General features: G+C 40.9%; 45 protein-coding genes and 2 pseudogenes. 24 read left to right on the plus strand and 23 right to left on the minus strand.

The window, feature by feature from the left end; translation table 11 throughout:
- Positions 1-56: 56 nt before the first annotated feature.
- Positions 57-1385: pseudogene (locus RMY27_RS24925) on the minus strand (cation-translocating P-type ATPase); the annotation flags it as partial.
- Positions 1386-1562: 177 nt separating this feature from the next.
- Between RMY27_RS24925 and RMY27_RS24930 the strand changes: the two are divergent.
- The 7 genes from RMY27_RS24930 (at position 1563) to RMY27_RS24960 (ending at position 8228) form a co-directional block, all read left to right on the plus strand.
- Positions 1563-2642 carry an ATP-binding protein gene (locus RMY27_RS24930; RefSeq protein ID WP_322667560.1) on the plus strand — a complete coding sequence of 360 codons (1080 nt, stop codon included), beginning with the start codon at positions 1563-1565 and terminating at the stop codon, positions 2640-2642.
- A gap of 73 nt (positions 2643-2715) precedes the next feature.
- Entirely contained in the window at positions 2716-3687 is a 972-nt protein-coding gene (locus RMY27_RS24935; RefSeq protein ID WP_322667561.1) for a DUF362 domain-containing protein, read from the plus strand.
- A gap of 1079 nt (positions 3688-4766) precedes the next feature.
- On the plus strand, positions 4767-4952 hold the full coding sequence (locus RMY27_RS24940; protein WP_094349221.1) for a hypothetical protein: 186 nt from the start codon (positions 4767-4769) through the stop codon (positions 4950-4952).
- A 462-nt stretch (positions 4953-5414) separates the two neighbouring features.
- Positions 5415-5927 (plus strand): inorganic diphosphatase, encoded by a 513-nt coding sequence (locus RMY27_RS24945; RefSeq protein ID WP_322667562.1) that lies wholly within the window; start codon positions 5415-5417, stop codon positions 5925-5927.
- 113 nt (positions 5928-6040) lie between these two features.
- Positions 6041-6424, plus strand: coding sequence for an aspartate 1-decarboxylase (gene panD, locus RMY27_RS24950; RefSeq protein WP_322667563.1), 384 nt, complete (start codon positions 6041-6043; stop codon positions 6422-6424).
- An 11-nt stretch (positions 6425-6435) separates the two neighbouring features.
- On the plus strand, positions 6436-7338 hold the full coding sequence (locus tag RMY27_RS24955) for an MBL fold metallo-hydrolase (RefSeq protein ID WP_322667564.1): 903 nt from the start codon (positions 6436-6438) through the stop codon (positions 7336-7338).
- A 413-nt stretch (positions 7339-7751) separates the two neighbouring features.
- On the plus strand, positions 7752-8228 hold the full coding sequence (locus RMY27_RS24960) for a hypothetical protein (protein WP_322667565.1): 477 nt from the start codon (positions 7752-7754) through the stop codon (positions 8226-8228).
- A gap of 512 nt (positions 8229-8740) precedes the next feature.
- Here the strand turns inward: RMY27_RS24960 and RMY27_RS24965 are convergent.
- The 3 genes from RMY27_RS24965 to RMY27_RS24975 form a co-directional block, all read right to left on the minus strand.
- Positions 8741-9952, minus strand: a complete 1212-nt coding sequence (locus RMY27_RS24965) for an HhoA/HhoB/HtrA family serine endopeptidase (RefSeq protein WP_322667566.1) — start codon at positions 9950-9952, stop codon at positions 8741-8743.
- Positions 9953-10221: 269 nt separating this feature from the next.
- Positions 10222-11544, minus strand: a complete 1323-nt coding sequence (locus RMY27_RS24970) for a D-alanyl-D-alanine carboxypeptidase (protein WP_322667567.1) — start codon at positions 11542-11544, stop codon at positions 10222-10224.
- 495 nt (positions 11545-12039) lie between these two features.
- Positions 12040-13110 (minus strand): LOG family protein, encoded by a 1071-nt coding sequence (locus tag RMY27_RS24975; RefSeq protein ID WP_322667568.1) that lies wholly within the window; start codon positions 13108-13110, stop codon positions 12040-12042.
- 797 nt (positions 13111-13907) lie between these two features.
- Here RMY27_RS24975 and RMY27_RS24980 point away from each other — a divergent pair.
- Positions 13908-14735 (plus strand): GNAT family N-acetyltransferase, encoded by an 828-nt coding sequence (locus RMY27_RS24980; RefSeq protein ID WP_322667569.1) that lies wholly within the window; start codon positions 13908-13910, stop codon positions 14733-14735.
- Here RMY27_RS24980 and RMY27_RS24985 read toward each other — a convergent pair.
- Positions 14709-17327, minus strand: coding sequence for an EAL domain-containing protein (locus RMY27_RS24985; protein WP_322667570.1), 2619 nt, complete (start codon positions 17325-17327; stop codon positions 14709-14711). The two genes, RMY27_RS24980 and RMY27_RS24985, sit on opposite strands and share 27 nt — an antisense overlap.
- Positions 17328-17944: 617 nt before the next feature.
- Between RMY27_RS24985 and RMY27_RS24990 the strand changes: the two genes are divergently transcribed.
- A complete protein-coding gene (locus RMY27_RS24990) occupies positions 17945-19600 on the plus strand; it encodes a glycosyltransferase family 39 protein (RefSeq protein ID WP_322667571.1) in 1656 nt (551 codons plus the stop codon).
- An 853-nt stretch (positions 19601-20453) separates the two neighbouring features.
- On the plus strand, positions 20454-22073 hold the full coding sequence (locus RMY27_RS24995; protein ID WP_322667572.1) for a glycosyltransferase family 39 protein: 1620 nt from the start codon (positions 20454-20456) through the stop codon (positions 22071-22073).
- Between the two features lie 267 nt (positions 22074-22340).
- On the opposite strand, the gene RMY27_RS25000 is transcribed toward RMY27_RS24995, so the two are convergent.
- The 3 genes and pseudogenes from RMY27_RS25000 to RMY27_RS25010 form a co-directional block, all read right to left on the minus strand.
- A complete protein-coding gene (locus RMY27_RS25000) occupies positions 22341-23519 on the minus strand; it encodes a hybrid sensor histidine kinase/response regulator (RefSeq protein ID WP_322667573.1) in 1179 nt (392 codons plus the stop codon).
- 175 nt (positions 23520-23694) lie between these two features.
- Positions 23695-23826: pseudogene (locus RMY27_RS35605) on the minus strand (ATP-binding protein); the annotation flags it as partial.
- A 283-nt stretch (positions 23827-24109) separates the two neighbouring features.
- Positions 24110-24304, minus strand: a complete 195-nt coding sequence (locus RMY27_RS25010; RefSeq protein WP_322667575.1) for a hypothetical protein — start codon at positions 24302-24304, stop codon at positions 24110-24112.
- A gap of 330 nt (positions 24305-24634) precedes the next feature.
- Between RMY27_RS25010 and RMY27_RS25015 the strand changes: the two genes are divergently transcribed.
- Complete coding sequence (locus RMY27_RS25015) at positions 24635-25132, plus strand: GNAT family N-acetyltransferase (RefSeq protein ID WP_322667576.1); 498 nt, start codon at positions 24635-24637, stop codon at positions 25130-25132.
- A gap of 68 nt (positions 25133-25200) precedes the next feature.
- On the opposite strand, the gene RMY27_RS25020 is transcribed toward RMY27_RS25015, so the two are convergent.
- The 5 genes from RMY27_RS25020 to RMY27_RS25040 form a co-directional block, all read right to left on the minus strand.
- The gene (locus RMY27_RS25020; protein WP_322667577.1) at positions 25201-25818 is read right to left on the minus strand and encodes a class I SAM-dependent methyltransferase; all 618 of its coding nucleotides are present in this window, start codon (positions 25816-25818) and stop codon (positions 25201-25203) included.
- Between the two features lie 145 nt (positions 25819-25963).
- Positions 25964-28432 (minus strand): EAL domain-containing protein, encoded by a 2469-nt coding sequence (locus tag RMY27_RS25025; protein WP_322667578.1) that lies wholly within the window; start codon positions 28430-28432, stop codon positions 25964-25966.
- A gap of 21 nt (positions 28433-28453) precedes the next feature.
- Entirely contained in the window at positions 28454-29491 is a 1038-nt protein-coding gene (locus RMY27_RS25030; protein ID WP_322667579.1) for a sensor histidine kinase, read from the minus strand.
- A gap of 77 nt (positions 29492-29568) precedes the next feature.
- Positions 29569-29997, minus strand: a complete 429-nt coding sequence (locus RMY27_RS25035; RefSeq protein WP_194042586.1) for a response regulator — start codon at positions 29995-29997, stop codon at positions 29569-29571.
- A gap of 15 nt (positions 29998-30012) precedes the next feature.
- Positions 30013-31506 carry a sensor histidine kinase gene (locus RMY27_RS25040; RefSeq protein WP_322667580.1) on the minus strand — a complete coding sequence of 498 codons (1494 nt, stop codon included), beginning with the start codon at positions 31504-31506 and terminating at the stop codon, positions 30013-30015.
- Positions 31507-32610: 1104 nt separating this feature from the next.
- On the opposite strand from RMY27_RS25040, the gene RMY27_RS25045 reads away from it, so the two are divergent.
- The 6 genes from RMY27_RS25045 to RMY27_RS25070 all read left to right on the plus strand — a co-directional run bounded on the left by RMY27_RS25045 (position 32611) and on the right by RMY27_RS25070 (position 38046).
- Positions 32611-32898 carry a Mo-dependent nitrogenase C-terminal domain-containing protein gene (locus RMY27_RS25045; protein ID WP_322667581.1) on the plus strand — a complete coding sequence of 96 codons (288 nt, stop codon included), beginning with the start codon at positions 32611-32613 and terminating at the stop codon, positions 32896-32898.
- 169 nt (positions 32899-33067) lie between these two features.
- A complete protein-coding gene (locus tag RMY27_RS25050; RefSeq protein ID WP_322667582.1) occupies positions 33068-33739 on the plus strand; it encodes a response regulator transcription factor in 672 nt (223 codons plus the stop codon).
- Positions 33740-34053: 314 nt separating this feature from the next.
- Positions 34054-35022, plus strand: a complete 969-nt coding sequence (gene arsM / locus RMY27_RS25055; protein WP_322667583.1) for an arsenosugar biosynthesis arsenite methyltransferase ArsM — start codon at positions 34054-34056, stop codon at positions 35020-35022.
- A 237-nt stretch (positions 35023-35259) separates the two neighbouring features.
- Complete coding sequence (locus RMY27_RS25060) at positions 35260-36225, plus strand: inorganic phosphate transporter (RefSeq protein WP_322667584.1); 966 nt, start codon at positions 35260-35262, stop codon at positions 36223-36225.
- 43 nt (positions 36226-36268) lie between these two features.
- Positions 36269-37276: an arsenosugar biosynthesis radical SAM (seleno)protein ArsS gene (gene arsS, locus RMY27_RS25065; RefSeq protein WP_322667585.1), complete on the plus strand. Its 1008-nt coding sequence runs from the start codon at positions 36269-36271 to the stop codon at positions 37274-37276.
- Positions 37276-38046, plus strand: a complete 771-nt coding sequence (locus tag RMY27_RS25070) for an SDR family NAD(P)-dependent oxidoreductase (protein WP_322667586.1) — start codon at positions 37276-37278, stop codon at positions 38044-38046. Before arsS ends, RMY27_RS25070 begins: the two co-directional genes overlap by 1 nt.
- A 118-nt stretch (positions 38047-38164) precedes the next feature.
- Here the strand turns inward: RMY27_RS25070 and RMY27_RS25075 are convergent, their stop codons facing one another.
- Positions 38165-39085 carry an alpha/beta hydrolase gene (locus tag RMY27_RS25075; RefSeq protein WP_322667587.1) on the minus strand — a complete coding sequence of 307 codons (921 nt, stop codon included), beginning with the start codon at positions 39083-39085 and terminating at the stop codon, positions 38165-38167.
- 304 nt (positions 39086-39389) lie between these two features.
- Between RMY27_RS25075 and RMY27_RS25080 the strand changes: the two genes are divergently transcribed.
- Positions 39390-40280, plus strand: coding sequence for a 1-acyl-sn-glycerol-3-phosphate acyltransferase (locus RMY27_RS25080; RefSeq protein WP_322667602.1), 891 nt, complete (start codon positions 39390-39392; stop codon positions 40278-40280).
- A gap of 4 nt (positions 40281-40284) precedes the next feature.
- Here the strand turns inward: RMY27_RS25080 and RMY27_RS25085 are convergent, their stop codons facing one another.
- Both RMY27_RS25085 and RMY27_RS25090 read right to left on the minus strand, forming a co-directional pair.
- Positions 40285-40581 carry a hypothetical protein gene (locus tag RMY27_RS25085; RefSeq protein WP_322667588.1) on the minus strand — a complete coding sequence of 99 codons (297 nt, stop codon included), beginning with the start codon at positions 40579-40581 and terminating at the stop codon, positions 40285-40287.
- Between the two features lie 179 nt (positions 40582-40760).
- Positions 40761-42401 carry a hypothetical protein gene (locus RMY27_RS25090; protein ID WP_322667589.1) on the minus strand — a complete coding sequence of 547 codons (1641 nt, stop codon included), beginning with the start codon at positions 42399-42401 and terminating at the stop codon, positions 40761-40763.
- Positions 42402-42488: 87 nt separating this feature from the next.
- On the opposite strand from RMY27_RS25090, the gene RMY27_RS25095 reads away from it, so the two are divergent.
- Complete coding sequence (locus RMY27_RS25095; RefSeq protein WP_322667590.1) at positions 42489-45836, plus strand: alpha-mannosidase; 3348 nt, start codon at positions 42489-42491, stop codon at positions 45834-45836.
- 1045 nt (positions 45837-46881) lie between these two features.
- On the opposite strand, the gene RMY27_RS25100 is transcribed toward RMY27_RS25095, so the two are convergent.
- From RMY27_RS25100 to RMY27_RS25110, 3 genes are all read right to left on the minus strand, one after another.
- A complete protein-coding gene (locus RMY27_RS25100; protein WP_322667591.1) occupies positions 46882-47232 on the minus strand; it encodes a hypothetical protein in 351 nt (116 codons plus the stop codon).
- Between the two features lie 600 nt (positions 47233-47832).
- Positions 47833-48384 carry a DUF2231 domain-containing protein gene (locus RMY27_RS25105; RefSeq protein WP_322667592.1) on the minus strand — a complete coding sequence of 184 codons (552 nt, stop codon included), beginning with the start codon at positions 48382-48384 and terminating at the stop codon, positions 47833-47835.
- 33 nt (positions 48385-48417) lie between these two features.
- The gene (locus RMY27_RS25110; RefSeq protein ID WP_322667593.1) at positions 48418-49158 is read right to left on the minus strand and encodes a DUF2993 domain-containing protein; all 741 of its coding nucleotides are present in this window, start codon (positions 49156-49158) and stop codon (positions 48418-48420) included.
- Positions 49159-49401: 243 nt separating this feature from the next.
- Between RMY27_RS25110 and RMY27_RS25115 the strand changes: the two genes are divergently transcribed.
- The 4 genes from RMY27_RS25115 (at position 49402) to RMY27_RS25130 (ending at position 52549) form a co-directional block, all read left to right on the plus strand.
- Complete coding sequence (locus RMY27_RS25115) at positions 49402-49968, plus strand: HD domain-containing protein (protein ID WP_322667594.1); 567 nt, start codon at positions 49402-49404, stop codon at positions 49966-49968.
- Positions 49969-50152: 184 nt separating this feature from the next.
- Positions 50153-50689, plus strand: coding sequence for a hypothetical protein (locus RMY27_RS25120; RefSeq protein WP_322667595.1), 537 nt, complete (start codon positions 50153-50155; stop codon positions 50687-50689).
- A 42-nt stretch (positions 50690-50731) separates the two neighbouring features.
- A complete protein-coding gene (locus RMY27_RS25125; protein ID WP_322667603.1) occupies positions 50732-51568 on the plus strand; it encodes a protein-glutamate O-methyltransferase CheR in 837 nt (278 codons plus the stop codon).
- A 201-nt stretch (positions 51569-51769) separates the two neighbouring features.
- Positions 51770-52549 (plus strand): hypothetical protein, encoded by a 780-nt coding sequence (locus tag RMY27_RS25130; RefSeq protein WP_322667596.1) that lies wholly within the window; start codon positions 51770-51772, stop codon positions 52547-52549.
- A 329-nt stretch (positions 52550-52878) separates the two neighbouring features.
- On the opposite strand, the gene truB is transcribed toward RMY27_RS25130, so the two are convergent.
- Positions 52879-53763 carry a tRNA pseudouridine(55) synthase TruB gene (truB, locus tag RMY27_RS25135; protein ID WP_322667597.1) on the minus strand — a complete coding sequence of 295 codons (885 nt, stop codon included), beginning with the start codon at positions 53761-53763 and terminating at the stop codon, positions 52879-52881.
- A gap of 440 nt (positions 53764-54203) precedes the next feature.
- Here truB and RMY27_RS25140 point away from each other — a divergent pair, with 440 nt between their 5' ends.
- Positions 54204-54710 carry a hypothetical protein gene (locus RMY27_RS25140; protein ID WP_322667598.1) on the plus strand — a complete coding sequence of 169 codons (507 nt, stop codon included), beginning with the start codon at positions 54204-54206 and terminating at the stop codon, positions 54708-54710.
- 29 nt (positions 54711-54739) lie between these two features.
- Here RMY27_RS25140 and RMY27_RS25145 read toward each other — a convergent pair whose 3' ends face one another.
- The 3 genes from RMY27_RS25145 to RMY27_RS25155 form a co-directional block, all read right to left on the minus strand.
- The gene (locus tag RMY27_RS25145; RefSeq protein ID WP_322667599.1) at positions 54740-56515 is read right to left on the minus strand and encodes an ATP-binding protein; all 1776 of its coding nucleotides are present in this window, start codon (positions 56513-56515) and stop codon (positions 54740-54742) included.
- Between the two features lie 278 nt (positions 56516-56793).
- On the minus strand, positions 56794-57267 hold the full coding sequence (locus RMY27_RS25150) for a response regulator (protein ID WP_322667600.1): 474 nt from the start codon (positions 57265-57267) through the stop codon (positions 56794-56796).
- Between the two features lie 52 nt (positions 57268-57319).
- A partial coding sequence (locus RMY27_RS25155; protein ID WP_322667601.1) for an ATP-binding protein occupies positions 57320-57653 on the minus strand: 334 nt, incomplete at its 5' end.

Genomic DNA, 57653 nt, shown 5'->3' on the forward strand with positions numbered 1-57653 from the left:
GTGAATTTGAGATGCTCCCGCTACATTGCTTGCAATTAGCGGTGAGAGTTGTCACCTAACCTCAGCATTTGTTTGGCTAAGGTTGCCTGACTAAAACCTGCTTTGTTTGCGGATGTAATTAATGCCCCTTCTGTAGGATCTCCCATTACTACCCACCTGCCATTCTTCTTTTCTAAATGGGAATCGTTACACAATAAACCTGCGATTAAACATTCTTGTAAACCTTTATGGCTGTTGAGGTTCACGGATTTGTCATCTATCAGGATTTCGCCTTCCGGTGTGTAACCGATACCAGTGAGAGTATATTGATATCCTCCGGCATAAATTGCCTGTACTGTCATCTGGTTTTCTGTTAAAGTCCCAGTTTTATCAGAGCAAACAACAGTTGCACTCCCCAAGGTTTCCACGGCTGGTAATTTGCGGATAATGGCGTTGCGTCGCGCCATGCGAGAAACACCTATGGCTAGGGTAACTGTCACTACTGCTGGTAATCCTTCAGGAATCGCACTGACTGTTAAAGCAACTGCTGCTTCTAAAGCTTCTTGAAAACCTCGAAAGCTTAATCCCACCACGAAGCAGAGAGCTGCTAATCCTAACACCATATACAGCCAATTCTGGCTGAATTTATTGAATTTTCTAGTTAAGGGAGTAGAAATATCCGTGTGTTGCTCCATTAACTGAGAAATTCGCCCTGTTTCTGTGGTATTCCCTGTGGCAACTACAACACCAGTACCTTGCCCAAAGGTAACAAAGCCACCTGCATAAGCCATGTTTTTGCGCTCGGCTAGAGCAATATCTGGCTTTAAAGTTTGAGTATTCTTTTCTACCGCTACAGATTCACCAGTCAGGGCAGATTCATCTATTTGTAAATTTTTAACCTTAATTAACCGTAAATCTGCTGGGACTTTATCACCAGAAGTTAACAATACAATATCCCCAGGTACTAACTCACCAGAAGCAATGCGTAATTTTTTACCATCACGGATGACGGTTGCTTCTGTGGTAATTGCTTTGGCGAGGGCAGCGATCGCACTTTCGGCTTTCGATTCTTGAATAAATCCAATGATGGCGTTAGTGGTAGTCACTCCCCAAATAACACTAGCATTCACTAAGCTGCCAGTTACCGCCTTTACTAAACCCGCACACAACAAAATAATCAGCAGCGGTTGGTTAAATTGCAGTAAAAATTTTAACCACCAAGGTTTGCTTTTCTTGCCTGTGAGTTCGTTTGCCCCTACTTCAGACAATAGCTTTTTGGCTGCTGCACTACTTAAGCCATTCTCAGCATCAGTATTTAAACCGGCGATCGCTTCGCGAATCTCCAAAGTATGCCAAACGGTGGATTGCTTTTCTTGGGATGCAATGGGAGATGCTGCCTGTACCATATTTATTTCCTTTGATTTAGTGTTAAACAAGTTTTAGCACTAAAAACAAGTGTCAAATACAAATTGGCACTAATAAAAACTGATTATAATTATAATTACTTTCAATGGTTGCTCAGTAGTCACGCAAGTGGGTATGCTTGCCGTTAGGTGAAGATTAAAACCAAGGGCAAAAACTAGGTGAATTTGGATTTGTCTACTCCTTTACAATTGGTTGGGCGATCGCTAGAATTTCAGCGAATTGTCGAAGTACTAGCCCAAGATGGAGACTTGCTGATTACTGGTGTACCTGGTAGTGGGCGACGAACTTTAGTGCGAGGGGCTGCTCAAGAAGTTGGTGCGATCGTCTTGGAGATAGACTGCATCCGCGCTACAGATGGAGAGCGATTTATCATACTGCTAACAGAGACAATTAGCCAAAACTGGGAAGCAGCACAAATTCAAGACTGGGTAAGCAAGTTTGGGAATGAGTTTTTTGTCTTTCATCCAGAAGGCAAACTTAAGTCATTGCGTTCCCTGAACCAAAAGCAATTGTGGCAAGCATTTGAAATTTTGCTCAATTTGCTCCAAATTATGGCTATTGGTTTAAATAAGCGGGTAGTGCTGATTTTGCAGAGTTTTCCGCACATTCGCTCTTGGGATCGTAATGGTTTGTGGGAAGCAACATTCAGACGACAAATCAATGTACAAACTCATGTCAGCTACGTCTTAATAGCAACGATCGCTGAAATCAGCCATCATCCAGATGAGACATATCCCCTAGAAACTATACAGTTAGCCCCCTTAGCTAATGACGTTTTGGCATTGTGGGCCAGGGAGATATTGCATATACAAGGAATGAAATTTGATTCTCGCTCACTCGCACTGCAATTATTTTTAGATGCTGTCCAAGGGCACATTGGCGACGCTATGGCAATAATTCGCCGCCTACAAACATTTTCTTATCCTGATGGGTTAATTAGTGAAGCAGCAGTGCAGCAGGCAATAGAAGGATTACTCAAAGACTTGTCTTTAGTTTTTGAATCTTTACTCATGTTATTGCCAGCAAATCAGGTGCATCTTTTAGAATGTTTGGCTTTAGATCCTACAGATAAACCACAAAGTAAAGAATATATTCAAAAACATGGTCTTTCAAGAGGTGGTAGCCTTCAGGGATCGCTGACTGGATTACAGCACAAAGGTTTAATTTATAGTGCTGAACAGGGTTATCAACTAGCGTTACCTTTATTGGCTTTGTGGTTGCGGCAGAGGTTAAGCTAGTACGCGAGATTTTAGAGAATTGGTATAAATAGGAAGATAGAAGAATATCTTCATTACTGCTAATTTATTATCCATGCAGACTCAAAACCCATCTGTTAGTCTTATTCGGGCTACATCTTATGAACGAGAGGCTTTACGAGAATCCTTAGTAATTCTCCTGGAACCTTTTGGAGGAATAGCAGCATTTGTGAAAAAAGGCGATCGCGTTTTACTAAAACCAAATCTACTTACAGGATCGCGTCCTGGTAAAGAGTGTATCACCCGTGCCGAACTAGTTTACGAAGTTGCCCAGATGGTAATTGAGGTTGGCGGTAAGCCATTTTTAGGCGATAGTCCTGCTTTTGGTAGTGCCAAGGGCGTAGCAATAGCAAATGGCTATCTGCCGATTTTAGAAGAACTCAATCTTCCCATCATCGATTTTCATGGTCAGCGTTACCAAACCGTCAGTGACAATTTTAACCATCTGCGGCTATCTAAAGAAGCAATGGAAGCAGACGTAGTGATTAACCTACCGAAAGTGAAATCACATGCCCAGTTGACATTAACACTGGGGGTAAAAAACCTGTTTGGTTGTGTTCCCGGCAAAATGAAAGCTTGGTGGCACATGGAAGCGGGAAAAGACGCGAATAGATTTGGCGAAATGTTAGTAGAAACTGCCAGAGCGATTAACCCTGACTTAACCATATTAGATGGCATCATCGGTCATGAAGGTAATGGCCCCAGCAACGGGGAACCTCGCCAGTTGGGCATTTTAGCAGCAGCATCAGATATATTTGCTTTAGATCGAGCGATGGTAGAAATCCTCAATGTTCCTCCTGAACAAGTGCCCACAGTTGCAGCTTCGCAAAGGCTAGGAGTTTGTCCAGAACTTGCTGCCATAGACTTTCCGCATTTAAATCCTGACTTATTAAAAATAGAAGATTGGCGGCTACCAGACAAGCTAATGCCTATCGATTTTGGTATGCCCCGCGTAATTAAGTCTACGTTTAAGCACCTTTACACCCGATTTATCAAGGAACCAATCAGTGTTTATGGAAGGGAGTAGGGAGTGAGGAAAAAGCAGGGGAGCAGGACTTCTCTACGAGAGGCTTCTCTTTCAGAGACGCTAATGCGAACGCTAACGGCTACGCTCAGTTACCGAGAAGAAGTTGCAGTAAGTCTTTCCCCTCCGCCCCTCTGCCTCTCTGCCCAATTTAATGCAAACATCGTTACAGCAATTTCATTTATTAGCAGAGTAATCTGTAATTACCCTCCGATTGCTTAACCAGACCGCCCTATTATATCTAGTGGCGGTTTTTTTAGCTGATTAATTTGTTATACAATTTTTCGTCTGAGATTTTGCTTTATCCAAAAAGTTATACAGATTTAGGAGCTGGAAATTGGGATTGGGTATTTTGTTCTAGATATAAGGAAGGAAAGTTTAGTAATAATCTACTACACGTCTATGCCACCTTCTAAAACTTTTTCCTCTACCTTTATATAGATTGACAAAAATGCTGTGATATTACATAGATTGCGAAATTTAAATTATTAAATATTTATTTAGTGATATTACTGAATCCATTCTGCCTCATACAGTTGATGTATCTGTATTTATTCGATAGTTATCATTGGTTACAAAAATCATTCCTACCTATTTCTTCTCTGGTGTCAAATATTTTTGGGTATAACTACCATATAACAATCAAAAGCACTGAGAGATATTCAGTGCAATTGCGGTTTTGTGTCCTGTATCACAAATTAGCAATTACAGTAAAACGACCTTATCAAAGGCTTTATAGGATGTTATAATCATGAAGTATCGGATAAATATGTTTTGCTAATTAATCTTTAATCAGCGAAAAAATGTAACTTATGATGCTGTCAAAGTTTGCTTTGCGTATGCAAGCCGTTACACCATACAGGGAAACACCTGAAAATATTAATTACAAAATAAAACATGATTTGTTTACTTGTAACTTTCTATTAAGAATTCCATGTATAAAAAGGCTACTATGACAGTTGTATAACTGGTTTAAATTGTAGAATGCTACACATTTTACAATTTAAAAATAGCTAAAATAGCATTAATACTCTCACTCAGAGAGTAAATCTACACAGTGTTACGAAGAACTTCAATTTTGTATGAATTCAAATAGCCAGTCTGCCAATGCCGATACATATTCCCAACGTTTGGCAGACATTGTGGGAACTGCGATCGCTCTGCTGACTCTTACCCTACCCGTATTTGTCATCGCCCACTATTCTTCAACTAATGTTCAAAATAACCAGCAACCTCTGATCCAAAACATACAAGGAAATCAAGATTGATCGAGCTTCCCAGCCGCATCTCCTCATGAAAAGACCTACAAAAAAGCAGAACACTGATTTTGTAGGCAATCTCTGTAGATGTGGATGTAGTTGGTCAAGAGTAAGCTGAATCTGGATTGTGTGACTCCAGATTTGAATTGTCTCAACCAAAGTTAGGACAGAAATCTCTCTAACAACAATTAAGGGCGGAGGATATCCATAATACCCTCTTGGAAAAAGCGTTGCGAAGTTTGCTCGTAACGCTTTTTCTATTTTTTGGGTAATTCAAGGGAGCAGGAAAGACAAGGGGCCAAGGTGACAAAAGTTAGCTAGTCTTTCCCCTTGTCCCCAATTCTCCTTGCCCTCTTCCCTATGCTATAGAACAAATACCTTGGGAAGAGATCCATATTGCCCTAAAATTCTACACGGGGAGCGAAGCTGACTGAGTGCCCCCGTGATTCACTGTTATCAGAGGAGTTTTTTGTGGACTTATCTCGCATTCCTGCCCAACCGAAACCGGGTTTAATCAACGTTCTGATTGAAATTACTGGCGGAAGTAAAAATAAATATGAATACGACAAGGAACTAGAAGCTTTTGCTCTAGACCGAGTACTTTATTCCTCGGTGCAATATCCATACGACTACGGCTTTGTACCCAATACTTTGGCTGATGATGGCGATCCCCTAGATGGTATGGTCATAATTGACGAACCGACCTTTCCCGGCTGTATTATTGCTGCGCGACCAATTGGCTTTTTGGAGATGATTGACGGTGGCGATCGCGATGAAAAAATCCTTTGTGTTCCTGACAAAGATCCGCGCTACACTCAAGTAAAATCCCTGAAAGACATAGCACCACACCGCTTAGATGAAATTGCCGAATTTTTCCGTAGTTATAAAAATTTGGAAAAAAAGGTGACTGAAATTCTCGGTTGGCAAGATGTGGACAAGGTTGCAGCTTTAGTAGAAAAATCCGTCAAAGCTTATAGAGGATAATAGAGGAGTTAGGAGTTAGGAGTTAAGAGTTATAAATTTTTATTCCTAACTCCTCACTTTAATTACTTTTGCTTGTTACGGATCGCAAAAACTGCCACCAACCCCAAACCAGAATGCAGCGTACTCTCCTTTTGGCAAAAATTCATAACTGCACCCTTACGGGGGCGAATATCAACTACGTAGGTAGTATCAGCATTGATGAAATCCTTTTGGAAAAAGCTGGTATCTTACCCTATGAGCAGGTGCAAGTAGTTAATAGTGCCAACGGTCAGCGCTTTATTACCTATGCGATCCCCGCTCCAGCCCATTCAGGAGTAATTGAGCTAAATGGAGGTGCGGCACGTCTAGGCATTATTGGCGATCGCTTGATTATAATGACTTACGGGCAGTTCACTCCAGAAGAGTTAAAAAGTTACTCTCCTACGGTAGTCATTGTGGACGAAAAAAACAGGCTGTTGGAAGTGCGGCGCTACGATGACCTGCTCGCTAAGGTCTAATTTCAAGGAAAATGTCAAATTTTGAGTTGTCGGATTCCCAAAGCTACATAAGAGAAAAGTCATCTACCCTGCCAAGTAGCCCAGCAGGTGAGTTTATCGTGCAATTCTGGGGTGTAAGAGGTTTAATTCCCACTCCCACTAGCAATACCAGTCGTTATGGTGGTAATACCGCTTGTGTAGAAATATATGTAGCTGGAAAACGCTTGATTTTTGATGGCGGTACTGGCTTACGCATATTGGGTAAAACTTGGCAAGAACTGCAACAGCCAATACAAGCCCATTTATTTTTTACCAACTGCCAATCAAACCGAATTCAAGGGTTTCCCTTTTTTGCTCCCGCATTTATTGGGGAAAATTGCTTCCATATTTACGGCACAGCTGCCTCAAATGGAGCCTCAATCAAACAATGTCTGTACGATCAGATGCTCCAGCCCCACTTTCCTTACCCTTTACAGGTAATGCAGTCAGAATTGCAATTTTACAATCTGACCCCAGAAAGTGACGTGAAGTTAGATGATGTCACCATTACAACTGCATTAATTAATCAAACTCAGCGGTCAGTTGGCTACCGAGTTACTTGGCAAGAGTATAGTATTGCCTACATCACGGATTTGCACCAAAATGCCGATCAAGTGGAGCAAGAGCGGATTTTAGAGTTTATTCAAGGCGTTGACTTGCTGATTGCCAATGCCACTTACACTCCGCCGACATCTCACAACCATGATGCTGCTGATTTACTCTGGCAAGCTGCGGTGAATGCAGCTCTAAATTCTGGCGTCAAACGGCTAGCCATTTCTCATCATCACCCAGATGACCATGATGATTTTCTCGATCGGGTGCAAGTCGATATTAAATCTGCTTTTCCTCAAGCCCTATTAGCCCATGAAGGTCTAGTATTAATTGTTGGTAAGTGATTTAGAGTCGTTGTAGCGATTTCCTAAGTTATGTTTAGGGTCATAGCCCTGACTGGGGAAGGAAGTTTCGCAGCATTGGTAGCCCTAAACTTTTACTACAAGTGATTGGCAGCTTTTATAAAAGAGCCGTTTTACCTGTTTTTCTGAGATCGGGCAGGAAGGCTTTTTTTCAGAGTATATGCTCTACTCTGTACAAACTAAACCCAAATTACACAGATATCGGCTTAATCCTAAAAAAGCTCAACGTTATATTATCATTGTTAGCATTTCGTTGAGATAACCAATTTTGATAAAGCTCTTCCCAATCCATCTATTTCACAAAATTGCTGTATACATTTAACTTAGCGGCTTGTATCGAAAAATTTCATATAATAATTGTTTAAGTATATACAGCTAGGTGAAATGTAGTGTATGTGATAATAGAAATAGGACGAAAGCTGCAATTTTTGCTTGGAGTATGGAGAAGTTCATGTAAGCTAAAAGCACTCTCGTCTTTTCCGACAGAATTGAAAGTAACTCATACACCAAATCCTGTACAAGCACACAGAGGCCGATTAAGTGGATATCAATACACTTGGGTATATGCCACTACAATTGAGTCATTAGCTGGAAAAGTTGTTATTGAAGAATTTGGTGCTTTTAGTTGGGTTGGAGGACAATGGTACTTCAAAAACTTCACAGGTAAACCCTTTACTCGTAATGATTTTATTGAATGGTATTCCTGTCCAAGAGGAATGATATTACCTAATTATCAATACAGTGATTTTCAAAATTGGAGTGGTAGTGCCGAATTAATTAACATGAAAACCAAGTGGTATTTTATTGGGCGAAATGAAAGTGGTAAACGTGTTAAGGGTGAAGCTGAGATTGAAGGATTTGGTGAGCTTTAGTCGGTAGACCCCCTTATTTGCAGTTAATGTGGTTTCAAAATTGCCTTGTTTCCAGTTCGCTACATTTATCTGTGGCGATCGCAGTATTGAAAGTGGCTCATTAAGTCCTTAGCGTAAGTTTCGGTATCACTGCTCATTTCACCCCGTAAACAGGGTAGTACAGCATTCCACGAAAAGGCTAATATGTGTAATAAGTGACCGAAAGTATTCTAACTCCGTTAGCTCCCCCAATGCTTAGGTGTAGCCCGCCGTAGGCATCGCAACCCATCAATTCCAACTTATCAAAAGAGGAAACCAGTAGTACCGAAAACTGCGATCGCACATCGCAGTTTCTATTCAAAGAGGATGTTTGAAAAGTCTAAATTTTTACTTGTCTTGGCTACTGGAAGTCGCGGCTACACGAGACTTTACCCACCTTTGTAGGTTAAAACCTTTATAGACTATACGCGCTTTGGGCACAGCAATGCTGTGCCCTTACTATTCCACACAATAAAAATAGACTATGATTGCCCCTACGACGCATTTTGCAACTCGGCTGTGCGGACTGAAAGCTGCTCTGTCTTATTACCTCGTTGCACTTTTACCTGTAATACTTGACCAAGGCGACTGTCTTCCACAACATTCTGTAATTGTTCAGCACTGGTAATTGCTTTACCATCAACTTGCAGAATTACATCCCCACGCCGGATACCCGCAGATGCAGCTGGAGAATTGGGGACAACTCGCATGACGAAAACACCATTGATTTCTGGTATCTGAATCGGAGAGTTGGGATCGGTGTTATTTTGCTTGGCGAGATCGGGTGTCAAAGTTAGCATTTGCACACCTAGATAGGGGTGAGCAACTTTGCCATCGCGTTGCAGTTGCGCGGCGATCGCTTTAGCTTTATCAATAGGAATTGCAAATCCAATACCCATCGCATCAGGGCGAATGGCTGTGTTGATACCAATTACTTCCCCTTGACCATTTAATAGTGGTCCGCCAGAGTTACCAGGGTTAATAGCAGCGTCTGTTTGAATAAAATCCAAACGTTTGTCACTAATACCGACTTGGGCGCTGGAACGTTTGAGAGTACTGACAATTCCCAAGGTAACAGTATTATCGAATCCCAAAGGATTACCAACTGCGATCGCCCAGTCTCCTACTTGGACATTAGTGGAAGAACCCAAGGGCGCGACTGGTAAATCGTTACCAGCGTTAATCTTGACTACTGCCAAATCTGTGACTTCATCAATACCTTGAACTTTCCCTTCAAAGGTGCGGCCATCTTTGAGTCGAACTGTTACTTTATCAGCCTTATCGACCACATGAGCATTAGTCATAACTAACCCGCTCTTGTCAATAATGAAACCTGAGCCTAAACCGCGTAACTGCTCAGAAGGAATCTGTTGGGAGAAACCGTCACCAAAAAACCGACGGAAAAAGGGGTCTTCCATAAATGGATCGACGCGACGAGTAATTGTTCGCTCAGTATCAATCCTGACAACGGCTGTACCTACACGATTAACTGCTGCTGTGACAAAGCTGGTGCTACCGATCGCAGCACTAGCTGGTGATTGCCGTTGAGCAATTAGATTTGAAGTATCAACAGTTATTGTGGGTGCTGGTTCGGCTTGGGAGGGTAACACTTGCAATGTACTAACCGCTAGCACAACTCCTAGCGCGATCGCTAAAACATGAGTAGTGAGTTGCCGTAAAGACCGAGATATTTTGGGAAATCGCATAATCACAACCTAATTTATAAGCTTAATTGTTGCTTAGTCGTGACAAATCTATTTACAGTTATTTTTACTTTTGGTTTCGCCTGCTCTTTCCCCTACTGGGGTTAGGGCATTTTGCGAACTACCATGTAATCAACTTAATGGAAAATTTAACCCAAAAGCTATTATGGACATTTACCCTTTACAAGTTCGGTTTTTACCCATCAATAAAACTTTTGGATTGCTAACAAGACTAGTCCGCTCTCTGTTCTAACTGTAGACTATGGAAGTCCCTAACTTTTGTATAAAATTTCATTCCGATTAGTTGCACCTAGCTGGGGTAAAGAGTTGATGGCTGAGTGGGGAGTAAGGTTAACAGGAACGGTTGGAGGTAGTTGTAATTGTTTGACAACACTTTGCAAAAGTTGGTCTTGTTCAGTCCGCAAACCCCAGACATTTGTCCCACGGTTGATAATAGCAAACCAAACCAAACCGCGATCGCGTGTGGGCATCACTCCTGCTAAAGCGCTTACATCTCGGAGAGTACCAGTTTTGATCACAGTCGCCAGGGGAATGTGTCTGGCGTGGAGTGTCCCCCGGTGATCGAATCCAGACATGGGGAACAAGTCAGCTAGATTCAGTTGATGGGCAGATGCCTCAGCTTGAATAGCCATCAACATGGCACAAGCCGCTCTAGGGGAAATGCGATTTTCGGGGCCCAGTCCAGAACCATTGATTAACTGAATTTCCACTTGTGGCACTCTCGCCAGGCTAGCAGCAGTTGATTGGACTACAGTTGCTCCCCCGACTGAATCTGCCAGCATCTCTGCCATATCGTTGTTACTGTAAACGTTCATCTCCTTGATTAGTTGCTTCAAGGGCAATGAGCGATGACGCAGTAACAAAGTTTGTTGAGGGTTTGGTTGGGCTTCAACTTTCACCCCGCCTGCAATCAGAACTTGAGGCTTGGGTGTTCCCTTGGGCATAATTGAGTGTGTATAAATCGCAGGGCGTCCCCAGGTTGCACGATTTAGCGTTTGCTTGAGCATCAGACCGGCTAGCATTGGCTGACGTTGAAAATTCATGGCAAAACTGCCAGTAATAATCAAATTCCCCTTTACTTGCTTGATGCCCATTTTATTGAGAGTATTACCAAGAGCGATCGCTTCTTCCCAAACAAACAAAGGATCGCCACGGCCTGTAACCACCAAATCGCCCTGCACAACTCCATTTACCACTGAGCCAGTGACACTCACCAAAGTATCAAATTGATAATCTGGCCCCCAAGTTTTCAAAGCAACTAGTGAAGTGGCAATTTTGGTTAAAGAAGCAGCCGGTAGAGGTGTCGTACCTTGATGATTGGCCATCAGCATTGGCCCCGACTGCATCCAAATCCCCTGATTCTCAGCCAGATTTTGCGCCACTACTTTTGATGTTATGAGCTTTTTCAGATATTCCTGCACCGTAGTCGCCCCAGCTGGATTTGGATCGGGGGCAAGAACTAAGCCAGGACTACTTTGCCAAGTCAAAGCATCTAAGGCATCTAAAGGCTTGATTTGTACCCCAGCCATTTCCAGCCAAAGCGACACCAAACCTGAACCCAATAATTCCAGCATTTTTTATTCCTCTGTTAGGATCTCAAGCGTTGTTTACTGTGCTAATATACAAGCTTTTTTACAAAAATCAGTATTGAGTCATAATAACTAGTGTTTTTCTCATCTGTAAGTAGGGTGAATCATATTGTTTTCCTGGCTTATTTAACAATGCCAAAATGCCCATTGCTCATGAAGATAGATAGCCGCATGAGATTTGTGATAAAAATACTTATATCAAACAGCAGACTTGCAGATATGTGGAGATATTAGCCGTTGGACTGATTCAGGAACTGGTGATGTCTACTACTGGCTATTCATTGACGCACTTCTATGACCCAATACGGTTCGGATCAGCATTTTGAACTCAGAATTACCTTTGGAGGAAAGGTTAAAGATTAAGGGTTAAAAGTTTTTTCCCCCTTTCCCTTTCCCCTTTAACCGAACCGTATTGTTCTATGACCTTAAAGCCAAGAAAGGGAAAGTAATTCAAAATTCTCCCCCTGTCTTTTTTAATGCCTACTTCCTTTCTGGATGCGCTGCATCCTCTGGCGAAGGAGTACCCATCCGGTTAATTGTGGCAATCATCTGATACAAGCGCCCTAAATCGCGTTGATTGAAATATAAAATGAGGCGAGGTAGTCCAACAGTTTCATCTTGTGCTTCTTGAGGTAATGCCTGACTTTTTTCAATTCTTCCTTGAATAATAATGTCGCTAAAATCAGCATTTAGTTGTTCTAACAGAGCGTCTGATATATCTGTCTTCAGGCGGATGACTAACTTCTCACCTACATAGCGGCTGGAATGATAAACCTGGTAAAAACCGGTGATAGCATCACAAGCCACATCCAGGTTATCTGTCACCGTGTAAAGACTGGGGTCTTCAGGATTGACAAGACCATTTTGCACTAATTGCTTATCAATATATTCGCTCCAAGAGCGCCAGTAATCACCACCGGGGCGATCAATTAAAACTAAAGGTACTGGCCCAAATTTACCAGTTTGGCTTAATGTCATACATTCAAAAGCTTCATCTTGAGTACCAAAGCCTCCCGGAAACAAGGCTACAGCATCACTTTCTTTGAGAAGAAACAGCTTACGGGTGAAGAAATATTTGAAGTTAATTAGCTTGGGATCACCCTCTATAAAAGGGTTTGCTTGCTGTTCAAAGGGTAATTGAATGTTTAATCCAAAGGAATTTTCTCGCCCTGCACCTTCATGACCCGCCTGCATGATTCCACCACCACCACCAGTCATCACCATAAATCCTAATTGAGAAACAATGCGAGCAAACTCAAGGGCCATTTGATATTCTGGTCTATCTGGCGCTAGACGAGCAGAACCAAAGATGGTGATTTTGCGAACGTGTCGGTAATCATAAAAAAGCTGGAAACCGCGCTCCATATCTGCTAATGCAGCGGATAATATTTTCCAATCGAGACGCTCAATTTCATTATCAGCTAGACGAACAATAGTAGTAAGTGCTTGTTGAATAAATTGCCGATTTTTTAATGTCGGTAAACGAACGATCAATTCAGCGATATTCGCCTGTAAAGACTCTAATGTGTCAAACGACGCAGATGAGGTCATGAGAACTGCTGCAACAATGGCATTATATTTTACGTGAACTACTCACACTCTAGCAAGCAAAAATAGCCCTTTGATGTGCAGTTAGCAAATTAATTCAGAACTGGCAGAACTGGTTTTGAAGCTGAAAATTCTAAAATTTTTTTTGATCAGGCTTGTTGTGATACTTCAACTTTTGAAAAGTATAGCAAGTTCTCTCGGTCGACCAATTGACATAACTCCTTCACTGAGGTTAATGGTCGTCACAATATACAGCAGATTTCAAGTTGGTGAGGTACACAAGCTAAGTCTGTTGCCCAAATATAAAGCGTGTTTTACTCCTGAATTCTGTTAGCGCAACGGGGCGCAGCCCATTCTGGATTCTGAATTCTGCTGTAGATCAGGGTTTGTGTAAAATGCTATGACTTACATCTATAGCGTATATCAAAAGAAAATTTTGTATCTTATTGCCAGATTTTTTGGGAATTAATGCCCATAATAAAAGCACTCTAACCCTAATCTAAGAAAGTAAAAAAGCTCTCTAGACCACAATAGCGTTCAGTTCAACCTAAAATACTGTAGAGACACGAAATTGGACTAGGCTTCTCTACAAGACGCTATGCTAACTTACTGCTGCGCTAACGCGTCTTTACAGGTCAAAAATCAGTACCAAAAATCCTTAACTCAAGCGTATTGCTCTAAAGGATCTTTGCTCGAAAACTATCTCAATTACACTTCGACACATTAATGCATAATGTGAGCTATTTGTATAGTGCCTAAATCCTAGTAGAATATTTTCGCAAATCTAAGTAGGAAGATAGATGGAAGTTTCTGGACGCATCAATTACCCACTGAATCCTCCTCCCCCTCTTGAAGATTTTCCCGTCCTTCAAACTGAAAAATATATCCTACGGCTGGCTTCAACTGAAGAAGAACTAGAATCAATTTTTCGGTTGCGCTTTGAAGTTTTTAATCTTGAACTAGGCTTGGGATTTTCTGCTTCTAACTTTACCCAGATGGATATAGATAAGTTTGATGCGGTTTGCCATCATTTAATCCTAATCTCCAAACATACGGGTAAAACGATTGGAACTTATCGGATGCAGACCTATATAATGGCTTCTCAAAGACTAGGCTTTGATGCTACCGATATATTTAATCTTAATGGAATTCCTAATTCTGTGCTTCAGGCATCAGTGGAACTTGGGCGTGCATGTATAGCTAAAGAATATCGCAATAGTCAGGCACTTTTACTACTCTGGGAAGGGCTGGCAAATTATCTCATCTGGAGTAAAAACCAATATTTCTTTGGCTGTGCATCATTACTCACACAATGTACTAGGCAAGCTACTTGCGCTTATGATTATTTTCGGCAGAATAACTTGATGCATCCAAGTATTTTGGTTTACCCAAATTCACAATTTTGTCTAGAACTGACTCAAAATTTTTCAGATTCATCTAATGTTGAGATTCCTAAAATTTTACAGGCATACTTAAATATTGGAGCTAAAATATGCAGCCTTCCTGCTATTGATCGGCAGTTTAAAACTATTGATTTTTTAACTATATCTAATATTGCAGACTTTGCCAGATGGCGTTATCCAAATCCTCTCAAGAAACCCTTACCACTGAGAATTTTTCACGATTAATGCCACTGCTGCTGCCTTCTCCAACGGACGCGAGAAAAAATATCCTTGTCCATATTCACAGTTCAACTTCCTTAAAAATGCTAGCTGCTCTTTTGTCTCCACTCCTTCGGCGGTAACATCCATACCTAATTTGTGTGCCAATGTGATAATTATCTCAATAATTTCTAAATTCTTGCCATTAGCATCTATGGGGCTGACAAAGGAACGGTCAATTTTCAACACACTAATCGGAAAGCTATGGAGACGGCTTAATGAAGAGTAGCCTGTACCGAAATCATCAATTGATAACTTAATGCCCATCTTCTGAAATTCTGAGAGTGCGGCATTTGCCTCATCGCCATTTTCCATAATTGCACTTTCAGTAATTTCTAACATCAGACTGCTAGCATCAAGACCAGTCGAGCGCAAAATTTCCCCAATCTGTTCAATTAAATCCCGTTGAGAAAATTGCTTGACTGAGAGATTAACGCTGATTTTCTCTAATGAGTTTGTTGGATGGCTCACCTGCCAGCTTTGCATCTGGCGGCACGCCTCATGTAGTGTCCAGTAACCAACGTCGACAATCATTCCGGTTTCTTCTACTAGGGGGATAAAATCTGTGGGAGAAATCAAACCACGCTCTGGATGCTGCCAGCGCAGCAGAGCCTCAAAGCCTATAAGTCTGCCATTAGCGAGGGAAACAATCGGTTGGTAATAAAGCTGAAACTCGTGGCGTTCGATCGCTCGGCGTAGATCGTTCTCTAACTGCAATCTGACCAGAGCCTTAGTATACATCTCTTGGTTAAATAGTTCATAACGAGCTTTGCCCAGCGCCTTGGCTCGGTACATAGCTGTATCAGCGTCCCTTAGCAAGTTTTCTGGTTGGTCATAGTCTACTGTCGAACTCAGGGCAATGCCAATACTTGCCGTTGTAAATACTTCTTGCCCGTCAAGCTCAAGGGGTAATGTCAGTTCTTGTTGAATTCGTTCAGCTACTTTAATGGCTTCTGACACATTCTGGATTTCGTCAAGCAGGATTGTAAATTCGTCTCCCCCAAGCCGTGCAGCTATATCCGTAGAGCGTATGCATACTCCTAATTTATTTGCAATAGCAATTAGAAATTGGTCTCCTTTTAAGTGTCCGAGACTGTCATTGATCACCTTAAACCGATCCAAGTCGAGAAATAGTACAGCAAATAAATAATTCTTCTGTCGCTTGGCTCGCTGGAGTGTGTGTTTTAAGCTCTCCATAAAGAAAGCTCGGTTTGGTAAACCTGTCAGTGCATCGTGAAATGCATTATGTCGTAACTGTTCTTCTACCTGCTTACGCTCGTTAATTTCAGCTTCTAATTGCCTGTTAGCCTCTAAGAGTCCAGCAAATGAATCTTGTAATTGAGCAGCCATTTGATTATGAGCCTGAGCAAGAACTCTTAGTTCGTTGATGCCTTCTACTTTAACGGTTTGGTCTAACTTCCCATTAGCGATTTCCTTTGAGGCAAAGCTCAAACACAGAATTGGTTGAGTAATCCAATGAGAAGTAATCACTCCTATACCTGTAGCCAAGATCAAGGCTCCTAAACACAGCAAAATAGTGGTTCGGGTGTTAGCTTCGATATGCTCCATAAAGTCGGCTTCTGGAACCACCACGATAATTACCCAATTTAGCCCACAGTCGGCTGTAAAGGGCATTAACTGTACGAATTGCCGCTTGCCATCAATTTCAAATTCTAGCTGTTGACTAGAAGAAATGTTTCTAAAGTTACCAAATTGGGACTGCAAATACTGTATTGTCAGATGAGTGATCCGATCGCTACTAGCGATCGCTCTGAGCCGTTTGGATGTCTTTTTTCCTCCCTCATAACTCAGGATAAAAGGTTGCTCCGCGGTTGAGGTTGCTACCAACTCTCCAGAATGCTCGACAATAAATGTTTTTCCTGAGCGACCAATCTTTAAACCGTGCAAGAACTCACTCAACTGTGAAAGAGATAACGTTGCATTTGTCACTCCAAGCAAAGTCCCTGTCTGGTCATAAAGAGGTTGGGTTGCACTGAACGCTAGCCCTGATGAAGAGAAATATGAATAAATTTCTGTGCAAGTAAGTTTGCCCGCTTTCACAGCATTTGTATACCAGGGGCGAATGCGAGGATCAAAGGTTTTGTTAATTTGAATTAACTTGACAAGATTACCTTGATGATCTGTGCTGTAAGTATAGTAATTGTTACCTGTTGATTGATCTTTTTTTCGGATGACTAGTGAACCATCGTAAAGGCGATCAACTGAATGAATTTCTCCTTGTGTACTTGCAAAAGCGATCGGACTTAAGGGCTTGAATAACTGTATTTGATGCCATAAATGGTGTTCTAAACTTTTTGCATCTTTTAAACTTAACTGACCAATATGGACAGCATTGGCGTTAATCTGAGTGACGAGTTGGGGGATTTTTATGTAATCGGTCACATGTTGATGAATCCGAGTTGTAACTTCATTCCGTAGCTGAGTAGCAACCTCATTAACAGCTTTCTGACCATTTTTTAAAGATAAGAACGCTGTTAAGCCTACAGCAACAGAGATTTGCAGGATGAAAGGTACTACAAAAGCTACACGGAGTGGCACTCTCAAAAACCTTTTGGAAATCGAACGCAAAAAATTCTGCTGTGGCATCTGCGCGATCTTAGCCTCCGATAACTTAAAAGCAAGAGTTTATCTTCTTGCCAAAGGAGTATTCTTAATCTGCTGATACAGCTACTTTAAACTGCTACCTCGAATTCTTATTAGTTAACAATACCAAGTGGCGATTGCCCTTTCTACCCCTGTCCTGGAAGCAAGAAACAATCTTTCGTTCGCCATTAGGCGAATACCCTTTTTACAGGTAGGAGAATTGAGAACTATAACCCAACTTGCAAAGCTATGAACCAATGCACAGTAGTTGTGAAATCGCTGTACCACAAATACGGCTACATCTAGTGTATTTTACACTCCATTGATATCTCGGTTTCAAAACCAAATCCAGTTTTGCGGGATTTGATACAATCTTGTCTAATCCTTTTGGTAGTTAATAAAGGAGAGGTGTTGATTGTCAATCTTCCCAATCAAATAAAAGTATGGTTGGCGATGTTTAACAAATAGGCTTTGCTGAAAGTCTTGGTGATGTCCACGACGGGCGTAGCTGCGGCACCTCATCCAGTACGCTTAATTAGATCATTTGAGAAAAATTTTTAGGAAACCCACTTATGCGCCATCTCAAATTTGCTCCGAGTTGGTTGCGGTTTGTAATTATATTCTTATTGGCGATGGGTATATTATTTCGCTTTTTTAACCTTGATGGCAAAGTTTACTGGCATGATGAAACTTATACCTCATTGCGAATTTCTGGTTACACAAAAACTGAAGTAAAACAGCAAATTTTTAATGGTCGTGTTATTGCCAGAGAAAGTTTTGCTCAGTTTCAAGGTACAAATCCAGAAAAAAGCTTAAATGACACAATTATGTCTTTGGCAAAACAAGATTCTCAGCATCCACCGTTGTATTACATAATAGCCAGATTGTGGATGGAAATCTTTGGTAATTCGGTGACGGCGATTAGAAGTTTATCAGCCTGTATCAGTTTGCTGGTGTTTCCTTGTGTTTATTGGCTATGCCGAGAATTATTTAATGTGCCATTATCGGTTCCTGGTGTTGCGATCGCACTCATGGCTATCTCTCCAATTCACTTAGTATACGCCCAAGAAGCACAAGAATATATTCTTTGGTTAGTCACAATTTTACTATCCAGTGCGTCTCTGCTGCGAGCTATACGGTTAGAATATGAGCTAGCAAAAGAACGCCAAAAACCTGATTCATTCACTATCTGGAGCATTTATGCAGTCACCTTAGCCATTAGTCTTTATACCTTTCTTTGGAGTGCATTTGTAGCAGTTGCTCATGGAATTTATGTGATGATCACTGCCAAATTTAAGTTTACTGAAACTGTGAGAACTTATCTGCTAGCATCACTAGTGAGTTTTTTAGCTTTCATGCCTTGGATAACAGTTGTAATTGGTGACTATTTTCAATTTTTAATTTCAGCAGATAAAACAACAATACAGTCAGATTTAATACCTTTATTTCCATTTTTATTAATGCAGTTAAGCCGGATTTTCTTTGATGTAGGTCTGAAAGCAGAAAATTCTCTAGGCTATTTAATTGCACTAGTTTTTTTAACTTTAGTAGGATATTCAATTTATTTTATTTGTCGCTCAACTAACTATAAAGTCTGGTCTTTTATCATTATATTAATTGTAGTACCAGCATTACCCCTAATACTGCGAGATTTAATTGCTGGGAGTATACGATCGTCTGCCGAAGCATATTTAATCCCATCTTATTTAGGAATCCAATTAGCTGTTGCTTATTTACTAGCTACGCAACTATATAATGCGAGTGTGTCACGTCGCAGAATTTGGCACATAATTATGGCATTAGTGGTTATTTGTGGTTTGATTTCTTCTAAGGTGAGTTCCCAGGCAGAAACTTGGTGGAATAAGGATATGAATTATGGCAATCCCCAAGTAGCCCAAATCATTAATCAGAGTAATCGTCCACTTTTGATTAGTGATGCTTTGGGTAATAATTATGGTCATGTCTTTTCTTTAAGCTATCTTTTGGAAGCGAAAGTGCGATTTCTATTGGTGAACAATCAAAAAATTCCTAAAATTCCTGATGGGTTTACTGATGTGTTTTTACTTAATCCTTCAGAGGCTTGGGGCAAAACTATAGAAAAAAAGTATAAATTCAAGACAGATATTGTTTATAGTGATAACTATTATTCAATCTGGAAATTGACTAAAACTCGTAATTTGCGCCAACGTAATACCTCACTTAATAATAAATTATCTGCAACCTTGTGAGCGTATTCTTCCATAAATCATAAATAAGCACCCCACCCTAACCCTCCCCGATGGATTGGGGAAGCAACTCGATTTTCTGGTTTCCCCCTTTAGAAAGGCAGGGCTGATTCATTCCATTTCAAACAGGATTTGTCAAGATGGTTAGCAAGAAAATTGTAAGTAAGCGTGACGAAGAGATGAATATTTAAGCACTGAAATATCAGTAAAATAGTTGGTTTCATCGGCACGCTAGTAACAAAATAACTAATTTTTAATTGCTATAACCCTTGATTTTTAAAGCTCTTTGGGGAATGAAACAGCCCTGCTTTAGAAAGGCAGGGCTGTTTCATTCGTTCAGATCGCGATTTTGTCAACAGTATCAGCCAAAAATTTGAGTAAGTTGGTAATCGAAAAATTACGGCTTCAACCGATAAATTTAAGTGCGATCGCCTGGTTTTTGTCTGAATTGGATTGTTAACAACCTGATTTTTTTGACTGATACGCTTGTAAATTAAGGACTTTTAGGGAATGAAACAGCCCTGCTTTAGAAAGGGGGGATTAAGGGGGGTAATTCGACTTGTGTATACACCGTAGCTATCATCTTCCACGACTCGTGCAAGAACTTAAACCCCCGATTGTGTGCAGAATTTACGCCACTTTGAGTTTCTGCATAGGTAGAGATTGGACATTTGACCGCGCAACAATACAATGTACAGGTGCAGCAGAACTTTCACCCTGATGATTTATTTGCTTTGAGCGATCGCCTCCATACCGCGTCTATTTGGTTAGACATTTTTAATAACTAGTTTTGAGACTCATAAAGTTGTTTCGTTAAAGTAGATAATTGTTGTACAAGTTATTGTGAAATTTAGTTATGCGGCATCTCCAACTTGCTCCAAATAGGTTGCAGTTTCTTATTGTCGTTTTGTTAATGGTGGGTATATTTTTTCGTTTTTTTAACCTTGACCGTAAAGTTTACTGGCACGATGAGACTTTCACATCATTGCGAATTTCTGGTTATACGGCAAATGAAGTTAAGCAGCAAATATTTAATGGTCGCATAATTAATAAGGAAAGTTTTGCCAAATTCCAAAGTCCCAATATGGAAAAAGGCTTACGTGACACAATTAGATCTTTGGAGGTAGACGATCCACAGCATCCACCACTGTATTATATAATTGCTCGGTTTTGGGTGGGAATCTTTGGCAATTCAGTAACGGTAATTAGAAGTTTATCTGCCTTCATCAGCTTGCTGATTTTTCCGAGTATTTATTGGCTGTGTCGAGAATTATTTAAAGCATCGGCATGGGTATCGGAGGTTGCGATCGCACTCATGGCAATCTCCCCTATTCACTTAATATATGCCCAAGAAGCACGAGAATATATTCTCTGGATAGTGACTGTATTACTATGCAGCGCTTCATTACTACGAGCATTACGGTTAGAATCAAAAGATCGAGTACTACGCATATTAAATTGGGGAATGTATGCAGTCACTTTAATGCTTAGTCTCTATACATTTTTGTTCAGTGGATTTGTCATGGTTGCTCATGGTATTTATGTAATTGCCACTGCGAAATTTAAGTTTACGAGAATAGTAAAAGCTTATCTATTAGCATCTTTAGCAGGATTGTTAGCTTTTACACCTTGGATAATAGTTATAATAGTTAACTTGTTGCAATTAAAAAGTTCAACAGCCTGGACAAAAAGACATTTACCCTTAGATGTTTTAATTAAATCTTGGCTTTTACAGTTAAATCGGATTTTTCTTGATTTAAATTCAGGCTTTGAAAATCCGTTTAACTATGTAATTACGCCATTGTTTTTAGTTCTTTTTGGATATTCTATTTATTTTATTTGTCGAAAAAGTAACTATAAAATCTGGTTGTTTATCGTCACGCTGATTATGATTCCTGCATTACCTTTAATGCTACCAGATTTACTTTTTGGGGGTATACGCTCACTTGCCGAACGTTATTTATTAATTTCTTATTTAGGAATTCAACTAGCTGTTACTTACTTACTAGCTACGCAGCTACATAATAAGAGTTTTGTACGCCGGAGAATCTGGCAAATAATTATGGGACTAGTGATTATTTGCGGGCTAGTTTCTTATGGAGTGAGTTCTCAGGCTGAAACTTGGTGGAGTAAGGTTATTAGCTCTGGTAATCCACAAGTTGCAAAAATTATTAATCAGGCTACTCATCCACTTTTGATTAGTAATGATTCTGGTATTAATTACGGGAATGTCTTTTCTCTCAGCTATCTTTTAGAACCAAAAGTGCAGTTCCAATTAGTAAAAGACCGTTCTATACCCAATATTCCGAATGGGTTCACTGATATTTTTTTACTAAATCCTTCAGATAGCTGGCGCAAGCAAATAGAAACAAATTATAATTATAAAACGTTTGTTGTATATGGTGACAATAATTACTTGCTCTGGAAAATAGAAAATCCACGTAGCAATGTATTGTTTGAAAAAATTAGAACTTAGCCAAAACTCGCTGTAGGTATGGACAATTCATGTAAGCAAATTTGCATTTTATAGAAAAGATACTTTATTGCCCCTACCTAGAAATCATTCTTCTCGACTATTATTTACGTAATTTTATATTAAAAAATATTTCCATACATCAAAAGATATATGGAAATATTAGACTTCTTGCAAAAGTCGGGGTAAAGGGTAAAGAAACTCAAAATCCTTTCCCTTTAACCTTTTTCCTTTTCCCTAAGAGTGCAAAAATATATTTTTGCGAGAGGTCTATTGTAGTGGCAAAGTGACAATTACAGTTGTACCAACACCTTGCTCACTTTCTAATTGAATATGACCACTATGTAACTCCACACATTTTTTAACTATAGTGAGTCCCAGTCCTGTTCCTTGAATTACACCCACATTGCTGGCGCGATAGAAGGTTTGGAATAAATGAGTTTGGTCTTTTAAAGGAATGCCCATTCCCCGATCTCTGATCTGGAAAATTGCGAGGCGATCTTTGCAAATCAAATCAAACCAAATAGTGTCATTCTCAGGGGAATATTTGATAGCATTGGATATCAAATTGGTTAAAATACAATTTAGTAGGTCTTCATCCATTTGGACTTGGGTCGATTCACCTTCAAAAGTAAAGATAATGCTGTGTTTACTACCTGCATTTAGTTGAAGAATATCTGTGAGTTCGCTACAGAAATCTTTTAAATTTAAAAGTGTAGGTTTGTATTCGAGTTTAGCTGCTTCCGTTTTACTTAAGAACAATATTTCATCTAAGAGATTAAGCATCTGGTTGATAGCATTTTGTATTCGAGCGAAATATTTAGTTCTTCGGCCATCAGTTAGTTTATTGCTATTGTATTCAAGGATATCTACAGCCGTCCGAATCGTAGTCATAGGGGTGCGGAACTCGTGAGAAACCATTGCTACAAAGCTTGACTTTAACTCGTTGAGTTCCTGTTCTTTTGCCAGCGCCTGACGGGTGCGTTCTTCACTCTCGCGTAGTTGGTTGAGAATTTCGCTTCTTTCAATGGCATAGCGAATGGCACGTACTAACCGTTGTATAGTAATTTTATCTTTAACTAAATAGTCTTGCGCTCCTTCTGCTAATGCTTGCAGTGCTAAATGTTCATCATCAACACCTGTTAATACCACAACTGGGATATCAGGTACTGCTGCCCTAAATTTTTTCAACGTGTCCAGTCCAATAGAGTCTGGAAGGCCGAGATCCAACAAAACTAGATCGAATCTGCGTTGCTTTCGACTCTCTATCTGAGAATTATCAAGGGTAGACGTAGAATTTTCCCTGCTAGCTTCTATTGCCTCAGATAACCGTTCAACATGTAACATCTGCCATTGTTCTTGATCTGAATTTAAAAATATCCGGCGTAGCAGATGAGCATCACTTGCACTATCTTCTACTAATAGAATGTGAATTGTGAGCTTTTCCATAGTACAGGGTTATATCAATTTGTTAGATAATCACCTGATTTCCTATTTTTTAGATAGGGATAGGAAGAATCCGCTTAACAGAAGGTTAGTAAGCGCTTATTAGATATATATATCAAGATACCTTAATTTGCGTTGACGGTAAGATAAAATACTGTTCCTACGCCCGGCCCGGTTCCTACTCAGCCCAGATGCGACTACCATACCGCTCAACGATCTTTTTGTAGATAGCTAGACCAATGCCTGTACCAGAAAATTCTCGACGAGTATGAAGACGGCGGAAAACCTCAAAAATTCGCTCAAGATATTGAGACCATTATCCTGAGCGATCGCTATATGTAAATTACTAAGAGCTAGACTGAGGGCAGTATCATAGTCAACGAGAACAAATTCCTGACCGCGAGTACCCACACGAGAATAAACATAGCTGCGGTAAGCTACGCTAACGCACCAACGTAGAAACAATGCAAATTTTGACACAAAAAGCAAGTGGAGATGTAGTGTAACACCACATTTCCACTCTAAATTTACTGTATTAGGGTTACAACAAAAGACCCCACGAGATGATTAAAAGTTGGGAAGGTTCAAATCAATTAACGTGACTCAGTTCCTTGATTGGGGCTACCTGCTACACCATCGTTTTCTGGAGCTTCTGGAGTAGCAGTGGATTTAGCATCACTCTTTTCTGCATCACCAGTTTTGCGGATACTTTCGTCGATAGGGGTTTCGGCGTCAGGAGAAGCAGTAGACGCAGGTTGTTCATTATTAGATTTTTGTTGTTCAGCCATGATTACATCCCTTATTATTTATCTTTGAGATTATCTTAAAAAATTAGGAGTATGAATGCATCTATCCAGATATAGTTATGGCTGATTTCTACCTCTATCGGAAGTATTGTTTAGTATTACTCATGTATGCTGAAAAAATCCAGAAATGTAGAGTTATTTAACCTTACAACCCTTCTTATGGCTAAGGGAGAACCTGGAACGGGTTTTATGTCTTAGAGGATGTTTGAAATTGCCTTATTGATAGTTGCCAGGAAATAGCAAGCGATCTGAGTCTGGCTAGGCGAATAATATGGTGTGATGATGGTGATACAAACTATCAAAGTCTAATTAATGAACCAGAACAATCTATCGTTACCATCTGGGTGTATGCTTCGCAAGGCAACCTCTGCGGATCAGTGGTCGATTCGATTGCTGGTATTTTCAGCCAAACTTGACCCAACTCAATTAAATTGGCAGCAATTTTGGGTAATTGAATGCAATGATAATCTTGTAGCTTGCGGACAACTACGTAATTTCTCGGGGGCACAAGAACTTGGTAGCTTGGTCGTTGCATCAGCTTGGAGAGGTCGCGGTTTGGGTAGTTTACTAACGCAGCATTTGATTAATACAGCAACGCAACCACTTTATCTGGAATGCTTAGGTCAACGACTGGTACACTTTTACAGTCGCTTTAACTTTGTGCCAATATCTTTTGAAGACTTGCCACAATTTCCCAAGACAATAGGCTTATCTACGCTTAAGAGGAAATTTAGATTCTCACAGTTAGCTAAAAGGCTGCTCAAAGTTCCTGTGGTATTTATGGAATATCGAGGTCAGACTAATTCGTAATTTAAGATATCCACAACAAGGCTTAATACAAGATGTTTCCAGCCTTTTACTCTTTCCTATTCCCTATTTCAACTTAGAGGTTTAGCAAAAATCGTTAGTAAGACAGGGCCTAGTAAATAATGGTGATTCAAACACAATAGCCCAGCAGAGGAGCCAAGAAGCTGACGTTGATTAGGGCTGTAGAGTCTAATTCCACGGGGAGAGATAGGCAATAATTGAGGTTCTGTCTCTTTTTTGGAAGTAATATCAACCAAATAAAAGCGTCCCCCAGGAGAAAGTACGCGTGCGATCTCACTAACCACTTGTTTAGGTTCCAAATAGTGCAAGAAGCTGATAGTACTGAAAACAGCATTAAATTGACCATCAGCAAAGGGAAGAGACTCAGCTTTGCCCTCAATATAAATTAAGTGTGGACGGTGGCGGTTGTTCTGTCTTGCTACCCGCAACATATTAGCAGATAAATCCAATCCGGTAGCTCGTAGATTGGGAAACTGAGTAGCAAGGCGCGCAAGCAAACGTCCAGTGCCACAGCCTATATCAAGTACATTTGCTGGCTCTGGTAAATCGATATACTCCAGCAATCGTTGGTGAATGGCTCGATAAAACACTGAAGGAAAGAACCAATCGTAACTCGATGCCCATAGGTCAAAAAGTAGCTTTTTGTGATTGAAAAAGTCATCAGTCATTAGTTTTCGCAGCTTTCTTAAAGCTTGATGCTTTTTGAGGGTAAGTTTAGCTGCGCCTCCAAGAATTTGCTTAACAACACAAATTAACTATAGCGGTTCTGAATTGGTTGTAATATCGGGCTTTTGCCGGGTTAGTTACACGAAGCTAACTAGGTTCAATGCCAGATAAAATCAATGTTTCTACCGACTTGTTATCGAGGGGTTTGGAGAAAAAATATCCCTGTGCATATTTGCATTTCATAGCTCTAAGTTGCGTCAGTTGCTCTAGTGTTTCTACGCCCTCTGCTATGACATCTATATTTAGACTCTTTGCTAGAGCGACGATCGCTTGAACAATCTCTAAGTTTTCTCCATCAGCACCGATCTTAGCAATAAAGGAGCGATCGATCTTCAAGGCATTACTGGGAAAGCGATGCAGATAACTCAAGGATGAATAGCCGATGCCAAAATCATCTAAGTGTAATTGGATATTCATCTGTTGCAGTTGCAAGATCATAAAAGTTGCTAATTGAATATTCTCCATAAGTACGCTTTCGGTAATCTCCAGCTTTAAACTGCTACTTTCCAAACCAGTCTCTTGGATAATTTGGTTAATTTTCTCAATCAGGCTAGGTTGGGAAAACTGCTTAGTGGAAAGATTTACACTAATTGTCAAGGGTGGATCAGTAGGAAATTGTACTTGCCAAGCACGCATCTGCCGACAAGCCTCGCCTAGTACCCAATAACCAATAGGGATAATCAGCCCAGTTTCTTCTGCCAGGGGAATAAAGTTGTCTGGAGATACTAATCCATGTTGCGGGTGCTGCCAGCGAACGAGTGCCTCGAAGCCAATAATTTTGTAAGTTTCTAATAAAACAATTGGCTGGTAATAAACCTGAAACTCCTGGCGTTCAACTGCCCGTCGTAGATCCATCTCTAACTCTAATAGCTGCGTTACTTGGGTGTACATGGTTGAGTCAAATATCTCATGGCGTGCCTTACCCAATGCTTTAGCGCGATACATTGCAATGTCAGCATCGCGCAAAAGTTCCTCCGGTCGGTTATAACTACCCTTGCTCAGAGCGATGCCAATACTGACGGTGGTAAATACCTCGTACCCACTGAGTTGGAACGCAAATGTCAAAGCTTCGTGTATCCGCTCGACTACGTTGATTACGTCATTGGCATTTTGGAGATCGTCAAGCAAAATTGTAAACTCATCTCCCCCTAGACGGGCAACTGTGTCTCCAGCACGTAGGCAATTTTCCAATCTACGAGCAAGGGCAGTTAGTAGTTGATCGCCAATCATGTGACCGAGACTGTCGTTGATAAATTTGAAGCGATCTAGGTCTAGAAAGAGAACAGCGAATGTATAGTTCGCGCGTCGTTTTACCTGCATGAGCGCACGCTCTAGCCGTTCCATAAATAAGGCACGGTTTGGCAGGCCGGTTAGCATATCATGAAAGGCATCATGAATTAATTGTGCCTCCGCAAGTTTTAGAGCAGTAATGTTGCGAGCGATACTTAAAACAAAATATACTGAACCATCGTTAGCTAGTTCAGGGACAAGGCGGGCATGGTAATGTTTTGTTTGCTGACCGATCGCTAAACTGCATTCAAACTCCGTTTCTTCCTTGGTTTGGAAAACTTGCCCAAGCTTGCGATCGCATATAAGACAAAATTCTTCTGGCAGACTTAACTCTGCGTTTGTTTTGCCAATAAATGTTTCGGCTGATATTCCTGTAACTTTTTCAATAGCTGGATTAACGTAAACGTAGCGCAATTCAGTGTTAAATCTGGAAATAATATCAGGTGCATTTTCAACTAGTGCTTTGAATTCTTGTTGGCGACGCGCGAGTGCCTCCAGAATTTCGTTGCGTTCGGTGATATCCTGAAAGACCAAAACTGCACCCGTGATGTTGCCGTTGTCATCTTTAATTGGTGCAACACTATCATCAATTGGGATTTCTGTACCGTTTTTAGCAATAAGTATCGTCTGTTCTGGTAGACCGACAGTAACGCCAGACTGAAGGACTTTCTTTACAGGACTTTCAATTTTTATACGAGTTTGTTCATGAGCAATATTGAATACTTCTGCTGCTTCTTTGCCAAATGCATCTGAATAATTCCAACCCGTCAGTTCCTCCGCAATTGGATTCATAAAAGTTACAGTTCCAGCTTCATCGCTAGTAATTACAGCATCCCCAATACTTTTAAGTACAGTAGTTAGCCATTGTTCATTCTGTTTTAATTTTCTTTCCGTCCGATGTTTAGAAAGGGTAATTTCAATCGTGAACTTTAATTCTTTTTCTTTGAAAGGCTTGAGAATATAGCCGAATGGCTCTGTCACCTTTGCTCGATTTAATGTTGATTCATCTGCATTAGCAGTAAGATATATTACTGGAATATTAAAAAGATTATGAATTATCTGAGCGGCTTCCACACCATCCATTTTTCCTTTAAGGTGAATATCCATTAAAACTAAATCAAGAGAATCATCTGCTGCTTTCCTAATTGCTTCTTCTCCCGAATCGGCAAGTGCCATAACACTGTATCCAAATTTTTTGAGCCGATTTTGTATATCCATTGCTACGATGATTTCATCTTCAACAACTAATATATTTACTGGATTCATGATTTTGTTTAACTTATAAAGTTAGAAATTTTTAGTTGGGAATATAATTTTATACTCTACTCCATTGTTACTGGTAAAGTCGATATTGCCTTGGAGCTGATGTATTAGACCTTTGACTAATCGTAAACCTAATGATTCTGTAGCTTGAAAGTCAAAATCTTGGGCAAAACCGACACCATTATCACTGATATTAAGTGTAAATAAATTGGGTTGTATAGAGCAAAAGTCAATACAAATTTCTCCCGGTTCTCTTTGGGGAAAGGCATATTTTAGAGAATTTGAAATAAGTTCATTGATAATCAAACCACAAGGAATAGCTGCATCAATGGCTAGAAAAACCTCCTCAACGTTCATTTTCAAGGTAATATCGCTGGAATTAACGTTGTATGAATAAAATAAATTAGTTACTAAATCTTGGATATAGTCGGCAAAATTAATCTTGGCCAAGTCTTGAGATTGATACAATTTCTCGTGGATCAGAGCCATTGATTCAATCCGGTTTTGGCTATCTTTGAATACCTCAAGGGCTTGATTGTCCTTGAGATATTCTGCTTGCAGGTTGAGCAGACTAGAAATAATCTGCAAATTATTTTTTACCCGGTGATGAATCTCTTTCAATAGCACCTCTTTTTCTTGAAGCGATGCTTTAATCTGCTCCTCTGCTTGTTTACGCTCCCATCTCACCTGTGCCTCGCGCAACTCGCGGGCAACAGCAGGGGTAAGCCGTGCTAGATTGCCTTTGATAATGTAGTCATGGGCACCAGCTTTCATCGCGGCTACTGCGGTATCTTCACCAATAGTTCCTGAGACGATAATGAATGGCAGGTCAAGTCCACTTTCCTTGACCTGCTTCAATGCAGCAGGGGCGCTAAAGGTGGGCATGGAATAATCGCAGATCACGATATCCCATGTTTGCTCTGCGATCGCAGCTTTCATGGCTGTGGGTGTATCAATCCGTTCAAAGGTTACTTCGTAGCCACCATGTTGCAGTTCACGCAGCATCAACAAAGCGTCGTCTTCTGAATCCTCAACAAGTAATACGCGCAGAGGTATACCCATGTAATTCGTAATTCGTAATTCGTAATTAAGAAAGTCAGCCTTACGTCTATAACCTGATTTTGGAGGATTGGTAGAAGCTATATCCTTGGTGGTGATTCGTTTAAGACAAACCAGTACAATCCTAGTTGTCGCACTGCTTCACTGAATTGGGAAAAGTCTACTGGTTTGCGAACATAGCTGTTGGCTCCCAAGCTGTAACCATTGATTAAGTCTTGCTCCTCTTTGGAGGAGGTGAGAATGACGACGGGAAGGATTTTTGTCCTGTCGTCGGTTCGTAGCTGTCGCAAAACTTCCATACCATCCATTTTAGGCAACTTCAAATCTAGAAGGATGAGATTCGGCATCACGCTCATGTCGCGATCGGCATACACACCTTTACCAAAGAGATAATCTAGGGCTTCTACCCCATCGCGTGCCACCACCACCTCGTTCAAAATATTGTTTTTCTTGAGTGCGCGTAGGGTTAGCGCTTCATCATCAGGATTGTCTTCTACAAGTAAAATCATGGTCTATTCCTCTAGTTAAAGGGTGAAGTAAAATGTTGCGCCTTGCTCCACTACGCTTTCTGCCCAAACACGGCCACCATGACGGTGAACAATGCGCTGTACCGTAGCTAGTCCGATACCAGTACCTTCAAACTCAGTCATGGCGTGTAGGCGCTGAAAAGCACCGAAGAGTTTGTCAATATAGGCCATATCGAAGCCTGTGCCATCATCACGGACAAAATACACACGGGTGTCATCTTGCTGTAAAAGCCCAAATTCTATCCGTGCTTTTTGATGTTTTCCTGTAAACTTCCAGGCATTACCCAGCAGGTTTTCTAGCACAATCCGCAACAGATGAGTATCACCATTAGCAACCAATCCCGGCGTAATGATAAACTCCACTTGGCGTTCTGGTTGGGTTTTGTGCAAGTCTGTAGCGATCGCCTCCACCAGTGCGCTCAGATCGACCTTTTCGTAACGCATCTCACTACGCGTTAATCGTGACAGATTCAATAAATCATCGATCAGTTGTGCCATTCGCTGGGTGGCTGCACGCACTCGTTGGAGGTAGTTTTGACCTAGTGCGTCCAGTTGATCAGCATAATCTTCTAGTAGTGCTTGACTAAAGCCGTCGATACTCCGCAAGGGGGCGCGCAGGTCGTGAGACACAGAATAACTAAATGCTTCCATCTCTTTATTAGTGGCTTCGAGTTGTGCTGTGCGTTCTGCAACTCGCTGCTCAAGCTGGACGTTCAGACGCAGAATCTCTGACTGTGCCTTTTTACGCTCATTAATTTCAGTTTGCAATTCTTCGTTAGTGTTTCTCAGTTCGGCAGTCCGTTTGTTAACCTCTATTTCTAATTCATCGCGAGCCTTTTGCAGAGAATTTTCCATCCGTTTGCGTTTGACGAGTTCCTGATTGGTGATTGTGGCTGCTAAACCGACGACCGCAGAAGCGATAATGCTGCCAAAAATAGTCAGCAAAGTTGTTTGATGAGCGCTGGCATTTGCCTCCATTGAACGCTGTTTCAACAACTCATTTTCTTCATTTTCCATAGCTGTAGTCAGCATTCGGATGTCCTCCATAATCTGCTGACCCCGATCTGTCTGAACTATTTGCAACGCGGACTCTAAGTTTTTGCTCCTAGCGTTAATCGTCTGTTCAATCAAAACCAGTTTTTTAGTTATCAGAGGTTCAAGGCGATCGAGCCGCCGCTGTTGATTTGGATTATCCGCAGTCAATTGGCGTAGAGCCTGAAGTTTCTGAGCAATCTCGCCAGTTGCAGTGCGATAGGGTTCCAGATACCGTTCTTTGCCGGTGAGAAGATAGCCTCGTTGTCCAGTCTCTGCATCTTTGATCTCTGACATGACTTCTTTTGTCCTTTCAAGCACCTCCCGTGTATGTGTTACCCAGTGAGCGTTTTCTCTATACTGAAGCAAACTAAGATACGAGATGATGCCAACACCAGTCATAATTGCGACTGCTATTACAAAACTGCCCGTATTCTTTTTGTAAATAGCCCATTCCATTTTTTACCTTCCTAGTTGAAAAAGTAGCTGCTGACTAAAGTGGTAAAAACGGTGAGCCAGCTTTTCTACGAGGGCTGCGCCAATATGACGCTTTGCGATCGCAGCGTTAGCGCCGTGCCGTTAGGAGCTAATTAGCTCTAATAAAGGATATCTATAATTAGTTAATGATTGTGACCGTATATTTTCTGAGACATGAGAAGGCAAATAATAAATTTTGTTAAATTATTCAGTATATTTTTGCAGACATATTCACGAGATTTTCGCTTGCATAAATTATGCTAGTGTGCTAAAACACTCCAGTGATTGCACTTAAAAACCTTTATTTATATTAGCTTGATATTAAATTGATCAATAAATACGTAGGCTAAATAGAAACATAAAATACTGTCAGTAATCTGAAAAATTTTGCATCGTTAAGGGATTGATCTGAAATGTTTATCAAATAGTGGCAATTTGCCCAAAAGCGTTGTCCTGTCTACATTTTTACCCTGAAAATCGAGCTTCTCTATTAGAGGATGTTTGAAAAGTCGTGATTGATGTATCAAATATTTTTTACCCCTCCCTAACCCTCCCCGTATGTATTGGCTACCGTGTACACACAAGTCAAATTACCCCCCTTAATCCCCCCTTATAAAGGGGGGAAATAAGAAATCTAGTTCCCTCCCCTTTCTAAGGGGAGGGTTAGGGTGGGGTAAAACTGACATGAAAAACCAAGTGAGTAAACTATTTCAAACTTGTGTGTACACCGTAGGTATGTATTGGGGGAGGGAACCGGATTTTTTTTGTTTCCCCCCAATACATCGGGGGGACTAAGGGGGGTAACAACGCAATTAAAATCACAGTCAAACACTTTTCAAACAACCTCTTAAGAAAAGGTTAGGGGGTTAGGTTTTGGATGGGTTTGTCAATATGAAGTGAAAAGTGAGGACAAATTATCGGGAACTGTAGTATTTGAATGTGTAGTTAATAGTACTCCTTCTCGCTCTGTAGAGAATCAAAGAAAAAGTAATAAATGCATAAAACTACAAAAGCGAACTGTATTTATTTATAGAGGTTCAAATACAAAAAACTCAATCTAGTTTGAAATTATCAAGGTAAAAAATTATGACAAGCTTTATTCAAGTTCACTCACACAACGATCTACTGCACCCAGTCCGCGAGTGGTTGGAAACTATAGAAATTCATAACTCCAAATTGGCTCATTTCCTATGCAAAGCTATTCCTGCTCAATGTCCCTTTGAACGAGACATCACACTGTTTGGTCGGAAGCTATTACATATTCCACCTATGTGTAAATTAAATCCTCTATACGAGGAAGTGGTTAGTTTGCGTTTTAGAGCGCTCTGTTATCTCGCCGATAAATGTGGTGAAGATATCACAGCTTATTGCTGATAGCCAGTTGGATTGTTCTTCGATCGAACAGCGATCGGTAGTTGCAGATTTACGGTTGTTACTTACTCAGGTTTATACTAAGCTAACGTACACCTAATTAGATGTTTGGCTATTAAGTAGCTGGCACTATTGTTGCTTCCCGTATCCTGCTGAAATTATTAAGATCATCATGACGCACATCTTACTGATTGAAGATGAGGTCAAACTGGCACGATTTATCGAATTGGAATTGAATTATGAAGGCTATCAAGTCAGTATTGCCTACGATGGATTAACTGCACTCACCGCAGCAAGGGAGTTGCATCTGGATTTAGTAATTTTAGACTGGATGTTGCCTGGGTTGTCGGGGTTGGAAATTTGCAGCCGCTTGCGGAGCATATCTGAGAAAGTGCCAATAATCTTATTAACCGTCAAAGATGAAGTAAGCGATCGCATTGCAGGTTTAGACACTGGTGCTGATGATTACCTGGTTAAACCCTTCAGCGTTGATGAATTATTAGCTAGAGTTAGCGCTCGCCTACGAAGAAGCAACCAAGCATACGCAGATGTTTTAGAATTTGAAGACCTGAGTTTAAATCGTCGCACGCGGGAAGTGTACCGAGATCGGCGGTTAATTGAGTTAACTGCTAAAGAATTTGATTTACTAGAATATTTACTCGCCCATCCGCGACAGATAATTAGCTGCGATCGCATTTTAGAGGAAGTCTGGGGTTATGACTTCATGGGCAATGCTAACATCATTGAACCTTACATTAACTACCTGCGCCTGAAACTTGAAGCCAATAATGAAAAATGTCTCATTCAAACTGTGATCGGTGTTGGCTACACATTGCATGATTAAACCTCTTGCAAAAAGCACTTTTGCAAGAGGGGGAAAAGGGTAAAGGTTAAAGGGGAAGGGGACAATACAGAATTTTTTCGCTTTTTCCGATTTATGCAAGAAGTCTATTGAATTGGGGATTGAGGGGAGACAAGCGAAAGACTTTTCAATAATTCTTCCTTATTCCCTCAGTCCCTTTTGCCCAAAAGGAAAAAGTTTAAAAATAGCAAACTTTGGCGTTTTTGGCAATCTCCACAAAAACTCATCCAACTTAGAGTTAATTATATTAGGATGCACAAAGCTATCATCATCCAAAATCTAAAACTCAAAGTGGCATGACCTATCTAGAAACAGCAGCGCAGTTCTACCGCGAAGTTGCCCAAACCCCGCAAGTTGGACTTTGTTGTGTACAAAGTACGCCCCTGCAACTACCAGGATTGAAAATTCCTTTGCCAATGCAGGAAATGAATTATGGTTGTGGCACCACTGTTCACCCCACCGAACTAGGAAACCAACCTACAGTGCTGTACGTCGGCGTTGGTGGCGGCTTAGAAGCGTTGCAATTCGCTTATTTTTCCCGTTATGCAAGTGCTGTAATTGCCGTTGAACCGGTTGGGGCCATGCGGGAAGCAGCAGCACGTAATTTGGAAATTGCTGCTCAAGAAAACCCCTGGTTTAACACCAGCTTTGTGGAAATTCGCGAAGGTGATGCTTTTAATTTACCTGTTGCTGATGCTAGCGTTGATATCGTGGCACAAAATTGTCTTTTCAACATCTTTGAACCAGAAGATTTAACTCGTGCTTTAAAAGAAGCATATCGGGTGTTAAAACCAGGTGGACGTTTGCAGATGAGTGATCCAATTGCTACTCGTCCGATTCCAGCACATCTTCAAGAAGATGAGCGGCTGAGAGCCATGTGTTTATCAGGCGCACTCACATATCAAGAGTATACTGAAAGGATTATAAATGCTGGTTTTGGTCAAGTTGAAATTCGTGCCCGTCGTCCTTATCGCCTACTAGATTCCCAGACTTATAATTTAGAAGAAAACCTACTTTTAGAAAGTCTGGATTCAGTCTCATTTAAAGTTATCATTCCAGAAGATGGTGCTTGCATTTTCACTGGAAAAACAGCAATTTATGCTGGTTCTGAACCCTTCTTTGACGATTTGGCAGGTCATATACTTCAGCTAGGTATTCCGGCTGCGGTGTGTGATAAAACTGCTGCTAAACTTGCTGCTAGTAAGCCAGCAGAAATAATTGTTACCGATTCAACCTGGCACTATAGCGGTGGTGGCTGCTGTTAATTTCTTAACAAAGAATTCAGGACTCAGAATGGGCTAAACGCCCCGCTACCGCTAACAGAATAATTCTGTACAACTGGGTAATATAGCGTTTACTAATCACATGAGGTACATCATATTCCCCTCCTCGCTTGCGGGGAGGGGGTTGGGGGTGGGGTTCTTGTACCTCACTCAACTGAGAACCGCTGTAAATGCACAATTTGAATTCTGGATTCTGACTTCTTCTTTATAAACTCCGAAATGTTGTTAATAAGTCTGTTTTTAGCTACGCTTTTTTTAGCATATTCAAATGGAGCAAATGATAATTTTAAAGGTGTAGCGACGCTGTTTGGTAGCCGAACTAGCAGTTATCAAACAGCAATTTTATGGGCAACTTTTACAACTTTTGCTGGTGCAATAACTGCGACTTTTTTAGCAGGAGCATTAATTAAAAACTTTTCTGGAAAAGGAATATTACCTGATGCAATCGCTAATTCTCCAGAGTTTCATCTTGCAGTTGCGATCGCTACTGGATTGACTGTAATCATTGCTAGCCTCATGGGGTTTCCCATTTCCACAACTCACAGTTTAACAGGTGCGTTGGTTGGCGCTGGATTAGTTGCGATCGGACTACAAGTTAATTTTGCAGCTTTGGGAACTTCCTTTGTTTTGCCTTTATTACTCAGTCCAATCATTGCTATTCCCTTGTCCGCAGGAATTTACAGCTTATCTGGCTATATTAATTCAAAATGGCATCTACCAGTCAACCAAAAAATGATTGATAGTTGCCATTTTTTCAGCGCTGGAATTGTCAGTTTTGTTAGAGGATTAAATGATACTCCTAAGATTGTTTCACTGCTCCTAATTATTGAGTATTTCTCGATTCAGGGAGGAGCGATCGTGATAGCGATCGCAATGGCACTTGGCGGTTTACTCAACTCCCAAAAAGTTGCAATAACCATGAGCGAAAAGATTACCTCAATGAATCATACTCAAGGCTTATCAGCAAATATATTAACTGGGATTTTGGTGATTGCAGCTACTCGGTTTGGGCTTCCAGTGTCTACCACTTACGTTTCAGTTGGTTCGATTTTTGGTGTAGGATTAATTAGCAAGAAATCTAAATCTAATCCGCGTGTTTTTTATCAGATTCTACTATCCTGGATTTTAACTTTACCAACTACTGCAATTATTAGTGCAATAACCTACAGATTATTGCAAAGTTAGAAAAATTGAATATTGTTGTGCAATTTTTTAGGAGTAGTAACTAATGCAAAGTCAAGCAAAAATTATCCGAGATACAGCAGTCACAGCCTTTAAAAATAAACTCAGTTCACCTTTGACAAAAAAAGGAATTACTGTTTTACAAATTAATCTAGGTAAGCGTTGTAATCTTGCCTGTACACACTGTCATGTCGAAGCCGGGCCAAAACGTACAGAAGAACTTTCTCCTGAAATTTGCGAACAATTGATTTCACTAATCCATAAATTTCCCGAAATTAAAATTGTGGATTTGACTGGTGGCGCACCTGAAATGAATTATGGATTTAAGCCACTGGTAGAAGCAGCAAAAGCAACTAGTAAACAAGTTATTGTCCGGTCTAATTTGGCGATTTATTTTGAAGATGGATTTGGTGATTTACCAGAATACTTTGCTAAACACCAAGTAAGAGTTGTAGCTTCTTTACCCTGTTACCTAGCAGATAATGTTGATAAAATGCGCGGTACTGGTGTTTTTGATAGTTCAGTCAAAGCTTTGCAGTGGCTTAACCAAATGGGCTATGGTAAAGACCAAAACTTAATTTTAGACTTGGTTTTTAATCCCCAGTTACCCACCGATGAAAAATTTTCTTTAGCTCCCGAACAGAGTAACCTAGAACGAGATTACAAAATGTTCTTACAAGAACATTTTAATATTGCGTTTAACAACCTCTTCACCTTTACCAATTTACCAGTTGGTAGAACCAAAATGCATTTAGAACGGAGAAAACTATACACCAGCTATTTGCAGTTTTTAGAGTCGCATTTTAATCCCAGCACAGTTGAACATTTAATGTGTCGCGATGAACTTTCAATTGACTATCTGGGCAATGTATATGATTGTGACTTTAACCAAATGATGAATTTGCCTGCAAAAACTCGCAATGGTGAAACTTTGACAGTTGGCAAATTGTTAGAAGCTGGCAATTTAGACCTAATTAGTGAGGTACAAACTGCTGCTTATTGCTATGGTTGTACTGCTGGGTGTGGTTCTAGTTGTGGTGGCGCTTTGCTCTAATGTCTTTTATCGATGAAATTAATCCTGTCAATGCTTTGATTGTGGGAGCCAGCCAAGGTATTGGTTTGAGTTTTGTGAAAAAATTGCTACAAGATCGCAGAATAGCTAAAATTTATGCAACTTCTCGTCAACCAAAATTGGCCTCAGAGTTAATAGCTCTTGCAAACGAATATCCTGAGCGATTAATTTGTTTGGAGATGGATATTACTGACGAGTTACAGATTATTGAAGCTGTTCAAAAAATACATACTCAAGTTGACAAACTGCATTTGGTAGTCAACTGTGTAGGACTATTACATGAAGATACTTTGCAACCTGAAAAAAGCTTAAAACAGATCAATTCAGAAAATTTGCTGCGCTACTTTCAGATAAATAGTATTGGTGCTGTCTTACTGGCTAAACATTTATTGCCTCTGTTTCGTCATGGAGAACGCAGCGTGTTCGCCACTATTTCTGCGAAATTGGGCAGTATTAGCGATAACCAACTTGGTGGATGGTATGGCTATCGGGCTTCTAAAGCAGCACTCAATATGTTGATGCGAACTGCGGCAATTGAGTATAAAAGAAGTTGTCCGAAAGCATTAATAGTAACATTGCATCCTGGTACAACTGATACCAGCCTTTCTCGTCCTTTCCAAAGAAATGTCCCTGCGGAAAAATTATTTTCAGTGGAACGTACTGTTACCCAATTATTGGCCGTCATCGAACAGCTTCAAGAAGGCGATAGTGGACACTTTTTCTCATGGGATGGGAGCAGATTACCTTGGTAATTGCGTTACGCTGGTGCTAGTGAAACTATACGATATAAAGTTCAGGTACGAGTTAGTTACTGACTGATTATTGGAGATGTGGCTTAATAATTTTGGCGCATTAATGAGTATTAGACTGCTAATAACTGGGAAATTCTAACTCAGCGCTTCCCCGTCCTAACTGCACTACCTCAGATGGTAGGTGTCGCTCCAACCAATTTTCTAAATCAGCTAGTACCTCGCGATAATTGAGGTCACTCTGAATCTCATGATAGGCTTCTGGATACTCAATTCTCAGCTTATCTGTACAGTTTACCCGTTGGCAAAAGATGTCGCTTCCTGCTGGCAAAGCAACTCGATCCGCGCCACCGTGGAGAATCAGTAATGGTAATTGCCAATCACCTGCATGAGCATTAATCCAATCAACTGTTGCAAAGAATTCTGTAGCCAGACGGGCAGTAGCAAGGGTATGTCGCAGTGTATCCTGAGCGATCGCAGCTAAAATCTGCGGATCTCGTGAAGCAGCGCTGATGTCAATACCTGTATTTAGGGTGAAACGCGGCCACACCTGTGAGAGCATTTTTCCTAAAAGTACCCGAATCGGTGAAACCCCAACTTTCCCCAAGGTCGGCGCAAGAGCGATCGCACCCTGCAATAATGATGCTTGTTGGGGATAGCGCAGAATGTAATCTAAGACAATCACCGCGCCTAAACTGTGACCCAAGAGAAAAACTGGATATCCAGGATTCTGAGTCTGAATTAATTGTAAAAAGGCTCCCAAGTCTTCACGAAACTCGCTCCAAGCGTTGATATAGCCTTGCTGACCCGGTGAGCGTCCATGACCGCGCAAGTCTAAGGCGTAGACAGCGTATTGCTTGGGTATCAAATGCTCAATTACATTAATGTAGCGATCGCTGTGCCCTCCGAGTCCATGCACAATGGCTAATATTGCCCGGACTTTACCCTCTGGATGCCAGCTTTGATAATACAGTTCAAGTCCTCCAACACCCTGGAATTTGCCTTCTTTATGAGAAGCTAGGCGATCGCTATGGTCAATCATAGGGTTAATTTTTTAGGTATTTCCCAGCAAGCTACTAAAAAGTCAACATCTAAGAGAGTAATTACAGTTAATTGAATTACCCTCATGTAGTTAAAATATCCTGAAAATGATTCCACAACTTCTAACCGTGGGTTGGTTAATAATATGACCTCAATAATTACGATTATTTTATGAATTCAAAGAGGGTATTATCAAAAGTTCTTCTAGGGAATCTGTTCGGCAAGACCTAGCTGATGGGGTAACTTCCAATTCAAAATCTAGCCATCAGCAGGAAGATAATACACAATTAGAAGCTTTGCCACCCTTGAGTGCTGCCGCAATCAAGCGAGTAAAAGAGGGTATAGCTGCGGCTAGTGATCGCGCTGTTCGGCAGATTATCGAAAAAAGTCTCAATCGCCTCGAAGCCATTAGTCAAGGGCATTCCGAACCTAGAGCCAACTCCGGGCTGCGTCGCTTTGTGATGCGATCGCTCATCCATTCCTTTTTCAAAGTAAGGGTCGAACACCTCGAAAGGATACCTCAGAAACCTGCAATTCTAGCAGTCAACCATCTCCACCACATCGATCCCTTACTCCTTTTAGCTGAACTCCCCACCCAACCTTACTATTACATCCTGGGTGATGCCCGTACCCTCTATAACAAGTGGTGGAAGCGCTTCACCCTGGATTTTGCAGGGGGCGTTATTCCTTTAGAACGGGTGTGGAAAGAAGAAATTGCTGTCATAGAAGCGGCTAAAGCAGGAAGGCAAGATTTAGTTGAGCTAGCCGCAGCAATTAAACAAACAGTACCCACAGGGGAAGATATGCATACACTGCGACAAATAGACCGGATTATTCTGGCAATTTTGACTCGCGGGGATGGGATGATTCTTTTTCCCGAAGGAAGACTAGGAACTGCTGAGGCTCAATTGCATCTCCCTTTGAAGCGCGGGACTGTAATTTATGCCTTGCGAGCTGGTGTACCGATTATTCCAGTTGGGCTGATTGGAACTCACGATCTCTATTTGGGAAAAGAGTTAACAATTCGGGTAGGCGAACCATTATACTTTACCCAAACAACCAGACCAAATCGCCAGGAAGTAAACATCGCTTTAGAAAAATTGCAAAATGCAATGTTGGCTCTTTTGCCAACTGATTACTCTGAACCAACCGGATTAAAGCTATTACGTTATTTACTCAATCATATATTGTGGTAATAGATTATTGTTCTAAAAAGTTTGTAACTTTGAAATTTGATGTTCCCTCCCAACAGTGGTTCAAAAATGCGTTTACCTGGGCATCTGCTGCATCAGCCGATTCCCTAGATGCATTAAATTGTACTGCTGTCACAATGTATTCAAAGATAATTACAAACTGCTTTTGGGGTGAAATTCTTTCGATTACAATTGTTTCACCTATCTTCGGGATTTGAGGCAGATTTACCACAAACGTCTCAATTTTCGGTTTATCTAATGGATTTTTGAAATTGAAATATTTACAGTAAACAATAATTTTCACTTAGACAACCACCAACAACATTATAGATAATCCAAATTATCCTGAAATTGAAAAATTGTTACTATTATAATAGTTTATTCAAAAATATCTGCCAGTTTATACCAACTCTCCAAATCAGGCTACAGATGTAAATCTAGAAACCCAGATGCAATCTGACAAATCTTAATTACGAATTAGTATTATTTTCCTTGCCACAGCTGCCGCAACGACTGAAAAACCTTTACAAATCTTTCTTCTAGCCAGACCATAACATAATCAAGCCATTCCAGAAGTTGCTCTAAGGGGTGCTTTTCATAGCCAGTTGAAGTTGCTGTGGTTTCTATCCAGTCTGGCTGCGCCTCAACTTCACTGCTTTGGTGAAATTGCTGTTGCAAAATTTCCCCTTTACGACTCTCGCTTTTAGTTTGGGAAATACGAGTTTGAGTTTGTTTTACAGAGGCAACTTTTCCAGATGTTTTTTGACTTGAAGTAAGATTACGACTTGGTTGTTTTCTTTGTACCAAACCAGATCCAAATTTAGGTTGTTTTACACTCAAATTCTTTTGTGGAAAATGCCTTCTCGATAAACTTGGGGCTAAAGCAGGATTTATCCCTCCAGAAAGTGTAACTGGCTTGTCAGCAACGGTTTTGGTGTCACCAAATAAATCATTCCATGTTAGCCAAGGATCGTCTGTGAAATCCTGGTTCTCTCCCAGAGGGCTTTTGGATAAGGCTTTTCTCAGGCGTGACGAGAAGAGTTTACCTGGCAATTTCTCATTACTAGTTGTTGTCTCAAGTGTTTTTCTATTACCAACACCAAAAAAGTAATTAAGTGCCGCCTCAATCAAAGCCTGAAAATTCTGTGAATGAGTTTCTAAACCATCAGCGGTAAAGGCAATTTCTCCTTTAGCAGCTAATTGCTCTTTGCCATAAAGAAATATCTTTAACTGAGTTTGGGCAACTTGGACAATTTCCTGGCTACGTTCTTGCACTGGGACTAAAGCATTCGATTCCAACTTAGCAATGGTTATATCTAGAAATGCTAATAATCTATCTGTATTGAGTAAATCTTTTGGTATACTCTCGGCTAAAACTGGAATTTTAGCTGGATTTACGTCAGTGAGTTTTGCTAATAATCGGTCAATTTGTGGTAATAGCTGCGTTTCTTTTTTAGCTACAATCAAACGCCAATACTGCCAGTAATTAGCAATTTCGTTAATAATTCGGTCTTCTAATTTTGCCTGTTGTTCGGGTGTTAAAATATCTAGAATTTCATTGTCGGCAGTAACAAGTACTAAATTTCGACTCATCAAATTTGTGGCAATTCCTCGCACTATTGGAAGACGCTGTTGAAGGGCATTGTCTAATTGTGAAGGGTTGAGACTGACAGCTTGATTAACCGTAATATTTGATGATTGAGTAAGATTAGAGTTCTTTTCAATGAATTTCAGCTGAAAAACCCCTAATAAAGCCAAGGGATTGAAATGTTCAGATGCTTTCGTAGAAGTGGAGGTGGGTTCATCTGATGATAGGTAATTGACTGCCTCTAGTACATTTTGAATGGGACTATCAGCATCGGGTAGAGTTTCAGGCTGGAAATCGGTATCATTTGGTTGTAACTTGAATCTAGTTTGTGGTTCTTTAGTATGTAGCGTTTTCCCAGATGATTCAGATGACTGAAACAGTAGATACACTGGGTAAAGTAGTACCTCGACACCCCACTTAGTGGCGACTTGCAAATGCCGGAAGGTGTGTTCCCACTGTTGTGTCACCCGCCGAGATTGCTGGTGGACAAAGTTAAATAGTCTGCTTTGATAACGACCAGAGGAACCAGAAGACATAGTAGTAATTTTTTAGTTCAAGTCTTGTTAAGTTGTGAGACTCGCGCCAAACAATAAAAACGACCAACACCCCATCTTAGCGAATATATGACCCCGACTGTCTCTCAATCCCAGACCAAATTTATCTCACAAGCAATTGAGCAACTGCGCTCTTTTTGTCAAGTTAATCTTCAGTCTACGTGGCTATATCAGGAATCTGACCTAGTTATTACTGATGTTGTAGCTGCTGATTTGTCTCATTGGCAACCTGCCCAGTTGAATGCTAAAGAACATATTGCTTGGACGGGTGGGAAAAAAGTGCTATGGCTAGTGCAAAGATTGGTGGTTCCCCAAGATTTACACGGTTATCCCTTAGCGGGATTATCTTTGCGGCTGGCGCTGGTTTGGTGGGCGGATTCTGCTGAGATTTATGTAAATGGCGAGTTAGTGCTGGAGGGTGATTTATTTGATTGTTCGCCGAGAGTGCTTCTGTGTCAGGGGGTGACAGCAGGGGAAGAATTCACTGTGGCTTTGCGGTTAGTCAGTCCGGGACATTGTGATGGTGCTTTAGTGCGATCGCTCCTAGTTTATGAGTCTTATGTTGATAATAATCCCGATCCAGGTTTTGTGGCTGATGAGTTAGCTGTGGTGCAACTTTATTTAGAAAAATTTGCGCCGGAGAAGTTGGATGTTTTGGCGGCGATGGTGGGGGAGGTTACGAACCGCAGACGCGCAGAGGGCACGGAGGAAGAGAAGGGAGAGTTGGTAAAATCGTTTTTATCTCTACGCCAAAACCTAATTCAATCCGATATCTTAGCCCCCCAATTGATCGGGGGTTGGGGAGATCAAAAATCTAAAATTTTCTTGTTGGGTCATGCTCACTTAGATTTAGCATGGCTATGGCCTGTAAGTGAAACTTGGAATGCGGCGCAAAATACTTTTGAGTCGGTTCTGAAGTTGCAAGCAGATTTTCCTGAGTTAATTTTCTGTCATTCAAGTCCCGCACTTTATGCTTGGATTGAAGAACATCGCCCGGATTTGTTTAGGGAAATTCAAGCACAGGTAGCCGCCGGACGTTGGGAAGTTGTCGGCGGAATGTGGGTGGAACCAGAACTCAACCTAATTGCTGGTGAATCAATAGTCCGTCAGCTACTGTATGGTCAGCGCTACATCCAGGAGAAATTTGGCAAGTTTTCAACTGTGGAATGGGTTCCAGATTCTTTTGGTTTCTGTGCAACTTTACCGCAGTTTTTCGCTAATGCCGGAATTGAGTATTTTGTGACGCAGAAGTTGCGGTGGAATGATACTACTAAATTTGATTATGGGGCTTTTTGGTGGCGATCGCCTGATGGCAGCGAAGTCTTTAGTTTGATGTCTGCACCCATCGGTGAAGCTATAGACCCTGTTAAAATGGCAACTTATGCTCTTGAGTGGCAAACCCAAACTAGTTTACCAGAATCCCTCTGGCTTCCCGGTGTCGGCGACCACGGCGGCGGCCCCACCCGTGATATGTTAGAAACCGCCCAACGCTGGCAAAAGTCACCTTTGTTCCCAGACTTAGAATTTACGACGGCTGAAAAGTATTTACAGCAAATCAGTAAAGGAAGCAGGAGGCAGGTGGTCACTGAGCGGCTTGCCTTGAGCGAAGTCGAAAGGAGTCGAAGTGAGGCAGAAGGCAGAAGACAGGAGACGGGAGGCAGTAGTGATGATTCTCCCTTATTCCCTACTTGGAATGACGAACTATACTTAGAATTTCATCGCGGTTGCTATACTACCCACGCAGATCAAAAACGCTGGAATCGTCGTTGTGAAAATTTATTATATCAAGCTGAACTATTTGCTACCTTGGCAACTATAAGCTGTGGTTTGACATATCCTAAAGCAGAAATTGAAGCAGCTTGGAAACTGGTGTTATTTCAACAGTTTCACGATATTTTACCTGGTTCTTCAATTACCCAAGTTTACACAGATGCGTTGCCCCAATGGCAGCAAGTGGAACAAGTGGGAACGAAAATATTACAGGAATCACTTTTAGCGATCGCATCTCACATTACCCTATCAGAACCACCAAAACCTGATAGTCTACCTATTTTTGTTTTCAATTCTCTTAATTGGCAACGTTCTGAGGTAATCTCTGTAGCCTTGCCCACACCACCAACAACTACCCAAGAATGGCAGATTTACGATGCTTCTGGAAACCAGCTAGTCTCCCAACTATCTGAACCATCAACCCTACTATTTCTCGCCACCGAAATTCCACCCGTAGGCTACCGCATATTTTGGCTTTCCCCTTCACTCTCCAGTCCAGACGAAATTAATCGCCTCTCTCCCTCATCTCCCCCACTGTTTTCAGACTGGATTTTAGAAAATGAATTCTTGCAAGTTGTTATAGATCCCGACACCGGAGATTTATCAAGTGTTTTTGACAAAACTTATCAGCGAGAAGTTTTGAGTGGGGCGGGGAATCAACTGCAAGCTTTTAAAGACAGTGGGCAATATTGGGATGCCTGGAATATAGACCCCAATTATGCTCAACATCCCTTACCCTCAACAAATCTTCAATCTATTCAGTGGTTAGAACAAGGCCCAGTGCAAAGTCGTGTACGCGTGGTGCGTCAGTTGGGTGAATCGGAATTTTGCCAAGACTATATTCTGCAAGCTGGTTCACCTCTGCTGAACATCGCTACAACTGTGAATTGGCAAGAAAATCATGTCTTAGTGAAAGCTGCTTTTCCTCTAAATATTGAAGCCGACTTTGCTACTTATGAAATTCCCTGTGGCGCGATTCGCCGCCCAACTAAACCGCAAACCCCCGCAGAACAAGCAAAATGGGAAGTTCCTGCTTTGCGTTGGGCTGATTTAACAGCAGAAGAAACACAGACAAATACTGCAATCCCAAATCGTTATGGTGTCAGTTTGCTCAATGATTGTAAATACGGTTATGACAGTAAACCAAATCAACTCCGCCTAACACTGCTACGCAGTTCTAATTGGCCAGACTCAAAAGCTGACCGAGGTTTTCATGAGTTCAAATATACCTTGTATCCTCATGCTGATAGCTGGGAATCAGCCCATACAGTACGGCGTGGCTATGAATTGAATATACCGTTGCAAGTGATATTCAATTGGCCACTGGCTAAACCCTCCCCTACCGCTATCGGCACTATTGAAGGAGTAAGTTTTCTAGATTTATCAGCTGAAAATTTAATCTTGATGGCCTTGAAACCATCTGAAGATGATCCACAGCAGTTAATTCTGCGATGTTATGAATCTCACGGAGAAACAGCCGAGTTATCTTTGCAAAGTGATTTAGGTTTAAATCTCGAAAATACAGTAGATTTATTAGAGCGTTCCGCTAGTAGTGAATTTGCATCTCAGCAACAAATTTTGATGATACAACCTTGGAAAATCGCCAATTTCAAAGTGATACCAGCGATTAATCGCAGACTGGAGTGAGCCACTATAGTTAATAGACTTCTTGGCATTTGTCGGGGTAAAGGGGAAGGTGGGGCCCCCTCTGGGGATAAGGGGCAGGGGAAAAGGGTAAAGAAACTCAAAATCCTTTCCCTTTAACCTTTTTCCTTTTCCCTAAGAGTGCAAAAATATATTTTTGCAAGAGACTCCATAAGCTGCGCTCACAAGGAACAATGAAAATGATCTTGGAACGATTTTGCGTTGTTTCAGCCTCTATTTTCAAGGCAGGTTTAATGTTTAGTGGTTACTAACCATTAGACATCTGGTGAAATTAAATATGTGTTATCTAAAACCCTTGTAGAGATGTAGCAGTCCGTCTCTACATTCTTTTTCACTAGATTTCTATTAACAATTGGCTTATTTATAGCGTTTACTAATCACATGAGGTACATCATATTCCTCTCCTCGCTTGCGGGGAGCAGGGTGGTTTCATACAACCAGAGAAAAACTAAAACTGGGTTTCAAAGCCTCTCTCCGTTTCGGGGAGAGGTTTGGAGAGGGGTAAAAAGCCATGCTACAAAACAAGAAATCAAGGCTTATGTATTTTTCTTTTTTCGTATGAAACCACCCTGCCCTCTTCGCTTGCGGGGAGGGGGTTGGGGGTGGGGTTCTTGTACCTCACTCAACTGAGAACCGCTGTATATCATTAGCCCTCAATAGACATCTTTAATATTATGTTTGCGTAATCAGTCATGATTCCCCTAATCATTGCACCCCACACGCTAGATGCTCCACTTGGGGAGACCCCAGACGCTCGCAGGCTCGCTAACGCTGCGCTATCGCCCTTGGCGTCTCCCCTTGGGAGAAGACCGCACTGGCTCCCCTTAATCCCCTCCTCGCAGGTGGGGTGGGGATTAAGGGTTTAATAAATAATCTAAGCGGACATGATATAAAAACTAATTATCTGCCTTATCCGAAATCCTTAGTAGGCAAAATTTATCTAGCCGGAAGCTTCGCGTACCACTTCATAGAAGCAAGCTACGCGTAGCCTCTCTGTTAGGAGAAGGGTATTATGCCTACGTCATTTTCACTCATATCTGTAATAGCGTCGTCGGATAATCTGGTATCGTCCGAAGGGATCCCGTCGTTCGATAATCTGGCGTCGTCCGAAGCCCTGCTGTCGTAGGATAATCTGGCGTTGTCCAAAGCCCTGCCCTCGTCGGATTCTCTGGTATCGTCCGAAGCCGTCCCCTCGTCGGATTCTCTGGTATCGTCCGAAGCCCTGCCCTCGTCTATAGTATCGTCTTGACCGCCGTTGAGCAATCAAAACCTCCCCGGTTTTATTTCCAACCAGGTTAGTATCTGGTGCAACGCTTTGTTCATTCAAAGCATTACTTAGAGAAATATCTTTCGCTTCAGCTAATGAGGGCGGAGACATAAAGGCAAATAGCAACACTGCTATTGAGGATAGTTTCCTAAAACCTTTCATGTTTTTGCTTCTCTAAACTTTCGGTAATAACTTTATTAAAACACTTAAAGTTTGAAAATTACCGCTCGCGCACTTTTTTAAACTTAATTTAGTATAAAATTCAATATTGCTAATTTCACCCCTTTGTATAATTTTAGTTTTTATAAGCCTATGTATATAAATAGCTTGTATTTAACAGGATGTAATTTTTTTCACCGCATAGATAAAGTATACAGTTATTAATTAAACAAGCTAAATTTTTGATTGCGAGATTGGTTCAAAACCCTTGCTGGGCAAGGGAAATATCCTCCCAACTTTTGATTTATAAAAACCTTGTATCGGACTTATCTCTATTGCACAAGATGTATCAAAACTGTATCAAATACAAACTATAACTGCTAAATATTCTTAGTGGAAGCTATAAATAATAATCTGTCACTGGATTTCTAGCTTCAGGCAACTATCTTGTTAAGTGCTGCGTTTTCCTATCTTCTGCCTTACTTCCTGTCTGATTATTGAGTTTCGACTACGCTCAACTGCTGCGTAGTCGAAACACTGCCTACACATCCTTTAAGGATATCTTCTGCTACCTCCACCCACTACACCAATTTTGTGGCGATAGGAGAGTTCAGCGCCGAACCAACCAGAAGCACTGGTTAGCGTACCGACAACAAGCGAGATTAACAGTCCCCAAGGTACGATTCGGGATTCAGCATCACCCAAGCGTAGGAGAAAGTTAACGAGTGATAAAACTAGTATAGAAACGTTAAGTATTAGATGTGTCCAACCGGCGGCGCGCTTGCGGACTCGTTCAATTTTCAAAAAGTCGCTCAGACCGATCGCTGCTGCGATTAAGCCTCCAGCTAATCCTAGTCCGATTAACCATAGCGAAGCCCTAGCCCAAAAGAAATCGCCAGTTAACCAGTAACCAATGTCACTACCCAAAGCGGCGGCTAAAAAGGCTATAGGAAAGATTACGCTTAAGGGGTGTAGGGGATGTCCAGCGATCGCAACTGTACTGGGTACACCAGTATCACGATACTCACTATCGTTACTTTCAATAAGTGGTGGAATATTAGGGAAAGGTGTTGAACCTGTTTGTGTTGTTTCTGTAGTTTCCATTATTAGTATCCTGAATTTATGAACGTTACACTTTTAAGCTGAAGGAATTTTTTCCACATACGCTTCAGCCTGTAAGATTAGTTTACCTACTTCTACTTTTAGTTGGTTGACTTGTAGACTCATACCATCTAAATCAAAGTTACTTAAATTCAAAATTTCGCTAGTTTGATCGATCAAAGCTTTTGTCAACTCTGGCGATATTTCCTCACTTTCGCCATACTCGACATTTTCCAAAGTAACACTTTTTCCATTACTGCTAATTCTGGGGACTGCGGAAAAAGCAACTTGCTGATTTTCCCCAGTTTCTACTAATTTTATGCTGGCATTTAATGCTACTTTCTCATTACCCGGTAATTGAAAATCTACATTTTGAGGTTCAATAGTCCTCAGTTGCCCGTTAATATGTATTTTTTGACTTTGCAGTTGTGAACGCACATATTCGGAATTGAAGGCACGATTAATATCAGCTTCAGTTAACACAACCTGTGCATGAGCTTTAGTCGGTTTAGTTAATTCAATTTTGCCAAAAGCCACACTTAGAGGATTAATGGCAACGCTAGTCATTTGCATTTCCAATTCCTCCATGCGGAGGTCTTTCTGCATAACCAAACCTTCTCCTGCAATCTTGACCTGATCCACCTCTCCCTGAACTAGTTTCAGCGGGTCTGTCTTGATGTCTACATCTAAATTTTCTACTTCATCTAATTGACTAGATAATCCTATTTCTGCCGCTTTATTGAGCGCTTGCTCTCCTAATCCAGGATTGTCTGGCATTATGCAAATTAACTCCTAGTTTAAAGCACATCCTTGAGTAAATTTAATAAACTAACAGCAGAGTTTTATCTATCTGGCGATGGAATATAGATTTAAATGTTGTCTATCTAATTTCAAATTTCAATTTCCCTTCTGTACCCCTTTCATCCTTTATTACCTCTGCACTTGAAGCGATATGTTATAAAATTGACATAAACCCAATATTTCGGTTGAGTTCTTCTGACTGCTGGAATTTTTTATACAATGCTCTCAGAACGTTTTACCGCAGCCCTTACCTACGCCACCCAACTACACGCTAACCAAGTTCGTAAAGGTTCAGGCGTCCCTTATGTTGCCCATTTATTAGGTGTCGCCAGTATTGCTTTAGAATACGGGGCAAATGAAGATGAAGCGATCGCAGCTCTGTTACACGATGCGATCGAAGACCAAGGTGGCGCTGCAACACGAGAAGAAATTCGCCGTCGCTTTGGTGACAAGGTAACGGCAATTGTAGATGGTTGTACTGACGCTGATACAACTCCAAAACCCCCTTGGCGACAGCGCAAGGAAGCATACATTGCTCATATTCCTACTGCTTCCCCATCAGTCCTGCTTGTGTCATTAGCGGATAAACTTTATAACGCCCAATCTATTCTCAAAGATTATCGGATTTTGGGCGAATCACTTTGGGAACGTTTTCATGGGCGTAAAGAAGGTACTCTTTGGTATTACCGGGCGCTTGTAGATGCCTTTAAAAAGACTGAAACTACTGTAATAATTGAGGAATTAGAACGGGTAATTTCCCAAATTGAGGTGTTAGCATCTAAATAAAAATTTTATTTATCCATAAGTAGAGAAAAAATTATAAGAATTTAGACAAATAGCTTTTTTACAGACACGATCTAGTCATGTCTCTCACGAATAAATTTTGGCTTTTAGGTTCTCTCTCTAGATAAAAAATCTTTCTCTCGGTAGATAGGTGTACGGAAATTATTATGGCTGCTATGTTACCAATATGACGATAGTAAGAAAAAATACCCTAAATCCAACTGTAAATCCTTCTGTAAGCCCTCCAGAAAACTTGGCAGAAAAGTATATGGAAGCAGAACGTATGCATGATGTTCTGATTTTACTGCAAAACTTGGTTAACAGTGAAGAAGCCACTGTGAAACTAATTCTGGATTGTCTTTATGATGTTGGTTCAGTCAATCTGATCAATCAAAAGCTTCGCCTCAAACCCTTAAACAGGGTAATGAAATTAATTGCCAGAATGTCGAAACCAGTTTTTAAAACCTTAGCTTTAAATTGGTTTAAAAAGAACTGTCCCCAACTGATTACTAATTGGCTGCACACACAAGTCTCGTTTGAAAATACCCAAAAGACACCCGAACAAGTAGCTATTGAAGTTGTACAACTAGAACCATATTCCATACCACAAAGAGAAAGTCTGAGCCAAGAGATTAAAAATCTGCGTTATCAGGTGAGATGGCTAGCTGGAATCTCAATAATTGCGATCGCTGTTTTAATAGTAAGAGCCACTTGGTTAAACTGAAATCTATAAATGATAAATGATAATTTATGAATTATGAGTATTATGCCTCTGCCCAAACCGATTTTAGAGGATATAGAAATACACCTGCTATTAGAGGGTGTGTATCAGTACTACGGTTATGACTTTCGCAATTATGCTCTTTCCTCACTGAAGCGTCGTATTCAGGGCTTCATGCAATTAGAAGGGTTAGCAAATGTTTCTGCATTACAAGAGCGATTACTCCACAACCGCCCCTATTTAGAAAGATTTTTGCTTGCTCTGACGGTGAATGTAACATCCATGTTTCGCGATCCCAGCTTTTATAATACTTTCAGAAATCAGGTTATTCCCTTCTTACAAACCTATCCGTTTATTCGCATCTGGCACGCTGGATGTTCAACTGGTGAAGAAGTTTATTCAATGGCAATTTTACTGCAAGAAGAAGGACTTTATCACCGTTGCCGCATATATGCCACTGATACGAATGAGAAGGTATTACAAAATGCCAAAAGTGGGATTTTCTCGCTGAAAATGATGCAGGAATATACTCAGCTTTATCTAAGAGCAGGCGGCAAGAAGTCTTTCTCAGAATATTATACAGCAGCTTATGACAATGCTATTTTTCGCTCATCCCTAAGAGAAAATGTTGTTTTTGCCCAGCATAATTTAGCCACTGATAGTTCTTTTAATGAGTTTAATGTGATTCTTTGCCGTAATGTCCTCATATATTTTAATCAGGCACTCCAAAGGCGAGTACACGAACTGTTTTATAATAGCCTTTGTACTTTTGGCATCTTGGGTTTAGGAAGACAAGAATCTATCAGATTCACCTCTTATGAGCCTTACTATGAAGAGTTAGTCAAGGGCGAGAAAATATATAGAAAAATAGCAGGTATGTGAAAAGAATGCTTTGAATGGATAATTGAATTATGAATTATGAATTATCCTAAAATAGCTAATGCCCAATATCCCAAAAATTATGAATGAAATTGCGCTCGTTGTCAAAAGACAGTCTGTCAAACATTTTTTATTGTGTTAAGAAGATAGATTTAGCGAGCGTTTAAGGTAAATTACACATTAAAGTCTTAAAGGAGATTGTCGATGCAACTTCTCGAATGTCCTCCGGTTGCAGTCATTGCTGGAGAAAATGCGGTTCATGTTTCTCAACTACCTTCTATATGGCAAGACATTGCTAGAGGAACCACGAGTGTCGGACTTTCCCAGGCCCAAAGCTATGTTGAGATGGCACAGCTATTTTTGTATAAATTAGAACGTGGTGATGTTGATTTATTTAGCGATCGCCCCCAATTAGCTCACCTAATACCATCATTTTCCCAGTTATTTGCACAACTAGCATGGGAAACCTTAGAGTTTTTTGGGCAAGACTTTCTCAAACACAGCTATCCGAACTTTGCAGAAATTCTTCGTGATGTGGAGTCAAAAGGAATCGATTACGCTGATGAATTAAAAGTGGCTCGCATCGGCATAGATTTATTCAATGAATTTGGTTATGAACTACCAGCAAGTTTTTATCACGTGCATTTAGCACCAATTTACCGCGATCATGTTTTTGAAGAACGTGCCTTACGATTCGATCAGCGCGATATTGAACATAAACGTGCTTGGGATGCCATACTGCATGCGGGTAAGGTATTTGCTATTCAAATGAAGGTGCAAAGTATTGCTTCTAAATACGGTTTTACTTATCAGCATGGCTGCGGTTGCAACTCTCATCTATCTTCCATTGATGTATCTCGTGGGGCGTTTGAATATGAATTGAGTCCCGATAAGCGTCAGCGATGGATTCGGAGTTTCATCTGGACTGCTTGGTATGAGTATGCCTTCTTTGCGATCGTACCAAATACGAGTTATTTGGTTTAACAAGAAAGAATTCAGGAGTTAGGAGTCAGAATTCAGAATTGAATTGTGTGCGACTATTGTCTCGTTCCCAGTCTCCGACTGGGAATGCTGTCCTAGAGGCTCCGCCTCCCTTGCTGGCGGCAGAGCCACCAGGAGCAGCATTTCCAGCCTAGAGGCTGGAAACGAGATTTAAAAAGGCTTTCAGCTTCAGTTGACTCCAATGCGAGTCAGCGTACCCTTGCAGCAAATAAACCAAGCTATACGGTGCGTCTTATAGAGAACATCTTGATTCTTACCGGAGGCAGAATGTCTCCGGCTCCACTTCTGAATTCTGACTTCTGAATTCTTCTTCAAGAAATCGGTTCAAAAACCATTTGAGGAATTAACACTTCATCTTGTAATTGTCCAACACCTAAAAAACGAGTCTCTTCTTGATAAACTCGCACTATCCCAGTAACCTCAGAATTTAGAGAAACCCGTTGACCTTGACACCATTTTTGAGCAGATGTTGCTGGTAAAGTCACAGATAACAAATGTTGTAACGCTGCATCAGAGGCAAGAGGTTGAAATGTCCCGCCTTGCAATTTAGCTTCTAAGTCGGTAAAAGTGAGACTATCTGTTAAATCGAAACCACTGCTTTCGGTACGGATCAAAGCCGCCAGAGTGCCACCAGTTTCTAAGATTGCACCTAAGTCACGAGCGATCGCTCTAATATATGTACCAGATCCACAGGCGATCGCCACATCCAATTCGGGAAAATCTCCTTCTCTCCAGTCCAAAATTTCTATGTGAAAAATTTCCACTGTTCGCACTGGAACTTCCACCATTTTCCCTTGGCGTGCTAAGTCGTAGAGACGTTTCCCGTCCACTTGAATTGCACTATAATTCGGGGGGATTTGCTCAATCTTGCCTTCAAATTGTGCCAGTGCAGTTTCCACCTCTGCTAAACTCAATCCACCACAAGCTTGAGAACTAATGATTTCACCTTCTAAATCATCAGTTGTAGTCCGCATACCCAGACGAATCGTAGCCTTGTAAGCTTTGTTTTCTGGCAGATATTGCAATAATCTTGTGGCTTTACCAAGTGCGATCGGTAAGACCCCTGTTGCTGCTGGATCTAAGGTTCCCGCATGTCCTACACGTTTGAGGCGCAACAATTTTCGCACCCGCGCTACGCAGTCGTGGGAAGTCCAGTCAAATGGTTTGTTTAAGTTGAGAAAACCTTGAAATAACACAAAATCAATACTTACAGTTTCTAAACTCTATTAAATACTTATTTAATGCTCAAAGCATTAATATTTAGCAATTAAAGTTTATCGAAACAGAATTCAGGAGTCATGAGTCAGAATGAATTCTGATCGAAAAAGCAGATAGCGAGTCGTAGAGAGCGTCTTGATTCTGAATTCTGAATTCTGCATTTTTCTTCAATTAAGCATTATTTTATAAGTATCAAGACATTCTCTAAGTATTTTACAGAAAAGTATCCAAAAATGCAGATAACGCCGAGTATTTTCCGCAAATATCGCGATGTCATTTCTAAGTTCCAAGATATAAAACTGTAATAATCAAGAAATCTCATGAAAAACTTCATGAAATTTTTGATTGACAATCAAAAATTTTACCTGTAGCGCTTTGAGCAAAACAACTATCAATAGTTTTTACGAACATAAATCAAATGAAAAAATCAATCTTCACTACTACATTGCTTTTTTGCTCTATGTTGATTGTGAGTTGTAGTAACTCTGGCAATAGTGCTTCTCAAGAAAATAAAGTTAATCCAGTAAATACTGCAACAGCTACCCAAGCTAATTCTGAATCTATTTCTGTAAATCAAGTAAAACTAGATAATAGCAAAAAAACTATTAAGTCAGCATCAACTGAAAAAATATCTCCTAAAAAGAATCAATCTAAGGAAATTAAAAACGATAATCCAAGTTCTGGTACTATCAAAGATATGCAAAACGGAGACTTAAAATGCTACGTTACTATTGTCGATGAAAATGGTAAAGTACATGAAAGTGTCGGTGCAACCTTTGATGTTTGCGAACCAGAGAAATACGTTAACAAAAAAGTAAAAATGCTTTATTCTTTAGAGAACGTCAATGATTGCCAAAGTTCTGAGCCTTGCGGTAAAACAATCAAAGAATGGTTGATTAGCAAGATAGAAATTCAAGAGCAATAATTACAATATGCTTTTTAAAATTATCTAAATCAAGTGGATGATGGGGATAGTTGACCAGTTGGGCATATCTTCGGTAAGCTAACTGTAACTTTAGTTCCTTGCCCCACTTCACTTGACAAAGTAATATTGCCACTATGTAACTCGACACAAGCTTTAGCGATCGCTAGCCCTAAGCCTGTACCAGGAATTGTGTCAACGTTACTTCCACGACTAAAGGATTGAAACAAATTTTCTTGATCTGCCATCGGGATACCAATTCCTCCATCTTTGATGTAAAAGCTGACTTCTGATTCTTTGCCGATCAGGTGGAATTCTACACTGCCTCCATCTGGAGAGTACTTAATTGCATTGGACATTAAGTTAATAAAAATTTGTTGCAAAAGTCCGCGATCGCCCCAAAATCCATGATGATTACCAGTAATTTTAAAAATCAATTCGTGGCGATCGCCTACTGTTTCTCGCTCTTGTTCTAAAAGGTCAGAAAAAAATTGTAGTAAATCGACTGAGATTGGTTGAAACTTGGGTTTTTCCAGTTCAAGTTGGTTAACCAGAAGCATATTATCCACGAGTTTGGACATATACCTTGCTTTCTGTTCAATGATTCCTAAAAATCTCTGTTGTTTAGACTCATCTAATTGCTGGCTATGTTTTACCAAAGTTGATGCCGCAGCCAGAATTGAAGTTAGCGGCGTTCGATACTCATGGGAAACCGTTGTAATTATTTGGGATTTAAATACATTGAGTTGCTTTTCTTTGGCAAGGGCTGCTTGAGTTTGGGCTAACAATTCCGCCTGTTGAATAGCGATCGCTAATTGCACTGATACTTCATTGAGCATTTCTGCATCATCAGTTTGCCACTGTCGCTCCCCGGAATTATGGTGAGCAATCAATAAACCCCAAAGCTTGGGTGTTGGGTTCCCATTGTTGCTCAGATTAATCGGAACTACCAGATTTGCCTTAGTATTAAATTGCTCTTTTAGATTGACACAATTACACAAGCCAAGCTCATAGATATAAGGGATTGGGGATTGAGAATTGGGCACAAGAGGCAGAGGGGCACAAGGGCGCAGGGGCATAGGAGAAAAACCTACTGCAACTTCCTCCCTGCTCCTCTGCTCCTCTGCTCCTCTGCTCCCCTGCTCCCCTGCTTCCCTACTCCTCTGCTCCCCAGTTCTAGCCCCGACGCGATCGCACAATGCCACAGTGCTGTATGACTCAACTGATGAGGCGACTATTTTACCATCTGTATCTGGGGCAAACTGATAAACCATCACGCGATCGCACTTTAGAAGTTGTTGTACTTCGGCTACAGCCGTATTCAAAATTTGCTCTAGGTTAAGAGACTGGCGAATTCGTAAAGCAGTTGTGGCAATTAGGCGTTGTCTCTCTTGAGTTTTGATCAGCTGGGCTTGCAAGTACGATTGCTTAATGGCGTTGCGGACTGCTAGTTGCAGCACATCTTGTGTAAGATGTTGCTTAACTAAATAATCCAAAGCACCCCGTTTCATTACCTGCACAGCGATTTCTTCATCGCCGCGCCCTGTCAACATAATCACGGGGATAGAAGTCTTAAATATCTCCTGCTGGATGCGATCAAAAAGTTCTAACCCACTCATATCAGGTAGGCAAAAATCTAGCAAAATGACATCGCAACGTACTTTTTGGCACAAAGCAAGTCCTTCTTCTGCACAGTCTGCCTCCAAAATCTGGTAGGACTGGTGCGGATCTTTCAAAAGATATCGACGATAGATTTTCCGATCTGCGGCACAATCATCGATGATAAGTAGCGTCCATGTGTCCAACATAAGGTTATGAGGATCAGGGAGCCATATAGATCCCTTTTATCCAGATTGTGTTTTCTTGCATAATTCTAAAAATAATATAAAATAAGTGTAAATAAAATCTAAATTCTTTAGTAATCCTAAAGAAATACCAAATAGTCAAAAACAGGAAATGGGGAAAAGGAATCTAACAGAGACAAACAGACACAGTGACCCAAAGAGGAAAATGTCTCTGTGTCCTCTGAGCCGTCTCCTTTATTATCGTTTTTCCCCTACTGCTACATCAACAAACAATAAACAACTTAATCCAACACAGGCGGCGTATTGGCTTCAAGCCAGTAATCCACAAATGCCTGGATCGTCTTTTTTAGTTCCTGAGCATCCATCGGTTTTACCAGATATCCATTTGCGCCCTTTTGGTAGCACAATTCAATATCCTTGGGGTTAGATGATGTGGTAAAAACAACGATGGGGATTCCCTTGAAACTCTTATCTTGCTTGAGCCGATCTAAAATGTCACGCCCATCAATACCTGGCAAATTCAGATCGAGCAAGATTACAGAGGGTCGTAATACTACTTTAGGGTTAGGTGGGTCTTCGCCCTTCGTGTAGGCATTGTTCCCCAGTTGATAGAGGAACTCTAAAACCTCATCCCCATTAGTACAACGGTGTATGGGGTTCTGGACGGACATACGCCGCATCAGACGTTGCAGCATCCGAAAATCTTCATTGCTGTCCTCAACAACGAGCAGCGGTTCATGAAGTTTTTTTGTCATTCGTAGTCTTAAAAGAGCTTAACAAAAATATATATTTAGTCATTATCTTAAACTATTCCAACGTAAAATAAAAAATTGAGCCAACGCCTACAGTAGATTTCACCCAAATTTTACCGTTATGAAGCTCAACAATCTTCTTAACAATAGCTAGTCCAGCACCGGCTCCTCCACCGTATTTTTCCTGGGAATGGAGCCGCTTAAATAATCTAAAGATAGTTTCTAGGTGATGCTGTGGAATTCCAATGCCGTTATCTCGAATATAAAATATTGGGCGTGGGGCATGGGGCACAAGAGGCAGAGGGGCAGAGGGGCAGAGCGGCAGAGGGGAAACTACTGCAACTTCTCCCCTGCTCCCCTGCTCCCCTGCTCCCCTGCTCCCCTGCTCC

This window comes from Nostoc sp. DedQUE09, assembly GCF_034530915.1.
Lineage (GTDB): Bacteria > Cyanobacteriota > Cyanobacteriia > Cyanobacteriales > Nostocaceae > Nostoc.

Coding starts and splice junctions, on each gene's coding strand:
- arsS (WP_322667585.1), top strand. CDS start 36,269: ATGCAAAGTCAAGCAAAAATTATCCGAGATACAGCAGTCACAGCCTTT.
- RMY27_RS24940 (WP_094349221.1), top strand. CDS start 4,767: ATGAATTCAAATAGCCAGTCTGCCAATGCCGATACATATTCCCAACGT.
- RMY27_RS25075 (WP_322667587.1), bottom strand. CDS start 39,085: ATGATTGACCATAGCGATCGCCTAGCTTCTCATAAAGAAGGCAAATTC.
- RMY27_RS25150 (WP_322667600.1), bottom strand. CDS start 57,267: ATGACAAAAAAACTTCATGAACCGCTGCTCGTTGTTGAGGACAGCAAT.
- RMY27_RS24965 (WP_322667566.1), bottom strand. CDS start 9,952: ATGCGATTTCCCAAAATATCTCGGTCTTTACGGCAACTCACTACTCAT.
- RMY27_RS25145 (WP_322667599.1), bottom strand. CDS start 56,515: ATGTTGGACACATGGACGCTACTTATCATCGATGATTGTGCCGCAGAT.
- RMY27_RS25110 (WP_322667593.1), bottom strand. CDS start 49,158: ATGCCAGACAATCCTGGATTAGGAGAGCAAGCGCTCAATAAAGCGGCA.
- RMY27_RS25120 (WP_322667595.1), top strand. CDS start 50,153: ATGACGATAGTAAGAAAAAATACCCTAAATCCAACTGTAAATCCTTCT.
- RMY27_RS25000 (WP_322667573.1), bottom strand. CDS start 23,519: ATGGAAAAGCTCACAATTCACATTCTATTAGTAGAAGATAGTGCAAGT.
- RMY27_RS25090 (WP_322667589.1), bottom strand. CDS start 42,401: ATGTCTTCTGGTTCCTCTGGTCGTTATCAAAGCAGACTATTTAACTTT.
- RMY27_RS25015 (WP_322667576.1), top strand. CDS start 24,635: ATGAACCAGAACAATCTATCGTTACCATCTGGGTGTATGCTTCGCAAG.
- RMY27_RS25095 (WP_322667590.1), top strand. CDS start 42,489: ATGACCCCGACTGTCTCTCAATCCCAGACCAAATTTATCTCACAAGCA.
- RMY27_RS25070 (WP_322667586.1), top strand. CDS start 37,276: ATGTCTTTTATCGATGAAATTAATCCTGTCAATGCTTTGATTGTGGGA.
- RMY27_RS24995 (WP_322667572.1), top strand. CDS start 20,454: ATGCGGCATCTCCAACTTGCTCCAAATAGGTTGCAGTTTCTTATTGTC.
- RMY27_RS25125 (WP_322667603.1), top strand. CDS start 50,732: ATGCCTCTGCCCAAACCGATTTTAGAGGATATAGAAATACACCTGCTA.
- RMY27_RS24955 (WP_322667564.1), top strand. CDS start 6,436: ATGTCAAATTTTGAGTTGTCGGATTCCCAAAGCTACATAAGAGAAAAG.
- arsM (WP_322667583.1), top strand. CDS start 34,054: ATGACCTATCTAGAAACAGCAGCGCAGTTCTACCGCGAAGTTGCCCAA.
- RMY27_RS25035 (WP_194042586.1), bottom strand. CDS start 29,997: ATGATTTTACTTGTAGAAGACAATCCTGATGATGAAGCGCTAACCCTA.
- RMY27_RS24970 (WP_322667567.1), bottom strand. CDS start 11,544: ATGCTGGAATTATTGGGTTCAGGTTTGGTGTCGCTTTGGCTGGAAATG.
- RMY27_RS25050 (WP_322667582.1), top strand. CDS start 33,068: ATGACGCACATCTTACTGATTGAAGATGAGGTCAAACTGGCACGATTT.
- RMY27_RS24990 (WP_322667571.1), top strand. CDS start 17,945: ATGCGCCATCTCAAATTTGCTCCGAGTTGGTTGCGGTTTGTAATTATA.
- RMY27_RS25140 (WP_322667598.1), top strand. CDS start 54,204: ATGAAAAAATCAATCTTCACTACTACATTGCTTTTTTGCTCTATGTTG.
- RMY27_RS25025 (WP_322667578.1), bottom strand. CDS start 28,432: ATGAATCCAGTAAATATATTAGTTGTTGAAGATGAAATCATCGTAGCA.
- panD (WP_322667563.1), top strand. CDS start 6,041: ATGCAGCGTACTCTCCTTTTGGCAAAAATTCATAACTGCACCCTTACG.
- RMY27_RS24975 (WP_322667568.1), bottom strand. CDS start 13,110: ATGACCTCATCTGCGTCGTTTGACACATTAGAGTCTTTACAGGCGAAT.
- RMY27_RS25030 (WP_322667579.1), bottom strand. CDS start 29,491: ATGGGTATACCTCTGCGCGTATTACTTGTTGAGGATTCAGAAGACGAC.
- RMY27_RS25020 (WP_322667577.1), bottom strand. CDS start 25,818: ATGACTGATGACTTTTTCAATCACAAAAAGCTACTTTTTGACCTATGG.
- RMY27_RS24935 (WP_322667561.1), top strand. CDS start 2,716: ATGCAGACTCAAAACCCATCTGTTAGTCTTATTCGGGCTACATCTTAT.
- RMY27_RS25040 (WP_322667580.1), bottom strand. CDS start 31,506: ATGGAATGGGCTATTTACAAAAAGAATACGGGCAGTTTTGTAATAGCA.
- RMY27_RS25105 (WP_322667592.1), bottom strand. CDS start 48,384: ATGGAAACTACAGAAACAACACAAACAGGTTCAACACCTTTCCCTAAT.
- RMY27_RS25100 (WP_322667591.1), bottom strand. CDS start 47,232: ATGTCTCCGCCCTCATTAGCTGAAGCGAAAGATATTTCTCTAAGTAAT.
- RMY27_RS24980 (WP_322667569.1), top strand. CDS start 13,908: ATGGAAGTTTCTGGACGCATCAATTACCCACTGAATCCTCCTCCCCCT.
- RMY27_RS25115 (WP_322667594.1), top strand. CDS start 49,402: ATGCTCTCAGAACGTTTTACCGCAGCCCTTACCTACGCCACCCAACTA.
- RMY27_RS25130 (WP_322667596.1), top strand. CDS start 51,770: ATGCAACTTCTCGAATGTCCTCCGGTTGCAGTCATTGCTGGAGAAAAT.
- RMY27_RS25060 (WP_322667584.1), top strand. CDS start 35,260: ATGTTGTTAATAAGTCTGTTTTTAGCTACGCTTTTTTTAGCATATTCA.
- RMY27_RS25010 (WP_322667575.1), bottom strand. CDS start 24,304: ATGGCTGAACAACAAAAATCTAATAATGAACAACCTGCGTCTACTGCT.
- RMY27_RS25045 (WP_322667581.1), top strand. CDS start 32,611: ATGACAAGCTTTATTCAAGTTCACTCACACAACGATCTACTGCACCCA.